Below are 57,671 nucleotides of genomic sequence, written 5' to 3'. Positions count from 1 at the left end.
TTGCAAAGCAGAAAACAGGCAAATTCATTGCCCTAATGGTCTGCCTTGTTGTTGCCATGGTCAGCTGCCATTTCAGCGCCGCCCATCATGATTAATGGCGCGCAATGCCTTCAACGGTTCGTAAAGGAAATCGCGCCATTATAGCCCAATGGGAGCAGATACGACCGGTGCGAATTGGCGTTTCACATCGCTTGAGCTTTTATGTATAAGGTTTGAGCCGATGTTGCCGCAAAGAGTAACGGGTTGAGCAAACTGATTATTGGTTATTAGGGGAGTTCTACGGCAATGGCCGGAAGAGACTTGGTATCTATTGCAAGTGTGATGGCAATTCTGGGGGGAACAGCCGGATATCTGTTATCCGATCATTATTCCAACGCTGCAGATACTGCCCTTTCTGCAAGTGCCGCCGAGAGCCACCTGATCGAGAATCCCGTCAGTGGCGTTACAGAAACGGCAAGCATTCCCGACATCGAACCGCGCCGCGAGACAGTCGTCCTTGAAAAAGGATCGAACCTGATGGCGACCCTGACAGAAACCGGCCTTGAACGCACGGTGGCCTATAATGCCATCGAAGCGCTGCGCGATGTTTATAACCCGCGCAAGCTACGCGCCGGTCAGGAGTTTGATCTTGTCTATTCAGCCCCGATGGAAGACAGCATCGAGCTTCTTGACGAACTGAGTTTCCAGCCCGACGCCGAAACCATTGTTTCGGTCTCGCGTACCGATAACGGTTTTGAAGCATCGTCAGACAAGATCGAACTGACCACCAAAAAGAATGTCGCTTCTGGCACCATCGAACAGAGCCTGTTTCTGGCGGCCGAGCGCAATGGCGTTCCGATCCCTGTTCTGATGAATCTGATCGAACTGTATTCCTATGAAGTCGACTTCCAGCGCGACATCCAGCCAGGTGACAGTTTCGAAGTCATGTATCAGGAGCTCGAGAACGACAAGGGCGAACGCGTACGCTATGGTGATGTGCTTTATGCCAGCATGACCCTGAGCGGCAATGAAGTACGTCTTTATTCCTATACCGACAGCAACGGTGAAACCGACTTCTATAATCAGAAGGGTGAATCCTATCGCCGCGCACTGATGCGGACCCCGATCAATGGTGCGCGCCTGTCATCAGGATTCGGCCAGCGCAAGCATCCGATTCTCGGCTATACCAAGATGCATAAGGGCATTGACTTCGCCGCCCCGCGCGGCACCCCGATCTTTGCCGCCGGCAATGGCACGATTGCCAAAATTGGTCGCAATGGCGGTTATGGCAATTACATCCGCATCCGTCACAATGATTCCTATGAAACAGCCTATGCCCATATGAAGGGGTTTGCCAAAGGCCTCAAACAGGGATCCCGCGTCAAACAGGGTGACGTGATCGGCTATGTCGGAAGCACAGGGGCATCAACCGGCCCGCATCTTCATTACGAGATCCTGAAAAACAATGCGCAGGTCAACCCGATCCGCGTCAAGATGCCAAGTGGCAAAAAGCTTAAAGGTGACGAGCTGAAGACCTTCCTTGCGGATGCCGACATCCTGCGCAAGCAATATGCCGAGCTATCCCTTGATAACCGCAAGATTGCCAGCGCCGAATAGCCCAAAGCCGGACCAGATAAAAAAGCCTGCCCCACGTCATGTCGGGCAGGCTTTTTTTTGAAACCGTTTCAGGTGATCATCATGAGACGGGCGATACCACCCAGCATAGCCTCAATTGATCGAAACCATTCTTGCGATCAACGCTGAACAAACCTGCGACCCTGATCAGGCCGCATCACGATCAAATTGCAGCTTGGCCAGGCGGCCATAAAGCGGGGATGTTTCAAGTAATTCCTGATGGGTGCCGATCGCAACCAGCTTGCCATCATCAATCACCGCAATCCGGTCGGCATGCAGCACTGTTGCCAGGCGATGGGCAATCACAAGTGTCGTCCGCTCTGCCATGATGGTTTCAAGCGCCTTTTGCACCACCTGTTCGCTTTCCGCATCCAGCGCACTGGTGGCTTCATCAAGCAGCAGGATCGACGGATTGCGCAAGATCGCACGTGCGATTGCAATACGCTGACGCTGACCACCAGACAACCGGACACCTTTTTCACCAAGATAGGTGTTAAAGCCATCGGGCAGACGGTCAAGGAACTCACTGGCATGCGCGGCTTCGGCTGCGGCACGGACATCAGCATCACTGGCACCCGGCCGCCCATAGCGAATATTGTCCCAGGCATTGGCAGCAAAGATCACCGGATCCTGTGCAACCAGACCAATGCGTTCACGCACATCGACCGGATCAGCTTCGCGGATATCAACACCATCCACCCGAATTGCACCTTTGTCCGGATCATAGAAACGCAGCAGCAACTGGAAGACTGTGGTTTTCCCCGCCCCTGATGGCCCGACCAGCGCAACCGTTTCACCCGGCCTGACCGAAAGGGTCAGACCTTCGAGTGCGGATCGATCCGGACGGGCCGGATAATGGAACGTGACATCTTCAAAACTGACATGCCCCTGATGCGGGACCGGCAAAGTCACCGGATTTTCGGGTGCTGCAATCTTTGGTTCGGTTTCCAGCAAGGCGACAAGACGTTCGGCCGCCCCGGCGGCGCGTTGCAAATCACCGATCACTTCACTGATAGCACCGACCGATCCGGCGACAACCACCGCATAAAATACAAAGGCAGAAAGCTCGCCCGCTGAAATCACGCCATCAAGGACGTCATGCCCCCCAATCCAGAGGATCGTGCCAACTGCCCCGAACACCATGACAATGACAATAGCAGTCAGAAGGGCACGGGCCGAGATACGGGCGACAGCCGTTTTGAATGCCCCCTCGACATGGCCGTTAAAGCGCGTGCTTTCGATTTCTTCGTGGGTATAGGCCTGAACCGTACGCAACGCATTCAGCGTTTCCTCGGAAAAGGCACTGACATCCGCAATCCGATCCTGGGATTCGCGCGACAGGCGGCGCACCCGGCGGCCATAGCCGACAATCGGGATCACAACCAGTGGCACGACCAGAAGGACAAGGGCGGTCAGTTTCGGACTGGTGATGGCAAGCATCGTCAGACCACCGACAAACATCAACGCATTGCGCAAGGCGATCGAAACACTCGATCCGATGACAGATTGTAAAAGTGTGGTGTCCGTCGTCAGACGCGAAAGAACCTCACCGGTCCGGGTCACTTCAAAAAATGCGGAATCAAGACGGATAATATGGCGATACACGGCAGAGCGGATATCGGCGACAACCCGCTCCCCGATCCAGGAGACCAGGAAAAAGCGCATATAGCTTGCCCCCGCCAGAAGCAGGGTCACGGCAAACAGAACGAACAGTGCCCGGTCAAGCAGACCGCCATCGCCGTCAGCGAAGCCTTCATCGACCAGCATGCGCAAACCATTGCCAAGGGCAAGAACGGTTCCCGATGCCGTCACCAGCGCAAGCAAGGCCCCGACCAGCTGCAACCGGTATTTCAGAACAAAGGGAACGATCGCCCTCAGTGACGACAGGTTCCGGCTGGTTTCACGATCAATCAGTTTTGCAGAAGCAGAAGGTGTACGCGCCAAGGCACTTTATCCCGTATGCATTGGGAACGACAAAGCCGCTCAGAGATCAGCCAAGATCAAGTTTGTTTCCGGTTTTCACCGCAATATCCATCGCAAGCTGATCATGAAGCGTGGTCGAACCACGCGTTGATGTCCAGGTCTCGTTATCTTCGTCAAAGTCATAGTGACTTGCACCACTGACCGGTGAAGAGAGCCAGACCTGACGGTTCGGACCATGCTTGTTGATAATGAATTGCTCACCCGAATCGAGTTCGATTGTCAGGATGCCAGATTGCAAATCGACTTCAAGCGCATCGCCCAGCGCGTCATCAATGACATCAGAGAGGGTCTCGATTGTTTCATCTGCAATCTGATGGAAGCGGGTTTCCTCAAGGGCCACAGTCTTGTTCTCCGTCTGTCGCCGGAAGCGCGTTTGGCCCCGGCAAGGCGATAATCAATTGTTGGCGCACCATACTATATAAAGTGTGCTGTGCAAGTATGCATAAGATGCTCCTTGCGAGAAAAGCTTGAAACCTGTGTCTGCGGCTGCTACATGACCGCGAGATCGTTACTGCACTCCCCTCATTTGGCGTTAATTGGATAAAACCGGTTACAGGGGTTGCGCGAGCCGATTTTTTACACTATACACCGCGCTTCAAATTCCGGAGTGATTAGGCGATGAAAAAAGATATCCATCCCGATTACCATGAGATCACCGTTCAGATGACTGACGGCACCACCTTCACCACGCAGTCGACCTGGGGCAATCCGGGCGACGTGATGAAGCTTGACATCGATCCGAAAAGCCATCCGGCTTGGACTGGTGTTCACCGTCTTCTGGACAGCGGCGGGCAGCTTGCTAAGTTCAAAAAGCGCTTCGCTGGTTTCAATATCGGCAACTAAGCAAAGAACACATTTCTGTGTTCTGTGGGATCAGCGCCCGTTGCATCTGATTGATGCTGCGGGCGTTTTTCTTTGTCTGAACCATTGATTGATGGAGCAGACCACACAAAAAACTGCCAATGACGACAAATCTGGTCTGCTATGCAGCATATCTGATGGTTATCCCGGCTTTTTTTTGCCATAATTCCATTTGTCAGGACAGGGTGGCATTTAATTCGCCGCCCTCTTTGGCTTGTCAAAACGACCAGGTTTATAGATGAACCAAGTGGCGGCGCGTAATCAGGTAAGCTATGAGGTCTATGTAAAAGACCGCTCAGGCCGTTGGCAGATCCACGGCCACTTTACTGGTGCGCAAAAAAAACAGGCTGAAGAAGAAGCGAAGAATATTGAACGCGCGAACCATGTTTCGGGCGTCAAAGTGATTCGCGAAGTCTATAATCACGCGACCAACAGTTCGGACGAATATGTCGTCTACGAAACGCGTGGTCAGGGCCGCCTGGAAAACAGTAACGTCCAAAGCAAGCCAAAGGCATCCCGCCCGCAAGCACAGGCCAAGGCACCTGCCTCGCGTCCGGCACCATCGCCGGCCCCCGCCGAGGCAGCTTCTGACAGTACGGAAAGCAGTACTGCAACAGCTGAACCCGTCAAACGACGCCCTGCTCGTGCCGTTGCAGAGGAAGGCCAAAGCATTTTTGGTCTTGCTCTCAAGATGATGATTGCGTTTTGCATCGCGATTGCGATCGGGTTGGCAACGATGCTTGTAGCGGCCAAGGGACTTGAATATCTGCCAAGTATGGGCATGCATATCAGTCAGGGCTTTTATGACAAAGCCAACTTCATGTCCTTTACGATTGGCTTCCTTGCCAGCGTCGTGCCGATGCTGATGGCTGTGACCAAGAAATTCAAAGGACGCAGCCGAACCAAAGCATCAACAAGCCGGTCGCCCAGACAGGCGCGCGGCAAGGTATCCCGCGCAAGCCAGTCGGGCAGCGCCACAGCAGCACAAACTTCTGTGACGCGAAAAACAGCCGCCGAGATGGCAGCAGAACTGGCCCAAGAGGATGACGATGCTGATACGGACGCATCGGTTGAAAGCACGGATGACGCATCGGAGGACGAGGCAAAAGACGCCCCGATTGATGATACGCCTGATCGACCACTGGTCGAGACCAGAGAAATGCGAGCCACCCGCGATCAGATGAAAAACTTCATCTCCGGGTCGATGCAGGCGATCAAACGCACTGTGCCGGTTCTTGATGCCTATCATAAATTTGGCGTCAATCTGTATGTCGCGGGTGCCTGTGATGCCTGCAGCGAAAAGAACGCCCTGGAGCAAAGAGACGGGCGCGCGGTTTTGCGTGACTGCATCTCGGCCCTTGGCGCGAACAAAAGCATGGCCGATACATTCTGCAAAAATGTAGACAGTTACATCCTTGAGCCGAAATACAAGGATATGTACGGCGCTGGTCGCGAATCGATGGATGCCTACCTTAGAGACGAGAAAAGCATCATGACGTCAGTTTCGCGCGCCATCGCGAACTGGAGCGAAAAGCCCGCCGCAGGTCCGCAAGGGGCAGCAGGCAAGAAGCTTCATGCGCTGATGTTTACCGACATTGTCAATTCGACAGCCAAAACCCAGGAACTGGGCGATCATGGCGCCCAGCAAATGGTCCATATTCATAACCAGATCGTTCGCACGGCCCTGATCAATAACTATGGCAAGGAAGTCAAGCATATGGGCGACGGCATTATGGCCGTGTTCCCGTCTTCTGCCAGCTCTGTCGAAGCAGCGATTGAAATTCAGAAGAATATGGCAATCCACAATGCCTCACAGGATATGAAATTCCAGATTCGCATCGGCATTAATGCCGGCGAGGCGATTGCCGAAGAAAATGACCTGTTTGGCACCGTTGTTCAGCTTGCCGCACGCGTATGTGCACAGGCAGGCGGTGACGAAACGCTGGTATCAGCCAACGTCAAAGACACCTATAGTGGTAGCCGCGCTGCTTTTGTCTCGATGGGAACACGTCAGATGAAAGGCTTTGCTGAACCGGTCGAAGTATTCCAGGTTCAATCCCGCGCCTGACATCCCCCGAGATTGATCACTTCAATCATCGTCAGAACCCGACTGCCCGGGGCCTTTGCCCAAGCGGGGGTATGTTCTCTGCTTGATTTCGGGATTCTCAGGCAATCAGTTGGCACAACGCGCGGCGACCTGAAGTTCCATTCGGGCCGTTCGCATATAAAGCGCCTGTGCACGATGCATCAGATCGACCAGTCCTGGTGACAGAAACTCGTAAGTCTCGTTGCGCTCTTCAAGACAGACCCGAAGGTCAACCATCAGGTTGTCGACATCAACCGCCTCTTCCCACTGGATTTCCCCCTCTTCGACGGCACGTACAGCAAGCAACCAAGCCATGGCCCGGATCAGACGGGTGGTCATGCGCATTTCTTCGACACACCGTGCAATCGCTTCACCGCTATTTTGCTTTTTGCCGCGCTGGCTTCTGTGAGCAGAAAGGTAATTGCGCGCCTCTACGAGCAGCGTAAAGGCTTCGTCATATGTTCGCGAGAAGTGAATGACCGCGAAGTTGCTCTGATATGACGCCTTCTGCGACGCCGGGGGATGCTCATATGTCATCCATATAATATTGGAAAGGCCCGGGGCGGCTTCAAGACACAGAAGCCCCAAATAGAAAGACCGCCCACTTTCGGGGCGGTCTCACCTCAACCTGCTAAACTTGCCGGACTTTTTTGGTTTTGTTTTTCTTGTGGCCGAACTTTAGCCAGCGGTTCATAAGCGGTCAAGGCTATTCATGGCACAAATGTGACAATACGTATTAACCCGTACCCTTTTACGTATTTTGCGCACACAATCTGCGGCAATCCCGCGCAATCCGCGCCATACAAGTATTTGAAGATACAAGACAAAGAAAAAGAACCGCCCAAAAAGGGCGGCTCAGTTTAACAGGGAGGCATCGAAACATCACGTTCGACAAGGGGGTCAACAGATGACCCTCTATTCCACATATAAGACGATAAGTTTAAATTTCAATTAACCTCAGGTTTAAAATCTTTATCCTCACGTCTAGTGTTTGGAGAGACTTCAAACCGCCTCTCCAACTCTTGTCGATACTTTGCCCTAACTCTTGAACAATGCCTCTGCGCCGGCATGCGCGCCCTTGCGATGCTCAAGTGCGGCATCGACCCGTTTGACTTCCTGTTCAAGAGCAACGCGATACTCCTTCAGGCTATCCACCGACATGCCTTCAAGGCTCCGCGGCAGACCAAAAGCCCCCTTCATGAAATTGCCGAGTTCTTCTTCGTCCACGCTTGTCCTCCATATCCTGCAATCAAACCTTTGCCGAACGGTTCCGTGCACCAATTGGGCAATTGAATTCGGCACCGACCCTAGATAGGTATTAAACTAACTTTTCGCCACGGAGGTCACCATGCCCAATCATCAATTGCCATCGAAAATGCAAGCCGTCGAAATTCGCAAGGATGCCGATGCGCCCTATCTGGCACTGGGCGAGATTGATGTTCCGGTATTTGGCGATGATGATGTTTTGGTTCGGGTTCGTGCCGCGGGTGTGAACCGCCCTGATCTGATGCAGGTCGCGGGCATGTACCCGCCGCCGCCCGGTGCATCGGATATTCCCGGATTGGAACTGGCGGGTGAGATTGTGGCACTTGGCGCCAATGTAACCGGCTGGAATGTTGGTGATCATGTGTGCGCACTGGTAACCGGTGGCGGCTATGCCCAGTATACCACCGTGCCAGCCGCGCAATGCCTTCCTGTTCCCAGGGGTCTTTCAATGATTGAGGCTGCGGGCCTTCCCGAGACCTTCTTTACTGTCTGGCACAATGTTTTTGACAAAGCCGGACTTGCAAGCGGGGAAACATTCCTTGTGCATGGCGGGACTTCGGGCATCGGGACAACCGCCATCCAGCTTGCCAAGGCGTTTGGCGCCAAGGTCATCGCCACCGCGGGCAGCGACGAGAAATGCGAGGCTTGCCTTAATCTTGGCGCGGATATTGCCATCAATTACAAGACCCGGGATTTCGTCGAAGACGTGATGGCAGCGACCGATGGCAAGGGGGCGAATGTCATTCTTGATATGGTGGCGGGGGACTATGTCAGCCGCAATTTCAAGGCCGCAGCCGTCGAGGGGCGGATATTGATCATTGCCTTCTTGCGCGGCCCCAAGGCCGAAACCAATTTCACCCCGCTGTTGCTTAAACGTCTGACACTGATGGGATCGACTTTGCGTGCGCAACCTGTCGCCAGCAAGGCCGCAATCGCCGATGCCCTGCGCAACCGGGTCTGGCCGATGATCGAAGACGGTAAAATTGGCCCGGTGATCTATAAAACTGTCCCGTTTGCCGATGCACAGAACGCGCATGCCATATTGAAGGGTGGCGCACACATCGGAAAAGTGATACTGGAAGTCGATTGATCGTTGATGGATGCTGGTCTGAACAGTTTATCTGACCGTTCCATCGCAACATGACTATGATTGCGGATCGAAAAGAAATATTCTTTTCACAAGTCCGCAACAGATTGTTGCATTTACCCGCACATTGATCGAAAAGAACGCAATGGCGGCTCCGACGATGCGCGGCAACCCTGGATCACCCCTTGGTTGCCTTTGCAGCATTGCCGGACCACCATAAGAGATTATATTCTGGGGCAAAGATTCCCGCGCTTTTTGGGCTCATACCCAACGCCGGTCTCCAGAGAGAAAGAAGGAAACAGGAGGAATTATGGCACAGCCCCTCATGCCCAAAGCAACCGCTGTATGGCTTATCGACAATACCGGCTTGTCGTTCCGGCAGATTGCCGCCTTTACCGAGCTTCACGAGCTTGAAATTCAGGCAATCGCTGATGGTGACGTCAGTCAGGGTATCGTCGGACTTGATCCGGTTGCCAATGGTCAGCTGACCAAGGATGAAATTGCGCGCTGTGAAAAAGATCCGCGTGAATTCCTGAAAATGGCAAAAACCGATCTGCCACGCCCGCGTGCGCAGTCCAAAGGTGCCCGCTACACCCCGGTTTCCAAGCGCCAGGATCGCCCGAATGCGATCGCGTGGCTGCTGAAGCATCACCCGGAGCTGTCTGACGCGCAGGTTTGCAAACTGATCGGCACCACCAAGGATACCATTGGCAAGATCCGCGACCGGACCCATTGGAATTCCGCCAACCTGACCCCGCGCAACCCGGTTACCATGGGCCTTTGCACCGAACTTGACCTTGAAAAGCAGGTCGTGATCGCACGTTCGAAGAACCCGGAAAAAATCGCCCGCGATGTCGAGCCGGATCCGCTGCCCGAAGAATTGCAGATCAATCCGGAACCGGATTATCCGGGCAAAAAAGCTGCCGAGAAGAAGGACGAGCCGAAAACTTCCGACTACATGGAAGCGGCCGAAAATCTCTTCCGCTCCTGATCAAAACAAAAGGTCGCCCGACGGGCGGCCTTTTTTCTTTGGGTTATCCGGCTCTTATTGCATAAAGTTTGTTTCACATGATTGCCGCTAAACCGTAACGCAACCGACATATGCGCGACATACCATTCGCCTGCTTTCGAACGAACAACACCGAAGAAACGTTTCCATGCAAAAACGTCCAACTGAACGCCAGGCTGGCATTGTCGAACTTGTACGCGCCGACGGTTTTCGCACCATCGATCAACTTGCCGAACGCTTTGACGTCACACCTCAGACCATCCGCCGCGATGTGAACGCCCTTTGTGATGAAGGGTTGTTGCGTCGCCGCCACGGGGGTGTAGAACCCGCGCTTGAACATGAAAACATTGCCTACCGGGCCCGCAAGGTTCTGAACGTCAATGAAAAACGCAAGATCGCTGCCCTTGTTGCACGCGAAATTCCCAATGGAGCTTCGTTGTTCTTTTCAATCGGCACCACGCCTGAACTGGTGGCGAGTGCGCTTTTGCAGCATCGCGATTTGCGGATTTTCACCAACAATCTGAATGTTGCCTATGTGGCCGCAACCAATGACAGCTTTGATGTAACCCTGATTGGTGGTCGTTTGCGCAACCGTGACCGGGACGTTCTGGGACCAGAGGTCGAGGCGTTCTTTAACAGCTACAAGGTTGATTATGGCATCTTCGGTGTCGGTGGTATTGACCCGGATGGCAGTCTTCTTGATTTCGATGAACAGGAAGTTCGTGCGCGATCAGCAATCCTGAAAAATGCGCGCAAGTCATATCTGGTTGCCGATCACACCAAGTTTGGCCGAAATGCCGTGGTTCGGGGTGGATCGATCACCGATGTCAGTGCATTTTTCACAGATTGCACGCCGCCTGATCACATCCTGCAAATGATCACCCGTGCGGGTGTAACGATGTTCATGCCCGAACCCAACGCCGAATTTCCGACATTTTACGTGCCCGAAGAAGACTGATCTGCCGATAGTGCTGCACGTCTTTGTGCTTCGCGGGTTTCCGCAGCGGCCATCAGACTTTTGCGGACTTCGCGCAGGGCTGGGGTTAATGTCTTGTCCCGGCGCATGACAATTGCAAGTTCACGCGACAGGGCTGGCATCAAAGGGCGGGTCTTGATCGGGAATTGTGTCCGGCCCGGACGTGCGCCCATCTCAGGCAGGATCGTTGCACCAATCCCCGCACCGACCAGTTCCTTGATCGCCTCGACAGAGCCAAGCTCCATCACCGAGTGCCCGGCGATACCGGCATCGCGTAACCAGTCATCGACAAGTGTGCGGGTAAGACCACCGCGTTCATAAAGAACCAATGGCTGCGTTTCGAGATCACCGGGATGAATGACGTCTGGCACATCTGCGTCATCGGCAAAGATCGCCACAAAAGGATCGGTCATCACCGGCGTGATCGACAGGCTCCGACCACTGCACGGCATGGTAACCAGACCAAGATCAAGCTGGTTATCTTCAATCGCGCGAATGATATCGCTTGTGTTGCCGGTCCTCACCATAATTTCAAGTTTCGGAAAGGCCCGTTGCAGCTGTTCAAGAATGGCAGGCAGGAAATAGATGCAGGCCGTCGCCCCGGTTCCGATCCGGACCTGTCCGGCAAGCCCGTCGGCAAAAACCGAAACGGCATCAAGTGCAGAGCGGATTGATGCATCAATACCGCCAATATGAGCAAGCAACGCCTGCCCTGCTGCGGTCGGCTCCGCCCGCTTGCCAACCCGTTCAATCAACTTCACCCCCAGCCTGTCTTCAAGCTGGCGCACCTGCTGGCTCACAGCCGGTTGGCTAAGATTGAGCTTCGCCGCTGCGGCGGAAAAACTGCCAAGGGTCACAACATCGGCAAAGGTATGAAGCTGATCAAGGTTAAGTGCCCGCATATCAAACTTTTCCTTATGACATGCATAATATTTCAAAACTTCCGTTATGATATGGTTCGACTTACTGTCTGGTCAAACAAATCAACACCGGACAACATTATGTGCCTGACGACCCGCGAAACCATCCCTGCGAACAGCCTGACAATCCGCAATGCAACCGATACCGATATGGATCAGGTGACCGCGATTTATCGCCATCATGTCCTGACCGGCACGGCCTCCTTTGAAGAGATCCCGCCGGGCATTGATGAAATCACCAACCGGTTTCAGGCAATCCGCGACAAGGGCATGCCCTATCTGGTTGCCATCCGGGGTGATGTCATTGTTGGCTATTGCTATGCCAGTTCCTATCGACCACGCACCGCCTATCGCCATACTGTTGAAAACTCGATCTATGTTGCACCCGATTGCACCGGTCAGGGTATCGGAAGTCTTTTGATGGAACATCTGATTGCCCGATGTCAAGCAGGCCCCTGGCGCCAGATGATCGCGGCAATCGGCGACAGCGCCAATCACGCCTCGATTGCCCTTCATCGCAAACATGGTTTTGAGCCTACCGGCGTTTTTCATAAAGTCGGCTTCAAGTTTGACCGGTGGCTTGACTCGGTTCTGATGCAGCGCCCCCTTGGGGAGGACCAGCCATCCCTGCCCGGCCCGACAGGCCAATGATCCGGCCGCGCACGATTATTGCCCTTGGTCTTGCCCAGCTGATCAGCTGGGGAACGGCCTATTACCTGATCGGGAATTTCGGTACAGCCCTTGCCGCGCGCAATGGCTGGGACAGTGCGGTGATTTATGGTGGCTTTTCATGCGCCCTTCTGGTCATGGGGATATGTTCATCAACCTGTGGCCGACTGATTGACCTATATGGGGGTCGCCCGGTTCTTTTGGCCGGTTCCCTTCTTAATGCCCTTGGGTGTCTGATCCTTGCCTTTGGCGATCAGATCGTCCTTCATTTTATCGGCTGGATCATCTTGGGCATTGGGATGCGCGCGACCCTGTATGATGCAGCCTTTGCCACACTGGCCCGGATCGGTGGCCCGAACGCGGGACGGGCGATGGGGCAAATCACCCTGTTTGGCGGATTGGCTTCGACTGTATTCTGGCCATTGGGGCATCTGATCGAAGGCCAGTTTGGCATCACCACAGCCCTTGCAAGCTATGCGGGCTTTGCCCTTTTGACCGTGCCCCTGCATTTGATGATGCCATCCGTTGACCGTGAAACACATCCTGAAGTGCCTTTCCAGAATGAAAAGCATAGCGGCACAGGTACTTCATCTGTGCTGCAAAGTGTTCCTGCCCCACTGCCCCGACAAGGTTTATGCGGCATCCTGTATGCCGTCATTGTTACGGTTCTGAATGTTGTGAATGCGGCAATGTCGGCACATATGATTGCGGTTCTGATCGGGATCGGGCTTGGCACCATGCTGGCTATTGAAACCGCCAGCCTGCGCGGCATCGGTCAATCCGTTGCCCGTGCAGCAGAAGTCCTGTTTGGCAAACGCCTTGCGCCAACCAAACTGACCGTCATCGCAACCGCCGTGCTCCCGGTTTCCTTCCTGCTTGTTCTGATTGGTGATCCTTACGTCATTGCGGCCATGAGTTTTACATTGCTCTATGGGGCTGCCAACGGCGTTTTGACGATTACGCGCGGTACATTGCCGCTGATGATTTTTGGCAAGCGCGGCTATGGGCAGCAGGTCGGGCGCTTGCTGGTGCCCGGATTTTTCCTGTCTGCGATTGCCCCCAGTCTTTATGACCAGCTGATTTCGCGTTTTGGTCCGCAATCTGCAATCTGGGCATCCAGCGGTTTGTTGCTGATTGCCTTTGTTTGCGCGGTGATCCTTTTTCGAATGCTGCCCCCAGGATTGGCAAAAATGCCCGCAACAGAACCTTTATGAAATCCGCAACAAGGGCCTCAAAAAAGAACGCCTGCCAATCGGGGATGGCAGGCGCAAGGTGTGCTCTGTGATGAAAGAGCTGGGAGTATCCGTGCTTACGGGATCTCGGGTGTTATTTTGCGTATCCGATTTCTTTCAAGGCCTCGGCAATTTCCGGAAGGATCGCCGGGTCATCAATGGTGGCCGGTGTGTTGTAGCTTTCGCCATCGGCAATTGATCGCATGGTCTTGCGCAGGATCTTGCCAGACCGGGTTTTGGGAAGACGATCCACCACAGTTGCCTGCTTGAAAGCCGCGACCGGACCAATCTGATCGCGGACCATCGCAACCACTTCGGCAAGGATCGCGTCATGCGGGCGGGTCACACCGGCCTTCAGAACCACAAAGCCAAGTGGCAATTGTCCCTTAAGGTCGTCATGAACGCCAATCACAGCACATTCGGCAACATCCTTATGCCCGGAAAGGACTTCTTCCATTGCCCCGGTCGAGAGACGGTGTCCGGCGACATTGATGATGTCATCCGTACGCGACATGACATAGATATAGCCGTCTTCATCAATGAAGCCCGCATCACCCGTAGCGTAATAGCCCGGGAATTCTTCAAGATAGGATGACTTGAAACGGTCGTCATTCTGCCAAAGGGTCGGCAAAGTTCCCGGTGGCAGCGGAAGTTTGGCGGCCAAGGCTCCGATCTGTCCGCGTGGAAGCGGCTTGCCTGCTTCGTCCAGAACCTGGACATCCCAGCCACAGGCAGCAACCGTCGGCGATCCGTATTTGATCGGCAGAAGTTCAATCCCGCGCGGGTTCGCACAGATCGACCAGCCGGTTTCGGTTTGCCACCAGTGATCAATGACGGGCACACCAAGGCTGCTTTCCGCCCATTGCAGGGTATCGGGATCGGACCGTTCGCCTGCCAGATAAAGTGCCTCAAGACAGCCCAGATCATAATTGGCCATATGGGCGGCCTTGGGATCATCGCGCTTGATCGCCCGAAATGCCGTCGGCGCGGTAAACAGAACCTTGACCTTATGCTGGGAAATCACCCTCCAGAAGGCACCAGCGTCCGGGGTACCAACGGGCTTTCCTTCATACATAACAGTCGTACAGCCCGCAAGTAACGGCGCGTAAACGATATAGGAATGCCCGACCACCCAGCCAACGTCGGACGCAGCCCAGTAAACATCGCCGGCCTCAACGCCATAGATGTTTTTCATCGACCATTGCAGGGCAACCATGTGCCCGCCATTGTCACGCACAACGCCCTTGGGCTGACCAGTGGTGCCTGATGTGTAAAGAACATAAAGCGGATCAGTCGCGGCGACCGGAACGCAATCAGATGGTGCGGCCTTGGCACATTCGACCGTCCAGTCATAATCGCGCCCATCAATCAGTGGCGCATCACATTGCGGGCGCTGGAACAGGATGACACCTGATGGCTTGTGCGTTGCCATATCAATGGCCCGATCAAGCAGCGGCTTATATTCAATCACCCGTGATCCCTCGATGCCACAGCTTGCACTCAGGATCAGCTTGGGTTTGGCGTCATTGATACGGGTGGCAAGTTCGTTCGAGGCAAAGCCACCAAACACCACAGAATGAATGGCACCGATACGCGCACAGGCCAACATCGCCATCGCAGCCTGCGGGATCATCGGCATATAGATGATCACACGATCACCCTTGGTCACCCCTCGCGCATGCAAAGCCCCGGCAAGGCGGGAAACCTCGTCGCGCAATTGGTGATAGGTGAATTTTTCAACCGTATTGGTGACCGGGCTGTCATAGATCAGGGCTGTTTGATCGCCACGACCATTTTCGATATGGCGGTCCAGCGCATTGTAGCAGGTATTGACTTCGCCACCGGTGAACCAGCGATAAAACGGCGCGTCGCTGTCATCAAGAACGCGGTCCCATTTGCGGTACCATGAAATGTTTTCGGCTGCTTCTGCCCAGAAACCTTCCTTGTCGGCGATCGAGCGATCATAGGCTTCCTGATAACGACCAGTCATTGGCGAAATTTCCTCCCGCGGTGATGAGTCTTGTGCTCATGCAGAACGCGTATTTGTGACGTGCGAATAAATCGGCATCATAATACCTATTTAATTCACACTTACCCCTTAGACATTGGTAGAGCGTCGGTAAGGCGCAGTTTTCTGCGGATTACAATTACTCAAAACTGACAGGCGCGTGATCGGAATTTCGCGATCATGCGTATCTGTTCGGGCATATGAATGTATCTGGGGGTGCCACCAAAGGATTTGAAGCGCAGACATAAAGTTGCCGCCTCACGCGTGGGCGACAATCGGAGGCGGCAAAAGCAAGAGTTAGGAAATCTGTGAGGTCGTCAAACCGTCTTCATGGTTAGTCGCATGTTTTTCATCACGCGTTTGGCCATGACCGGACGGCTAATGGGTTATTCGGCGTATCTCGTCCTTGATTTCAAGCTTGCGACGTTTAATGTCTGCGACAAGGGAATCATCGGGCGCCGGACGGCGCGTCTCGAGGTGGAGTTCCTGCTCAAGTGCAGCATGTTTGGCAGTAAGAGCTTCGATATGGCTTTGAACGCTCATTCGCCTACTCCTTATATCTGACATTGCCCACAAGAAGATGGTATTAATTTCGTAACATGATTTCCAGTGTTTCGATCATCACCGTGAACTCGAACACAGTCCAGCAAGGATCGGCATGACACAAAAAGATCGACTTATCATCGGCATAACCGGTGCATCCGGGGTGATTTACGGCATACGATTTTTACAGTTGCTGAAAAACACGCCGATCGAGACTCATCTGGTTCTTTCGAAGGCAGCCGAGCGCACCATCGCCTATGAGACCGACTTTAAAATTCGCGAAATCAAGGAGATGGCAGACGTCCTCCATGATAATTCCGACATCGGCGCGTCGATTGCGTCGGGATCGTTTCGCACACGCGGTATGGTCATTGCGCCTTGCTCGATGAAGTCTCTGGCCGAGGTCGCAAGCGGAGTCGCGGACAATCTGATTGCGCGCGCTGCCGATGTGATGCTCAAGGAACGTCGCCGCCTTGTTCTGATGGTGCGTGAAACCCCGCTTCATGCCGGGCATATCCGCAATATGGCGCAGGCCACGGAAAACGGTGCAATCATTGCCCCGCCGGTCCCGGCATTCTACGCCCGTCCACAGTCACTTGATGAAATGGTCACGCAAAGCTGTGGCCGGGTTCTCGACCTGTTTGATATCGATTTGCCCGAAACGGCACGTTGGGGCGATGAAGATGCTGCCAATCACATCCCCGTAACCGGCAAACCCAGAAACCGGGATTAAGAATTCCACGTCAGACCATTCTGTCCTATGGCGCGGATAAAAGCCCCATAATTGCGATCAGACGACTAACCGCCTGGTCGCAATCATCCTGTTCAAGGTCAAACCGGTTGGGGGACAAATAGGCTCGCGCGGCAGAAAACGGGTCCTCTGACGGGATTGGTTGTACTGCGTCGCACAGAATATGCTGTTCGATCTGCTCTGCCTGCAATTCATCAGATTTGACCTTTTGGCGCAATTCCTGCACATCGGGACGCGGATCATCGCGCATGAAGCGACGTGTCTGGCGAAGCGGGATGATCACATTGTCCCGCCAGTCGCGTACGGCTTCTTCAAGCGAACAAACACTGTGCGGTGCCAGTCCCTTCTGTCCAAGAAAGAACATGAACAGCAGCATGTTCACATCAAGTCCGCAGCGTTCCTGCAATTCCAGACACAGTTTTGCTACGCCGTCGCGACCATACATCGCGACTGTAAAGCGCCATACTTCGTCCTGATCAATCACCAAACTGCTCGTATCCTGCGGGTTTCTTTTTGTATCACACGGTCTTTACCGTACGCGCCACCTTTGGCGGATGACCAAGATAGGCACCAAGCCCCTTGGCCGTCGACACCATGGTCCCGGCCGTATCCACAAGCCGGGGACCAACAATAACATCTTCCATCGCGACATCGACCACTTTGCGTTTTGACCAGGCGACGACACGGTCGAATTTCTGTTCGGCAACCAGATCAACCGCATGCACACCAAAAGCCGATGCAATTACCCGGTCACGCGGTGATGGTATCCCGCCACGCTGCACGTGCCCCAAGACCGTCACACGGGTTTCCCAGCCGGTCCTTGCGCCAAGCTCGTCAGCCAGCCAATGACCAATACCGCCATAACGGACTTTCTGACCATCATCTCCCTGCGTCACTGCGGCCCCGTCATCGCGCTTGACCGCCTCGGCCACAATGACAAGAGCATGATTGCGTCCGCGCTTGCGAATATTCAGGCAATGTTCGGTCAGGGCATCAAGATCATAGTCCATTTCCGGGATCAGAATAGCATCAGCGCCACCTGCAACACCGGCAAACAGGGCGATATGCCCGGCATCGCGCCCCATGACCTCAAGGATCATGATGCGATCATGCGACGCCGCAGTCGGCTGCAACCGGTCAAGGGCCTCGACCGCGACATTCACCGCCGTGGTAAAGCCGACCGAATATTCGGTCTGGGCCAGATCGTTATCGATGGTTTTGGGAATACCCACCAGATTGATGCCCCCCATCCGGGCCAGACGGTGAAGGATGGCCATGCTGCCATCGCCTCCAACCCCGATCAGCGCATCAAGACCAAGCTTGTGATAGCCATCAATCACTTCCCGGGAACGGTCGGCAAAGCTGCCATCGGGCATGGGATAGTGGAACGGATCACCCTTGTTGATCGTACCAAGGATCGTCCCGCCAAGCCGCAGCATACCGTCATTATTGACCTGATCATTAAGGTCAATGGCCTGCGGAGGATCCTGCATCAGGCCATGCGTGCCCTGACGGATACCCACGACATCCCAGCCATATCCAAGTACCGCACGTCGGACGACAGCCAGAATGACCGCATTCAATCCGGCGCAATCGCCCCCACTGGTCAAAATCCCGATCCGCATGCGTTTCCTTCCCATTGTCGTCATCATTGTTTAAAGGGTGATACAAATCATATGGGTTGCCCATCTGATATCTGTTAATATCACTTCCCCTTCGCGTTGATTATTAAGCTGGATCAAAAATGGACGAAATCAATCAGATCGAGATTGAAAAGAGACTTCTTTCGTTGCGCGAGGAACACCGTGATCTTGATATCGCCATCGAACAGATGGTGCAGGCCCCCCATCATGATCAGTTGCGTCTCGGGCGCATGAAAAAGCGTAAACTCGCCCTTAAAGACGAAATTCGTTATGTCGAGTCGCAGCTTGTTCCCGACATTATCGCCTGATCACACCGGTCAGACTCCTGTTTGACGGATCACCCAACCAGAAAACTTGTTCTCTTGCCATAAGCCTCGTGCCTGGTTCGGACATACCAAATCCCCCGTTCTTATTGTTCGGGGGATAATCGTTTGGACATGACAACAAGAAAATCTGAACGCAGGCGCAATGTCGGGCATCTCATTACGAGAACCGGTATCAAATCCCGTACGGGATACGATCAAGCTTGGCCAGAAGCATTTCCTTTTGCGCCCGCAAAGCCGCATCGGCACCACGAAGGATTGAATCGACCGTATCACCGCTGGCGGACTGATAAAAGCCGAACACCGGAACAATCGGGATGAACTTGTCTTTGTGGGGATAGGGATTCTGATGCAGCCAGCGCGTGATCGCATCAACACGCTGCAAAACATCGTCCTGATCAACATTATACATCAGGGCAACAAAGTCATTGCAGCCAAGATAGCCCAGATGATGCGGTGCCATGACAAAATCGGCAATGATCCTGCGGACATAGTTAAACAGACCGTCTTTGCATTCCTGACCGTAGCGCTGCAAAATATCTTCGATATTAAACAGTTCACAAATCAGAACGATCCTGTTGGTGCGATCCGTCCCGATCAGGGAAACTTCGTTTTCAAGAATCTGCATGAAGGTCGGACGACCAAGCGCGCCGGTAAACGGGTCGCGCCCTTCAAGCCGCGCCAGTCGGGCATGGCGTCTCTTGAGATCATTGAGGTTTTCGGTCAGGCCATTGATGCGCACCATCAAACGACCGATTGCCTGTTCAACCGCCGGTGTCACCTGATTATCCGGGATGCCCAGAACATTGGCGATGTCAGATGTGTGAAACGGAACTTCTTCCTCGACCGTATCGGGAAGATTATCCGTATCTATATCGATCTGATGGTCGCGATTGGGCGCACGCCGTTTTCCGGCGTCCCTGCCATAGGCATGAATTCCGTATGGATTTGATGGAAATCTTCCATCCCCTCCCCCCATAGAGGGTGTAATTGAACCGGGCCTTGTGACCTTCATGTCTGACCTTCCCGTGCTACCTGCACAGTTATATGAGTTATTTGTAAATAATAAATCAAAGGTACTGTCAATTTCCACATAAATTCAATCGACAGTAAGGGTAGGAAATCTACACCATCGTATAGCATGGAATTTTTGACCGTAAATAAGAAAAATTTAAAGAAAGATGCAAGTCCGGCAAGGCGCAAGCAGGCTTGCATGATGGCCCGCGCTGCATATAATGCGGCCCTTCACGAAACAGCCCGTATACGGAGCCGCTATCATGAGCGATCAAACGCCGGTCATCGGCATTATCATGGGAAGCCAGTCTGACTGGGAAACCATGAAAAACGCCGCAGATGTCCTCGATGCGCTGAATGTGCCTTATGAGACCAAAATCGTCTCGGCTCACCGCACCCCTGATCGCCTCTATGATTATGCCAAAACGGCAAAATCGCGTGGTCTTAAGGTCATTATCGCCGGTGCTGGCGGTGCGGCCCATCTTCCGGGCATGGCGGCGGCGATGACCCCGCTTCCGGTTCTTGGTGTTCCGGTTCAGAGCCGCACGCTTAAGGGTCTTGATAGCCTTCTTTCCATCGTCCAGATGCCGGGCGGCGTTCCGGTCGGAACCCTTGCCATCGGCTCGGCCGGGGCAAAGAACGCCGGCCTGATGGCAGCTGAAATCATGGCTCTGATGGATGACGGGCTTGCCACGCGCCTTGATGACTGGCGCGCAGCCCAGACCGCATCGGTCGCAGACGAGCCGGTTGATCCGGCACTGTGATTGCAATACAGGCGCGCCCAACCGGGCGCGTTTTTATTTTGCGCAAACCAGATTTGATGATTGTCTGATTGCAGGCAATCTTTTCCCTATGGGGAAGATTTTTGATCGAGGAATACATGACGCAGGATTTCGACACGCGCGTAATCGCACCGGGGAGCACAATCGGTATCATGGGCAACGGCCAGCTGGGCCGCATGGCTGCCTTCTGTGCCGCCGAGCTCGGCTATAAGGTCCATGTTTTCGGCCCGGGTGCTGACAGCCCGACCGAGCAGGTCTGTGCCAAGGCGACAATTGCCGATTACACCGATCTTGATGCACTGCGTGCCTTTGCCGAAGATGTCGATGTTGTCACTTTCGAGTTTGAAAATGTCCCCCATGACAGCGTCAAATTACTGTCCGAACTGGTTCCGGTCCGCCCGGGCTGGAAATGCCTGCATCTCTCCCAGAACCGTCTGCGCGAAAAGACCTTTTGCAATGAACACGGCATCCGCACCGCACCGTTTGAGGCCGTCCGCTCGCTTGCCGATCTTGAAGCCGCCGTTGCCAAACTTGGCCGCCCGTCGGTTCTGAAAACGACCGAGCTTGGCTATGACGGCAAAGGTCAGGTCAAGATCAGTGCCGATACCGATCTGGCACAGGCGTGGGACGAGATGAAAGGTGCCGAGGCCATCCTTGAGGGCTTCATTTCCTTTGAACGCGAGATTTCCGTCATTGTCGCCCGCGGTGTTCAGGGCGATACCGCCTGCTTCTGCCCGGTTGAGAATGTGCATACCAACCACATCCTTGATGTGACCGTCGCCCCGGCTGAAATTGCCGACAGCCTGTCGAAGAAGGCTGAAGACATCGCGATCAAGCTGGTTACGGCGATGGAGTTTGTCGGTCTTCTGGCGGTCGAGATGTTTGTCACCACCGATGGCGACATTCTGGTCAATGAAGTCGCACCGCGCCCGCACAATTCCGGTCACTGGACCATTGATGCCTGCATCACCAGCCAGTTCGAACAGTTCATCCGTGCTGTGTGTGGCCTGCCTCTTGGCGATCCGGCCCATCATTCCAGAGCGCGCATGAAAAACCTTCTGGGCGACGACATCAATGACTGGCAGGCAATTTTGACCGAGCCGAACGCCAAACTGCACCTTTATGGCAAGGCCGAAGCAAAGCCGGGCCGTAAAATGGGTCATGTCACCTGGGTTCTGCCGAAATAACCCGGACGAACACGACCGATCAGTCACCTTTCGGGCCCCGGAGACCCTGTGTATCCGGGGCTTTTTCATATGTGTTTCATCACGTTACCCCATCAAATGCCGATCTGGCATTTTGTGCCGGGCAGATTGGCATCGGGTTTGCTCCTGATCGGGACAGGAAACTCTTTACGGATGGAACGTGATGAAGAAACTTCTGATCATTCTTTCAATGATCCTTGGCCTTGGTGCCATGGAAAGCCGCATCAACGCAGCATTTGCCGCCCCGGGCGCCGCTGGATTCCCGCAGGTCATCGAAGGTGACAAGCTACGTTTTGGCAATCTGGTTGTCGAACTGTTTGGCATTCGCGCCCCGAAACCGGGCATGATTTGCCGTGCCGGTGCGGTTGAATTTCAGTGCGGGGCAGCCGCCTCACAGGCGCTGGGCCGCATCATCGACAATTACGCCATCAAATGTCAGCAGGTATCGGATGTGCAACTGTTCCCTATGCTGACGGAATGCACCATCGGGCGCAATGACCTGAACCGTTTGATCCTGCGCGCGGGCTGGGCCATGGTTGATATGGTCACCTGCGACAGTCATCCGAGCTGTGCGACCTATTTGCGTGATCAGGAATTTGCCAAGGAAAACCGCAAAGGCATCTGGATGGGCACCCCACCATCGGAACTGGTTGCCCTTGCGGCCAAGCCGACGGCCGAAGATATTCAGTCCAGCGACAACAAGGCAAAGCGCAAAGCCACTGGCGATGCCCCGCGTCATCTGTTCGGGTCGCCCTTCACGGTTGATCTTGCCGGTGACATGAAACGCGCCAACGCGCCGGATAAAACTCTTTTGAGCTTCCTTGAAAACACCTTCTAGATCACGCGATCTCTGAGTTTCCCAAACCCGTCAAAACAAAACGCCACCGCATTTCTGCCGGTGGCGTTTAGTTATTTTCGATCCGTAAATACGTTATCCACCAAACTGGCGACGAACCCGTCCGGGTGTCGGCACGCAGTTGGCAAATTTCGCACCAAGCTTGAAGGGTGCTGCGGCACATTTGCCGATCTTGCCAAGCTTGGCGGTGATTTTCGGGATTTGCAGAACATTGCCGATACGGCGATCAAGAAATGCCCAGCTATCGGCATGACCATCCGAGGTGTCATCAAGCCAGAATGCCAGGGTTGATCCATAAACACCGGCAAGCAACATGCGCTTGGTGTACCAGTTATGATCGGTTGATGTGTCGCCCGCAGCCACCCACATTGCATCGACCGTCCCGTGCGTAAGCTTAAGCCCAAGAGCCGCATTCTGCGGCAAAGCCATAAAGGCAAGGGCTGCGCGAACGGCATCTTTCTGATTTTCGACCAGATCAAGACGGGTTTTGACTGCCGTCGCAATGCGTTCGCGAATTTTCATGTTCTCAAGGCCCTTTTCATCAAGGGCAGCAACCATCTTGCGATCGGTCAGCTCGACATAGGTCACAATCGCCTGACGAATGCCATTGGGCAGCAAACGATCAACCTCGCCCGGCGCAAGATCAAGATCCATGGCCCCGGCCAGCAGGGACTGTTTGGTCCAGCCATCAAACGGTACATGTTCAAGGGCTGCTTCAACCAGTGCTTCGCGCTGGACTTGCAGACGGCTCATGCTTTCGGACACGGTCATTTAGGACTCCTTGTCACTTGATCGGGCGTCTTCGGCGTCATCAGCGTTTTCTGATGCGGCAGACTGCCTGAATGTAGTCTCGGGCGGGTATTCGCGCAATTCCTCGTTAAATCCGAGAAGGGTCATGTCTTCCATACGTTCAGGATACATCACGCCGATCAGGTGATCATATTCATGCTGTACCACGCGCGCGTGGAACCCACCCGCAATGCGCTCGATCTCCTCGCCCTGTTCATTTAACCCGCGATAACGAATTTTGTTCCAGCGCGGCACGACGCCCTGAAGACCGGGGATAGAAAGACAGCCCTCCCAGCCATCAACGATTTCTTCGCCAACCGGCTCGATTTCCGGATTGATCAGAACCGACAGCGGAATGGCTCCGTCATCGGGATCGTCGCTTTGGCGCATCGCCGGCACGTAATAGACCATGATCGCCTTGGACTCGAACACCTGTGGTGCCGCAAGGCCAACGCCCCCGGCATCTTTCATGGTATCCTTCATATCAGCAATCAGTCGCTGAATTTCGGGATCAAGCGGGTTTTCGACCCGATCAGCAACCTTGCGCAAAACCGGGTGGCCCATCCGGGCAATCTTGAGGATCGACATAGCCTTATATCCAACCAAAATTGCCCGGCTGTAAAGCCCCTAAGCATGCAATTCCGTCTAGTGACCGGTCAGAACCAGCGTCTGGATCGGAAGCAGCAATGCCTGAACACGCAAAAGCAGGGCATGCACAACACCGACGGTCTGAACCATATGCAGGAACAGCCATTCCCCCATGCCAATATCAGGGCTTTCAAGTTTCTCGTGAGTACTGGTATAGGCGTTGCCCGCGCATTTGCTGCCAAGCGGCACATTTGCAATCGTTTCTGGATAAAGCGGCATCATCTTGACAAGGAATGTGCCCGGTTTGGCGCGTTCGGTAATATCAAGCAACTGGTCGCTTGGTCGGAACTGCCCCGCTGCAATCACCGGCTGAACATCCGTAATGACCATCGGAATGATTTCGAATGGCAGGGACGCACAGGATACCTCGGTAATCACACCGCGTTTCACCACCTGTGTCGATATCTGGTTAAAGCCAGCAAGAAACACCGTTTCCGCATCTTTTTCCGGGATCAGAATTCCGGCCGGACGCAAGATCGGGCTGACAAAGTCACCGACCTGGAGGGCGAATTGCTGGATATTGCCCTTAACCCCGGCACGAACCACGGTTTTGGACAGATCGGCCTCGGCAGATCGAAGGGATGCCTGCGCATTGGCAAGCTGGGCTGGCAACAGACTATCAAGCTTGGTCTTGATGACATTCAGGCTGGCCTCGGCCGCATTCAACCCGCCCTGTCTTGTGGTCAGGGAGACTTCAAGACGTTCGACCTCGCGCCGGGATACCGCATTGGTCCCGCGCGCCAGCAGGTCTGCCTTGACCTTTAATTCATCGCGCACCTGATTATAGGCACCGCGTGCCTGTTCGACATTGCCCTCTGCCACGGCAATATCGGCCCGTGCGACATCCATCTGGGCGCGGATTTCGGCAATCCGCTGTTCGGCCATCGCAACCGCTTCGCGTTCAACACGGTTATCAAGCCGGAATAACGGATCCCCCGCATTCACATTGTCGTCGTTCTTGACATAGACCTCGACCACACGACCGCCCTTTTCCGGCAGAATCGTGACGGTCCGGAAGAACGATGTGACATTGGTCGTTGACGGGTGAAAATAGAAAATCACCGTAATCAGGCTCAGCGTCAGGATCGCACAGGCCGTAATGCCATAGCGCAGCTCATACCAGACAGAAAACAGCGTGATTTCCTTGCCAATACGTTTGCCCTGCACGTAACGGCGGACCAGATAATCAGGCAGGATGGTAAAGATCGAACACAGAAGAAGCTCAAACATCTTTTTGGTTCTCCTGCTTGGTGCTCTCATCCGTTGCGACCGGCGTGCTTACGGTTACTGGTTCGGAAGAAGCAGGCTGCGGCTGTACCGGTGCAGAAACTGTGGACTCGGCCAGTCCGGTCCTGGCTTGGGCCATACTTTTTAGTGCGTTTGCCATTGTCTGAACCGGGGAAACGAAGTCCGGGAACTGAATAACCGCCAGAACAAGGGCCGCGACCCAGAAGATATTATTGTGGGTAAACAGGGCTAAAAGGGTCAGAACACCAATCAGTTGTAACTGTGTGTGATTGGCATGATGGGCCAGCCTTTCGGGCAAGGCATGAATATTGAGATAGAATGCGCCAATCAAAAAGACCGCAATAACGACAAACCAGACAACACCGACAAACAGAATGTCCGTTTCCCCCGGTGCGGTAATAAAAAATGGCGCATGGGCCAATGCCGCATCGCGCAGATTGCTTTCCATAACTATATCCTAACCGTTTCCCAACCGGTTTTGCCCGGTTTGTTCCAGATATCCGGCCCGAGAAAACAACAAGGCCCTGCGATAAATTGAATTTAGTCAAAGCATTATAGCAACCTTTGATGTCAATTTAATCACATAATTCCCGCAATGGGTTCCATACTGAAACCGACTGGCCGAAACGACAGCATGCCTTGGCGTTTTGCGATGCAGGCATGTATAAACGTCAAAGGCGAATATCCCCTTCCCTCTTTTCTTTTTGGCCTGTTTGCACTATATACAACTCCACGGTCAGCTTGACCGTAAATCCAACCGGGGGGCATTCCGCACTCCGGGTGTTTTTGTTTTTTTGAAAGGAGCGTGGTTTCCGTGCAGGTAATCGTTCGCGACAACAATGTCGATCAGGCTCTGAAAGCGCTTAAGAAAAAGATGCAGCGCGAGGGCATTTTCCGTGAGATGAAACTCCGTCGCCACTTTGAAAAGCCGTCGGAGAAGAAAGCTCGCGAAGGGGCGGAAGCAATCCGTCGTGCCCGCAAGCTGGAGCGTAAGCGCATCGAGCGCGAAGGCTTCTAGTCTTTTTCACTTTCGGGGTATCTCGAACGTGACTGTACGATCGAATTTGGCTTGCCAAGTTCGGACCCGTGCGCCAAGCCCGCCTCGGAGCAATCCGGGCGGGTTTGGTTTTTCCGAATTTCAGTCAGAGCCCACCTTATCTGAAAGCAGCATTGCGTTGACGCTTGTTGCGCCCGCGATGAGTAACGATACTGTTTGGTACGCCAAACATGCCTCTCCACCGACCGGCCCCGCTGAAAGAAGCAACATGAACCGCGCGTTTCCCGACACCAAACAGGTTGCGCCAGATGCCAACCTCGAAGAGGCACAACCGCGCAAGCGCGGATCAGGTGTCCAGCTGGTCTATCGTGAACTGCGTCAGGGCATTCTCGAACTGTCGATCAAGCCGGGCACTATCCTTGATGAATCACAGCTCTCTGCGCGCTTCAAGATGTCGCGCACCCCGATCCGAGAAGCCTTGGTCAGACTGGCCGCCGAAAACCTGATTACGACACTGCCCAACAGAACCAGCATGGTTCCACCGATCGACTTTTCCAATCTGCCCGCCTATTTTGACGCCCTGACATTGATGTACCGAATTTCGACACGTTCTGCGGCCGAGCTTCACAACGAAAGTGATCTGGTAGAAATCAGACGGCTGGAACAGGAATTTGCCCAAGCTGTTGGCAGACGCGATGCATTGGCGATGATTTCGCGCAACCGTGACTTCCATGTCGCCATCGCGCGGGCCGGAAAGAACACCTATTACGAGGAATTTTTCGCCCGTCTACTTGATGAAGGGCGGCGTATTTTGCGTCTATATTACGAGTCCTATGATGATGCGCTGCCGCGCCAATATGTTCAGGAACATGAACAACTGGTCGATGCCATTGCAACCCGGAATGTCGCTCTTGCCGATGATCTGGCCAAACAACATGCAGCCCAGATTGTTCGCCAAATTCAGAGTTATCTGGCGACCCGCTATCAAAGTGACCTGCCCCTCTGACACCGGGCAAACATGACATGATAAAAAAAGCGGGGAGAAAAATCTCCCCGCTTTGTCATTTAAGTCCAGCTGCGTATCTGGATATCACAGCCTAGAAGCCGACGATTTTTGACGGCAACCAGGTCGCCGTGACCGGAAACGCCACCACCAGCAGCAAGGTCAATATTTGCAGCAGGATGAACGGGATCACGCCGCGGCACATCTGCCCATAGGTCATGTTGGGCGGGGCAATGGATTTCAGATAGAAAATCGACGATGCCATTGGCGGTGTCAGATATCCGGTCTGAATCACGATGATCACCAGCGTCGCAAACCAGACCGGGTCAACACCGGCACTGCGAATGAACGGCGTAAAAAGCGGCACACAAATCAACACATTGGCCGTCCAGTCCAGAACAAAGCCGAGAATGAACACGACGATCAGGAAGAATATGATCATTCCGGTCGTGCCAAGCCCCGATCCTTCAAGGAAGCCACGGATAAGCTGCGCCCCGCCATTGGCGGCAAACACCCCCATAAACATCGTGCCAGCAGCAACAATCAGAAGGATCATCGCCGAAATACGCACCGTGATCGCCAATGACTCGCGCATCACCGACATGCTGAACCGGCCGTAGGCAATACACAGGATAAGCGCACCAACCGCACCAACAGCCGCTGCCTCGGTCGGTGATGCTATCCCCGCCAGCAAAGATCCAAGCACGGCAAAGATCAGGGCAATGACCGGAAGAAGCGTTGAACATGTCAGCCTAAGCTTTTCGCCAAGCGGCATATCGTCTTCTTCTTCAAGTTCCGGCACTTTTTCGGGCGGGCGGATCATCCCGTGGATCAACAGATAACCGATAAACAGCGCAATCATGATCAAGCCGGGGAACATCATTCCGGCAAGGACTTCACCCACCGAAAGCTGTGCCAGTGACGCATACATCACCGCAATCACCGATGGCGGGATCATGGTGCCAAGCGAACCACCCGCACAAATCGTCCCGGCAATCAGGCGATTGTCATAGCGGTATTTCTGCATGGCAGGGATGGCCATCATCCCGATCATGACTTCGACCGCACCAACAACCCCCGCTGCTGCGGCAAAAACCGCGCCCATTGCAATGGTCGCCACGGCAAGTCCGCCCGGAAGCCCTTTCAGCCAGATCTGCATGGTTTTGAACAGGCGTTCCGCAATTCCGGACCGCTCAAGGATTGCCCCCATAAGGATGAACATGGGGATGGCCGACAGGATGAAGTTGGTCGCCGCAGTATAGAAACTGCCATAGAGCTGATTGAAAATATGCGGCCCAAAGGCGAATGCGCCGGCTGATACCGCGACAATTGCCAACGAAAAGGCAATCGGAATGCCTGCAAGAACCAGGACAAAAAGCCCCGGAAACATCAAAGCGGAAACAAGCATTTCAGGCGTCCCCTTCTTTTACCTGGGTGACACCTTTGGCTGCGCCGAATGCGCGCAAACCTTCGACAAGCAATTGCAGGCTCAAAGCCAGAAGTCCCAAGGCAAGGAGCGTATAGAACGGCCACATGAGCGGTGCCCACGGACTGACCATTTCAACTTCCCCGGAAACATAGGCATGCCATGCCTTGCCAATTGCGACTTTCGACAACATCGCAAAAATCGGGAACAGCAAGAAGACATAGATGAAGCCATTAAACCCGTCCCGGAACTTGGCGGGAAAGCGCGAGGACAAGAAGTCGATCCGCACATGGGCGTCTTCACGAAGTGCCTGTGCAGCGCCCAGGACAAACAAGGTTCCCGTAGCCATATAGGCGATATCAAAGGCCCAAAGTGTTGGCGCGTTAAACAGATAACGCGCCAACACTTCGTAAATCATCGAGACGACCAGGCCCAATGCAACGATGTTGGCCACTTTTGAAAAAACGATCGACAAGCAGTCAATACCGCGAAACAGATATGAAAACATGGTCGCCTCCACGCAATCAGTCCTGGTTCCGGATCAGATAGCTGCTTTCTGCCGACCAGCGCGCCTTATAGGCATTATAGTCTGCAAGAATGTCTGCCATGGCCGGTTTGCCTGCTTCTTTCTGGGCATCCGCCTTTTTGGAAATCCAGTCGCTACCCGCCGAAGAAAGCTGTTCGATGAAAGCCGGGTCCAGGGTGATGATCTCGTTCTTGCCACCACGGAAGGTTTCCATCGCCTTCATGTCCTTGTCATAGAAGCTGACAACACTTTCGAGCGTGGTGAGTTCGGCTGCGGCCTCAAGCAACGGCTTGAGATCATCATCAAGCGCATCCCAGGTTTCCTGTTTGACGACAACTTCCCAAAGGAAGGTCGGCTGATGCACGCCCGGAACGATGATATAGGGGGCTGCTTCGTGGAAACCTTCCGGCAGGTTGCCCGACGGCGGGCCCCACTCGATGGCATCAACGCCTTTACGCTGCAGAAGGGTGTAAATTTCCCCCGGCGGCACAACGGTCGGAACCGCACCAAAATATTCGCGCATTACTTCGGCCCATGGGCCCGACGTACGATATTTAAGACCTTTAAGGTCTTCGGCACTGCGGATCGGCTTGTTGGCATGTGCCATGATTTCAGACGAACCGATGCCGACGATCAGGTTCTTGAACCCTTCGGAAGCACGAATTTCAGACAGCTTTTCCTTTCCGCCGCCTTCATAAATCCAGGTCACGAATGCTTCCGGGCCCATACCGCCCGGGAAACCGGCAAAGATCGCGTTGATCGGATCTTTGTTTACCAGATAGCTCGGGGTTGAGTGACCGGCCTCGACAATACCGTCGCGCACGCCGTCATAAACCTGCAGGGCCGGAACCAGAACACCGGCACCGAACGGCTGGATTTCAACACGGTCACCGGTCAGAAGCGCTGCGTTATCGGCAAAGCGCTCAAGAAAATTGACATAGAACGGCGAACCTTCCGGCACAGAGGTCGGAACACGCCAGGTCACATCAGCCGCAAGAGCGGGCAGTGCGACAAGGCCAATGCCCATCGCCAGCGCGCCCTTCTTCACGAAATTGAACATGTTTTGCTTCCCTGAATTTTTACTAGCCAGAACATTTTGTCCTGCTCGATGGGTAGCTAAACATAATTGCATACTTAAAGTCGACAAAAAATTTATACAATATACAAAGGCACGCACTTATCTCCGCCTGACACAGGCAATCCACCTCGCACATAGCGGACATACATCTTCCAATAAGCCGTTGACGTTACGGCGCTTTCAGTTAAACCGTCCCTGACCGGGCATTTTGCCCATGCGCCCCACACGGTCGATCACGGTTCCCGTCAAAAGGTATGCCCACAGGGCGGGATGCCGTTTGACCTGTTTGCGCAAGACCAACCAGTCAAACGGGGAGACCTGACTGTGAGTTCGCCTGCCACCAATCCGGCTGTATCCGCCGGTGATTTCAACGGACGTTATCGTCTGACACGTGTTTTGCCCGCAATCGCCCTTGCCGGTGCGATCTATGGCATTGCCGCGCTTGCCGATTACCATATCAACGCGGTTCTTCTGACCATTGCGGTCATGATTGCGCTTTGTCTTCTGCGCGTGCCCGTGCCCATCGCCCTGATTTCCGCAGCCCTTCTGGGCGGCCTGCATGCAGGGATGGATACCGGGACTGCGATTGCCGCCCTTAACGACAATCTCTTGGTCGGCGCACAGGTCGGCATGACCTATGTAATGATCGGAGCCTTTGCCGTGGCGATTGCGCGTTCGGGTCTACTTGATCTGTTTGCACAAAAGATTGCAGCCCGGGTCGGCACCGACAAACAGGCCACCTCCAAGGGCATGAAATGGATGCTGTTTGCCATTTTCATTGCCTGTTCGCTGATGTCACAGAACCTTGTGCCGGTGCATATCGCCTTTATCCCGGTGATGATCCCGCCGCTTCTGGCGGTCTTTAACCGCCTGCGTGTGGATCGCCGTGCCATTGCCTGCATTCTGGCCTGCTCGATCAGCTTTTCCTATTTGCTGCTGCCGACCGGCTTTGGCGCGATTTACCTCAATGAAATCCTGATGGCCAATGTCAACGAAGTCGGCAGTGCCTATGACCTTTCCATGACCGCTGATATGGCGCCCAAGGCCATGTTCCTGCCGGTGATGGGCATTGTTGCCGGGATGCTGGTTGCGGTTTTCATCACCTATCGCAAGCCCCGTGATTACGTCGCCACTGAACTGACCGAGGACGCGGGCAGCAATGCCAAACAGGTCGAAGTCAAACCGCTTCAGCTGATCGCAACCCTTGCTGCCCTTGCCGTCGCCCTGATTTGCCAGTTGCAGTTTGACAGCCTTCTGGTTGGCGCGATGATCGGCTTTGTCATTCTGGCAGCGGCCGGTGTATTCCGCTGGCGCGCACAGGATGATGTCTTTACCGAAGGCATGCGGATGATGGCCCAGATCGCTGTCATCATCACCATTGCATCGGGCTTTGCCGGGGTGCTTGATGCCACAGGCGAAATCGCCCCGCTGGTCGAGGCATCTGCAAACCTGATCGGGGAAAACAAGGCGCTTGGTGCCCTGATCATGTTGCTGGTCGGGCTTTTCATCACCATCGGCTTTGGCGACAGCTTTGCCAGCGTTCCGATCCTTGCCCCGATCTATATCCCGCTGGCCCTTGCCCTTGGCTTCTCGCCCATGGCAACCATCGCCCTTCTGGGTGCATCGGCGGCCCTTGGTGATGCCGGATCGCCTGCATCGACCATTACCCTTGGTGCAACATCGGGCCTTAATGCCGATGGACAGCATGACCATGTGAAGGATTCCGTGATCCCGACCTTTATCCACGCCAATTTCGGCATGGTCCTGTTTGCCTGGGTTGCGGCAATGGTTCTCTAACCGGAACCTGACACCCAACAGCGAAACGACAAGGAGCGGCCCCGCAAAGGCCGCTCCTTTTGTATTTATATGCTCGCTATTTTCCTAGGCTGCTTTGCAGATCGACGTGCCGCCATCAACCGCCATCGCCGTTCCGGTGACAAAGCTTGACGCATCGGATGCCAGGAACAAGGCCGCCTTGGCAATTTCCATCGGATCGGCAATCCGGCCCAGCGCATGGAACCGTTCGACCATGGCACGGGTTTCCGGGTCACTGGTAAAACTTGATGCCATCGGCGTATCGGTTCCACCGGGCACCATCGCATTGACCCGCACGTTGGCCGCACCGTATTCCACTGCCAGACATTGCGCCATCCCAAGCAGCCCCATCTTGCTGGCGGCATAGGCGGTCATGCCGGGCATTCCGATGGTATGACCGACAAAGGTCGATGTGAAAATCACTGATCCGCCGCCGCGTTCGGCAATTTCGGGGAGCTGATACTTCGCCCCGAACATCGACGCCGTCAGATTGGTGCGCAGCGTCTGCTCCCAATCCTCAACCGTGATGTCATCAAGCGAACCAAGTGTTCCCAAACGCCCGGCATTGTTAAAACCGACATCAAGCCCGCCATATTCGCCGACCGCAGCATTGACCAGCGCCTTGGCAAAGGCTTCCTCGCACACATCACCGGCCATGCCAAATGCCTGCCCGCCTGCCCCGGTGATTTCGCCGACCACGGTATCAAGCCGGTCCGCATTGCGCGCCGCAAGGACAAGCTTTGCCCCTTCGGATGCAAACAGCTTGGCCGATGCAGCCCCGATACCGCTGCTGGCACCGGTGATAATCACAACCTTGTTTTCAAGTAACATGATCTTTCCATTCCATCTGGCACCGGAGCCCTGCAACCAACGGCAAACATCCCGGCGCAATTAACGATGGGGAAAGGGTAAGCGGGCCGGATGATCCCTGCTCGCCAGTTTCGGACCTGCAATTCCGAGCCCTGCTTTCAGGCCCCAAGAACCGGTAGCGTGCCTATGATTTTCCGGAAATCCAGTTGGCGAACTGATCCATCATGGTTGGCTCATAGCCAATCGGATCAGGCATCGGTTCAGACCGGATAATGATCCCCGACTGGGTGCGATAGACCCGGTAAACCGTGTCTTCCCTGATATCGGTGAAGGTCGAACTGCCATAGTCGGCATCAATCAGGAAGTTCCATTCCGCAAGGTAACTGACGATATCAAGCGCGTCACCGATCCCCAGATCATAGGCCCGAAAGGGTGCGGTATTTTGCCGCGCCACGTCGCGATAGCGGCCTTCAAACCGCACAAGCTGATAGCGCGCATCCATGCCAATGATATTGGCCCATGGCTTTAACTTGATGAACTCCGCATCAATTCGCCACTGATCGCCAAGGATTTCATAAGTCCCGCTCACACCGGGATCATCCGACACCAGATGGGCGGTAAACACATCCTCGGACACCGGTTCGAAATAAAGGGCAGCAATCGGGTCTTCGTCGGTGAGGCGTACATAGGTCAGAACATTCAGCCCCATCGATGCGACCAGCGCAATCGACAGAACAATAACCAGAAACAGCGAGACCCTGACTATCCGAAACATATGACCTTCCAACTAGCGTGGGGAAAAATCCTCTGACAGCTTGAAGTTATAAGCAACCTCTCGGACGAAAAAAAGGCGGCCCCATCGGAGCCGCCTTCTTCATTTCAAACCGGATGGTTCGATCAGTTATCAAGATGCATGACGATTTCTTCGCACATCTTTTTGGCATCGCCAAACAGCATCATGGTGTTGTCCTTGAAGAACAGTTCGTTCTGGATGCCTGCGTAACCCGCTGACATGCCGCGTTTGACGAACAGGACCGTTTTGGCCTTTTCGACTTCAAGGATCGGCATGCCAAAGATCGGGCTGGCCGGATCGGTTTTGGCGGCCGGGTTGGTGATGTCATTGGCCCCGATGACAAAGGCAACGTCGGCGGAACCGAAATCGCGGTTGATTTCTTCCATTTCCAGAACGTCGTCATAGGGAACGCTGGCCTCGGCCAGAAGCACGTTCATATGACCTGGCATACGACCTGCCACCGGATGGATGGCGTAGCGGACATTGACACCCTCACTTTTGAGGATATCGGCCATTTCACGCAAAGCATGCTGTGCCTGTGCCACGGCCATGCCATAGCCCGGAACGATGATCACGCTTGAGGCGTTCTTCATGATGAAGGCCGCATCATCGGCTGATCCGGATTTGACCGCGCGGTCGCCATCGCCACCGCCGCCTGCTGCTGCTTCGCCTTCGGCTCCAAAGCCACCAAAGATGACATTGAAGATCGAACGGTTCATGCCCTTGCACATGATGTAGGACAGGATCGCACCCGACGCACCCACCAGCGCACCGGTAATGATCAGGGCATTATTCTGAAGCGTAAAGCCGATGCCACATGCTGCCCAACCGGAATAGGAGTTCAGCATGGAAACAACAACCGGCATGTCCGCCCCGCCAATCGGAATGATCAGCGTGATCCCCAAAACAAGCGCCAGCGCAACCAGGATCCAGAAGGCTGTGTGGCTTTCGGTCGCGACAAGGATGATGGCAAAAACAACGATGCCAATCCCGATGCAAAGGTTCAGCATATGCTGCCCCGGGAAGCGCACCGGCGTCCCCGAAACAATGCCCTGCAACTTGCCAAATGCGACAAGCGAACCGGTAAAGGTGATGGCACCAATCGCAACACCGAGACCCATTTCAATCAGGCTGGCCGCACCGATATTGCCCGCTGTGCCAAGACCATAGGCACCGGGCGAATAAAGGGCTGCACCGGCAACAAACACAGCCGCCAGACCAACGAGCGAGTGGAAGGCTGCAACAAGCTGTGGCAGTGCGGTCATCTGGATCTTGAGCGCGATGACCGTACCGATGGCACCGCCGATCAGGATCCCGACAATGATGGTGGTGTAAGACAGCACCGACGGGGATGCCAGCGTGGTAAAGATGGCAATTGCCATACCCACCATGCCAAGGATGTTCCCGGTCCGGGCTGATTCAGGTGACGACAGGCCGCGCAACGAAAGAATGAAGCAGACCGAGGCCACCAGATACAGGAAAGCCGAAAGGTTTTCCGACATTGTGTGTTCCCCCTACTTCTTTTTCTTGAACATATGCAGCATGCGCTGGGCAACGATGAAGCCGCCAAAAATGTTGATCGACGCCAACACCACCGCGATGAAGCCCATCATCTTGGAGAAGTTCATCTCCACCGGGCCTGCTGCAAGAAGCGCACCGACAATAATCACCGACGAAATGGCGTTGGTAACCGCCATCAGGGGTGAATGAAGGGCCGGGGTGACTTTCCACACGACGTAATAGCCAACAAAGCAGGCCAGTACGAACACGGTCAGGCCAAGGACAGTCGGGCTGACACCCGATCCCTGGACCGCGACCGCGGCGGTGTTTGCCGCGTCGGACGCACCGCTTGCCAGACTGTCGGCAAGCTTTGCGGCCTTTTCCGCCAGACCAAGGGCGGCATCGCGCAGTTCATTTGCATTCTGGGCTACGGATTGATCAGCCATTTGCGACCTCCTCCCCGCCGAATTTCGGATGTACGACCTTTCCGTCATGGGTCAGGCGGGTTTCGGCAATGATCTGGTCTTCGCCGTTAAACACCAGTGCGCCCTTGTCCTTGTCGACAGAAAGGGTGATGAAGTTCAAAAGGTTCTTGGCATACATCGCGGTTGCATCGGTCGCGACCGAGCTTGTGATGTTTGCAGGGCCGATCAGCTTGACACCATTTTCGGTCATAACCGTTTCGCCAAGCTTCACACCGGCAACGTTGCCGCCGCGTTCAGCCGCAAGGTCAATGATCACCGAACCCGGCTTCATGCCTGCAACCATGTCGGCTGTGACAATTTCCGGGGCCGGACGACCGGGAATAAGGGCGGTCGTGATCACGATATCGGTTTTGGCCAGAACTTCCTTAAGCTTGGCTGCCTGTTTCTTTTTGTAGTCGTCCGACATTTCCTTGGCATATCCGCCAGAGGTTTCTGCATCAGATGCACTGTCGTCTTCGACTTCGATAAAGGTCCCGCCAAGGGATTGAACCTGTTCCTTGACCGCCGGGCGCACATCAAATGCCGAAACAACGGCACCAAGACGCTTGGCGGTTGCAATGGCCTGAAGCCCTGCAACACCGGCCCCAACCACGACAACACGTGCCGGTGCCAAAGTACCCGCAGCGGTCATCATCATCGGGTAAATGCGGCCAAATTCATGGGCAGCATCCAGAACGGCGCGATATCCGGCAAGGTTGGATTGCGAGGACAGCACATCCATCGACTGCGCACGCGAAATACGCGGCATCAGTTCCATGGAATATCCATCCACACCGGCCTGCGCCATCGCCTCGATCAGCTCCTTGCGATCATATGGCTCCAGCAGGGCGACAACCGCCGCCCCCTTTTTATAGGCCGTCAATTCATTGGTTTTGCCGTCAATGACAGGTGGGCGCACCTTGAAGATGACATCGGCATCCTTCACGGTGGTTTTCATCGTTTTGGCAATAGTTGCACCGGCATCGACAAAGCGATCATCCGGTATGGCGGCGTCAATTCCGGCACCAGCCTCAATTGCAACGTCGAACCCCAAAGACTTCAGCTTCTTGACTGTCTCTGGTGTGACGGCAACGCGCTTCTCTCCGGGCCATATTTCCTTTGGAACGGCCAGTTTCATCGCGTTAGACCTCCTTCCCTAATGTTTTGGTAAGCACGGTAATTCTTGTTTTTATTGCGAAGTAACCGGTTTCGAAATGTCATCACGCATCTCGTTTGATCCCGGCTACCGGCACCCTTGCCCGGAAAGAAAAAAGGCGGTTCTTCCAGCAAATGCAGAAGAAACCGCCCACTTTCCCACCACGCATTCCGAGGCATAAAGCCTTGGTGACATGTCAGGTCCCACCCGCCATTGGTGCTCAGGACAAACAATCAATGACGCCCCGCCATGTCTGCGTTGAAAGCAAGATGCGATTTCCCACCAACAACCTCAATATCAAAAACCAACAAAAAATCAGTTTAACTACATTTCGATTAAAAAATTCAAAAATGATCTATGTGCGGAAATTCGCACATTTTATTTCCGCCACGGAACAGGTCCTTGTCCTGACCGGCAAGTAATAGATCGTTGATTTACGGCAGTTTCCCCTATTTTTACCCCACGCAGTAAGTGAACATTATCTTACAAATAAACGCAGAAGTCTGTATTAATCGCCTGCGCGGCACAGATAAGGAAACGTATGGAACAGGAAAAAGTTCGCGAAAAAACTTCGCGACTTTTTGGAAATGCGATGGTGTTTTTGCCTGAAACGACCGCTACGCACCCTTGAAACAAGTAAAATCAAACCCGATTCCGGTGTCAAAAAAGTCGAATCGCCAGATCAGAATTCCGGTTATCAGGCGTCCGGGCGGTCCAGACCGATCAGTTCAAGCGCCTCATTCTGACGGGTCTCCAGTTCAGAAACATCAAAATCCCCCACCAGATCATGGAACAGGCGATACCAGTTCACATGGGCATCAAGGCGCAGGAACACCGCACCAAGCCCGACGGCGGCACGATCAACCAGAACAAATTCACGCGGCGGCTTGACCCCGCCAACCCGACGAAGTTCCTGATGGACCTTGGCGGCGACTTCTGCGCCATAGGCAACCGAATTGGTTTCACCCATCTTGCGTTCGCGGTCATCAAGGATCGGGCCATAAACAAAGCTGGCCCAGATATTAAGCACATCAATCAGTTCGCGTGATGGCGCCTCAAAGCCCCAGCTTTCATAGGCACTCACCGCCTTTTCCTCGTCCTTGTCGCGAAGCGCTTCATAAAGCGTGATCACGGCATTGACGAAACCGGGTTTAAAAATGCGGATACAGCCAAAATCAAGAAGATTGACCGAAAGGTCATCGCGCAATGTGTAATTGCCCAGATGCGGATCACCATGGATCACGCCGTATCGGTAAAACGGCACATACCAGGCCCGGAACATATTAAGGGCAACCGCGTTGCGCGCATCCTGATCCGGGTCGCTATCAAGGAATTTCTGGAATTTCTGGCCGGTTTGCCATGTCATGGTCAAAAGTCGGCTGGTTGTTAGCTCGTCCACGGGTTCAGGCACATGTATCGCATTTTCCCCGGCCAGCATGTGGCCATACAGGCGCATGTGCTTGGCTTCGCGGGCATAATCAAGCTCTTCACGCAGACGCGCTGTCAGTTCGTCCTGAATGTTGCCGGCATCAATCGCACTGTCATAGCGCTTATAGATCGCAAAGGCGGCACGCAGCTGTTTCAGATCGGCCTCAACAGTTGCAGACATATCGGGATATTGCAGTTTGCAGGCAACATCGCGACCATCAGGCAAGACGGCCTTATGGACCTGCCCCAATGAGGCGGCCGCGACCGCATCGCGGCTGAATTCGGTGAAGTTTGATTGCCATCCGGCCCCCAGTTCACTGCGCATCCGGCGTTTGACAAACAGCCAGCCCATGCTGGGCGCGTCTGCCTGAAGAGATGCCAGCGCCTGACTATATTCACGCGGCAGGGCATCGGGGATGGTCGAGAGGATTTGGGCGACCTTCATCAACGGGCCCTTAAGCCCGCCGAGCGCCGCGGTCAGTTCGGCAGCGTATTTCGCATGATCGATTTCGCCGCCGAAGACCTTTCCGGTGGCAAGGCGCGCGGCCAGCTTGCTGGCCGACGCCCCCACCCTTGCATAACGACGAACCCGCCCGCCAAACCTGTTTTCTTCGGATGGGACGGTAAAATCATCGTCGTTAGCACTCATATCAGGAAAGCTCCTCCAGCTCGTCGATCATACGCTTGATCATGTTCAGACCACGTTGCCAGAAGGCCGGGTCAGATGCATCAAGTCCGAACGGTGCCAGAAGCTCCTTGTGATGCTTGGTGCCGCCAGCTTTGAGCATATCAAGATACTTCTGCTGGAAGCCGTCTTCGGCGTTCTCGTAAACATCGTAAAGCGAGTTCACGAGGCAATCGCCAAAGGCATAGGCATACACATAGAATGGCGAATGAATGAAATGCGGAATGTATGACCAGTAATATTTGTACTCGTCCTCATACCGGATGGCATCGCCCAGACTTTCATGCTGTACGGCAATCCAGATGTCGCAGATCTCATCGACGGTCAATTCACCTTCGCGACGCTTGTCATGAACGCGTTTTTCAAACTCGAAGAACGCGATCTGACGCACGACGGTATTGAGCATATCCTCAACCTTGCCTGCGAGCATAATGCGTTTCATCTTCGGGTCGGCTTCCGAACGCAGCATCGACTGGAAGGTCAGCATTTCACCAAAGACTGATGCGGTTTCGGCAAGGGTAAGCGGCGTATCAGACAGGAAATAGCCATGCTCGCCCGCCAGAACCTGATGCACGCCATGGCCCAGCTCATGGGCAAGGGTCATCACGTCACGCGTTTTGCCGTGATAGTTCAACAGCAAATAGGGATGTGCGGACGGAACGGTCGGATGGGCAAAGGCCCCTGATGACTTGCCAGCACGCGGCGGCACATCGATCCAGGGATTATCAAAGAATTTCTGACCAACCTCTGCCAGTTCCGGCGAAAATTCGCCATAGGCCTTAAGAACGGTCGAACGCGCCGTTTCCCATTCGATCTGACGATCATCATCGTCAGGAAGCGGCGCATTGCGGTCCCAGTAATCAAGCTGATCGACACCGAACCATTTCGCCTTCAGGCGATAATAACGATGCGACAGATCGGCATGGCTGTTTTTAACGGCAGTATTCAGGGCGCTCACAACTTCGTCCTCAACCTGGTTGGACAGGTTGCGCGAGGAAACCGGTGTTGCAAACTTGCGCAGGCGATCATCAATCTCCTTGTCCTTGGCAAGGGTATTGGTGATGTGTGCCAGAAGCTTGATATTCTTGCCCAGAACGTCACCGATTGCCTTGGCGGCCTTTTTGCGGTCTTCCACCCTGGTCGAGGACAGCATGTTCGACGCGTCCGACATGGTCAGGTCATTGCCATCAATCGGGAAGCGCAGATCAGCCATGGTCTGGTCAAACAGACGCACCCATGCGCTTGCCCCGGCAACGCGACGTTCGTGAAGAACCTGCTCGACCTCGTCTGAAAGCTGGTGCGGACGGAACGCACGGTTTTCATTCAGCCACGGACGGTAACGGCGCAGGTCGGCACTCTGATCATATTTGGCATCAAGAACGGCATCCTCGATCCGGTTCAGTTCAAGCCCGAAGAACAGCGACAGGCTTGAAATAGCCGTCATTTCTTCCTGAACGGACTGATAGAACTGGCCGATGGCCGCATCGGCACTGTCACCTGCATAAAGAAGCTGCGCAAAGGAGCCGATCTTGCCGCAAATTTCGCTGATGGCTTCGTATTCGGCAATTGCCGCTGCCAATTCATCACCGGAAAGATCGTTCAGTTTGCCCTGATAGCTTTGCTGAAACGCTTGCGACCGGCTTTTGGCATCATCAAGATCGCGCCGGATTGCGGGGTCTTTTGGATCGTTATAGAGATCCGTCAGATCCCAGGTCGGCAAATTCTTGTTGATCGCGTTCATTTGTCCTCCAGACAGTCTCTAATCTCTTGCTTTCGCCCCGGTTTGCACAAACATGATCCCTCATGTCGCGCAATCAGCTCCCGATACCGATATATAGCTGCTTGATGCCATATCACCAGTCCTGAATGCAGATAGGCTTGCATGCAATGAGTTTGATCATATCGCCACCGCCATACTGAACAACCGCAAACCACGATAAAGTTGTCGGGTCATTGTGTTCAGAACGCGTCATTGACGGAACGATTGCGTGAAAATTTCGTTAGAAATTCAATATTCTTTGGCAAAAGCAACGCCGCAGGGACCAGAATTGTCATTTTCCGGCTGCGAAATGATGCAATCCCTGATAACAAAATTGTCTTGGAACGTTCATTTAAATTCAGCACGATTGCATCTGATCGGATGTGAACGATTTGAATAGAACACACCAGATCAGGGCAACACCAAGATTGTCCGACCACGGGAAAAGATAACCAGGCAAGGAAATGTCATGACGAGCTTGCAGGATTATGCCGACTGGCAAAACTTGCCCTCGATGTTTTTCGCTCAGGCCAAAAAATACGGTGACGCACCGTTCCTTTGGACCAAAAGCAGCGAGACCGGTGAATTTGCGACCACCACCTGGCTTGAGGCCGCCGATCAGGTCCGCGCCCTTGCCCGCGCGCTTTATGATATTGGCGTGCGTGCCGGTGACCGGGTGTTGCTTGTGTCCGAAAACCGCACCGAATGGGGCATTGCCGACCTTGCCATCATGTGCGTCGGTGCGATGACGGTCCCGGCCTATACCACCAATACCGAGCGCGACCATCTGCACGCGATAGAAGACAGTGGTGCGGCCATTGCAATCATCTCGACCAAGAAACTGGCCCAGCCCTTCCTGCATGCTGCCCTTGATAGTGGGCGCTGCCGTCATGCCATCATGATGGAAGAATGGGGGCAAAGCTTTGTCGGTGACATCTCCATTTCGCGCTGGGATGACCTGATTGCCAAGGGCCGTGGCCTTTCGGACGATATTGATGGCTGGGTTTCGGGCATCAAGCGCGATGATCTTGCCTGCCTGATTTATACATCGGGCACCGGTGGATCACCCAAGGGCGTGATGCTCAGCCACGGGGCGATCATTTCAAACTGCATGGGTGCCTTTGACATTATCGAAACCCTTGGCATCGACAACGAAATCTTCCTGTCCTTCCTGCCGCTGTCGCATTCCTATGAGCATACAGCCGGGCTTTATTTCCCGATCAGTATCGGCGCGCAGATCTATTACGCCGAAAGCCTTGACAAGCTTGCAGCCAACCTTGCCGAAGTCCGCCCGACCATCATGACCGCTGTGCCGCGTCTTTACGAGATGCTTTATCAGCGTATGAGCCGCATGGTCGAAAAGGAAGGCGGCTTCAAACAGAAACTGTTTGAACTTACATTGCGCCTTGGCCGCAAGAACTATGAAAAGCAGCGCCTGACCCTTATCGAGAAGTTCCAGAATCTCGCATGTGAGTTGCTGTTGCGCCGCAAATTGCGTCAACGTTTCGGTGGTCGCATCAAGGCGATGGTTTCAGGCGGAGGGCCGCTGAACTACGAGCTGGGCGTTCTGTTTGTATCGTGCGGTATTCGTATTCTTCAGGGCTATGGCCAGACGGAATTTGCACCGGTGGTTTCGTGTAACCGTGCAGAAAACAACAAGCTGCGTACTGTTGGCCCGCCCATGGTTGGTGCCGAAGTCAAGATTGCCGAAGATGGCGAAATCCTGATGCGCGGCGAAAGCATGATGAAGGGCTACTGGAACCTGCCCGAAGTCACCGCAGCCACCATCATTGACGGGTGGCTTCATACAGGCGACATCGGCACCTTCGACGAAGAAGGCAGCCTGATGATCACCGACCGCAAGAAGGACATCATCGTCAATTCCGGCGGCGACAACATCTCGCCGCAGCGGATCGAAGGCCTGATGACTCTGGAAACAGAGATATCGCAGGCCATGGTATATGGCGATGCCTTGCCTTATCTGGTTGCTGTGATCTGGCCCGAAGAAGACTTCATGCGCGAATTTGCCCGCGACAATTCGATTACCAACACCATCGAAGAATTGTCTAAAAATGATGACTTCCGCAAAGTCTTCCGCGAGGCAATTGATCGGGTCAATACGCGCCTGTCGACGATTGAAAAGGTCCGAAGCTTCATGTTTGCCGAGGCCCCCTTTACCATCGATAACGAGATGCTTACGCCATCCATGAAAATCCGTCGGCATAAAATCCGCGAGGCGTATGGCAAGCAACTTGACGGGCTCTATCAGCGCAAGCGCCAGGGGCAGTAACCGACCAAATGCCCAAGACTAAAGAACACCAACATAACCAGACTCTGACCCTGATCCGTGGGTTACCCGGATCAGGGAAATCAACATTGGCAAGGAATCTGGCATCGGCAACAGGTGCTGTTCATCTTGAAGCCGATATGTTCATGGTAGATCGGCAGGGTTTCTATGAGTTCGATATCCGTCGACTCACAAAAACCCACGCCAAATGCGAAGCCAAATGCCAGGAAGCCCTTAAGGAAGGCAAGAATGTCGTCGTATCGAACACCTTCACCCGTTTCTGGGAAATGAAGGCCTATATCGATATGGCCGAACATCTTGGCGTTCCGCTTCAAATCGTTGAATGCCATGGCCGGTTTGGCAGCATCCATCAGGTTCCTGACGAAACGTTTGCCGATATGCGTGATCGCTGGGAAGACCTTCCCACCGAATATCGCTAGTTTGCCGCCGAGAAGACCCTTTTGAGGATATCAGTTGTCCAGCGGGCCGGATCAGAGCGGATATCTGCCTCTTGCAGGGCGATGTAATGGAACAATCCGTCCATCGCCTTTTCCGTCGCATGATCGGTTAGCGACGCTTTCAGATCCGGTACAAACGGCAATGTATCATATTGCCCGACCATCTGGTCATACAGCGACAGTGCCCCGGTATCAGAAAGTGCATCGGTAATCACTGGGCGCAGACGGCCTTCAATATCCGATCCCCCCACACGGCGCAGATAACTGGTCGCCGCATCATCTGGCCCCTCAAGGATACCCTTTGCATCGGCAACCGTCATCTGGCTGATCGCCTTGACCAGAATGTCACCAGCATCGGTCATGGTTTGCTCGGCCGCGCGGTTCATACGCAATTCAATCTCTTCGGCATAACTGCCAAGACCGGCAGCGCTCAGAAGTTTCTGCGCACTTTTGACACTTTCAGGAAGCGGAATATGGGCGACCGGATCGGCATTAAACCCGTCTGTGGCACCAAGCTGCTCGGTCACCAGTTCCACCCCCATATCAAGCGCCTGCTTAAGACCCTGCTCGACCGTGTCTGACGAAAGAGCCGATATCGCAGAACTGCTGCTGCCTGAGGAACTCGTAGCTCCGGATGAATTTAGCGCCTCGCCAAGGGTCTGCTTTGCCTTATCAAAAAAGGACTGGGCATTGGCCAAAGAGGCCATACCGACGACCATACAAACGACTGCAGAGACTGCAGGTATCCTGAATTTTTTAGCCAACATTCGTTCGTCCCAACCTGTGTTACCCTCAAGAAACCAGATGGTGACAACAAATAGTGACTTGAACAAGACAACCAATGTCCCTGAAAATCATTTCCCGTCAGAAAAATCGCATCTCTGATGTTTTAGCCGTCAGACAAGGCGGTTCCATGTTCTGCAATTATCCGGTCAATTTCGCGCCTTGCGAATAGCGCTATTTGGGACTGCGCTTCACGTTGCGCATCCGATTGCGGGTCAAATGCACCAATGACGATAATGTTTTCATCATTCAGCTGGTTGGCTGGACCGGTGTAATTAAAGGAACCGGCAATCACGACCTGATCATCAAGCACCATCAGCTTGTGATGCAGCTTGCCGAGTGTACTGCTTTTTTTTACGCCATATAAGTCACCACCTGCGGCGACCAGATCCTTTGTTGGTGCCCAGGCATTCACCCCCTGACTGTAATCAAGCGCACCGCGGATCGGCATCCCCATCTCAATGAGACGCAGCATCGTGTCATCAATACCCGATGATTTCGAAAACGTGAAAATGGCAAAATCGATCCGTGATCGTGCCTTCATCATCTGTTTCATGATTTCCATTTCCGGATTGTGGTCCGGTGCGAAGGCGATCTTTATCGGAATGCCTGAAACAGTTTCATAGGTTGGCTTGGCGTCATGCCCTTCATTCCGCTTGCCAAAATGCCCTTGCTGAATTTCCCGAAATTCCCGGGCATAGGTTGAAGCGATTTTCTTGTCATGCAGGATCACAACATGATTAAGGTTCTTGTGCGTTCCTGTCGGTGTAAAATTCGTACTGCCGGTCAAAACAGATTGGCCATCACGAATGATAAATTTTTGATGGAAAATGCTGGAATTGAAGTCAACCTTTACGTCGATATTTGACCGTAATATTGCATCGTGAATGACACGGTTCGGCTCATTCTTTCCGCCAGGTTCAAATGGCTCGGGCTTGATCGTCGAGCTGCGCAGATAGCTTTGCTCAACAACCAGTTTTACCCGAACCCGATTTTGTCGCGCTCTAATGATCGCCTCGGCAATAGGCCGACTTTCAAGTTCCTGGACGGCGATTTCCAGACGTTTTGTCGCTCCATTGATGAATTCGACAATGACATCTTCCAGATTGTCCGGCGCACCCAGCGTATGAGGGCCATTGTAGAATTCCACATTTCCGACTTTCATCGCCATATCTGTCCCTCTCACTGCACAACCAAAACAAATATACGATAAGATAAATTCAACCCAGAGAATATTACATATCCATGATCCAGTCAGCAATCCAGCGACCAGCGTGAATTTCATCAAAATGTCCGAATTCCGGCAGCCCGGGACAATGCAAAAGAAAACCCCGGTTTTCTCAACCGGGGTTCTCGTTTTGGCTATTGTGATGCTTTCGATTTTTAATCGACAATCTCGACCTTTTTGCCATTCAGCAAAAGATCATTTCCCTCTGTCGAGACCGGAACGGTATCCCCGTCCTTGATCCCGCCTTCAAGGATCTGCATTGCCAGCGGGTTCTGCAGGTAGCGTTGAATAACGCGTTTGAGCGGACGCGCCCCATAGACCGGATCATAACCCTTTTCGGCCAGCCAGTCCTTGGCGGCATCATCAAGCTTGAGCTCGATCTTGCGATCAAACAGAAGCTTCTCAAGACGGCCCAGCTGAATATCCACAATCTTGCCCATCTGCTCACGGGCCAGACGATGGAACAGAATGGTTTCGTCCAGACGGTTCAGGAATTCCGGACGGAATGATGCCCGGACGATTTCCATGACCTGATTGCGGACTTCGCCGCTGTCATGCCCCGGCTGCTGATTGGCAAGAATCTCGCCGCCCAAGTTGGAGGTCAGAATGATCAGGGTATTGCGGAAATCGACAACCCGGCCCTGTCCGTCGGTCAGACGACCTTCATCAAGAACCTGAAGCAGGACGTTGAACACATCCGGGTGTGCCTTTTCGACTTCGTCAAACAGCACAACCTGATATGGACGACGACGAACTGCCTCGGTCAGCGAACCACCTTCTTCATAGCCGACATATCCCGGAGGCGCACCGATCAGACGGGCGACTGCATGTTTCTCCATGAATTCGGACATATCAATCCGCACCATGGCCTGTTCATCATCAAACAGGAACTGTGCAAGCGCCTTTGTAAGCTCGGTCTTGCCAACGCCAGTCGGACCAAGAAACAGGAACGAACCAATCGGTCGGTTTGGATCCTGAAGCCCCGCACGGGCACGACGAACCGCGTTCGAGATCGAACGAACAGCTTCATCCTGTCCGACAACCCGCTTGCGCAGGGTGTCTTCCATTTCCAGAAGCTTTTCGCGTTCACCTTCAAGCATCTTGTCGACCGGGATACCCGTCCAGCGCGACACGATGGATGCGATGTGCTTTTCCGTAACCGCCTCTTCCTTCATGCCGTCAGCCTGATCTTCCTCGGCCTTTTCAAGCAGGCGCTCAAGAGCCGGGATTTCTTCATACTGAAGCTGACCGGCGCGTTCGAGCTTGCCATCACGCATGGCGCGTTCAAGTTCGCTGCGTGCCTGATCAAGCTGTTCCTTGATCTGGGTTGATGCTGCCAGTTCGGTTTTTTGCGCTTCCCATTTCGCGGTCAGAAGGGTCGATTTGCCTTCAAGCTCGGTCAGTTCCTTTTCCAGACGGCCAAGACGATCTTTCGACGCACTGTCGTCTTCTTTCTTCAGTGCTTCGCGTTCAATCTTGAGCTGGATGATCCGGCGGTCAAGTTCATCGATTTCTTCGGGTTTGGAATCAAGTTCCATCCGCAGACGCGATGATGCCTCATCCATCAGGTCAATCGCCTTGTCAGGAAGGAAGCGATCCGTGATGTAGCGGTTCGAAAGCGTTGCTGCAGCCACCAGTGCAGCATCGGCAATCCGAACCCCGTGATGAAGTTCGTATTTGTCCTTGATGCCACGCAGGATCGATACCGTGTCGCTTACCGACGGTTCCGAGACAAAGACCGGCTGGAAACGCCGGGCCAGTGCCGCATCCTTTTCGATATGCTGACGATATTCGTCCAAAGTGGTCGCACCGACGCAATGCAGCTCGCCTCGTGCCAAAGCCGGTTTAAGAAGGTTTGATGCATCCATCGACCCTTCGGCCTTACCGGCCCCCACAAGCGTATGCAGCTCGTCAATGAACAGAATGACCTGACCTGCTTCGGATTCAATTTCGCTCAGAACGGCTTTAAGACGTTCTTCAAACTCGCCACGGAACTTGGCACCGGCAATCAGCGCGCCAAGGTCAAGCGACAAAAGTTTCTTGTCCTTGAGCGTTTCGGGTACGTCACCCTTGACGATGCGCAATGCCAGACCTTCGGCAATGGCGGTTTTACCAACGCCGGGTTCACCGATCATCACCGGGTTGTTCTTGGTCCGGCGCGACAGGACCTGAATCGCACGACGGATTTCCTCGTCACGGCCAATCACCGGATCAAGTTTGCCTTCGCGCGCGGCCTCGGTCAGGTCACGGGCATATTTCTTAAGCGCGTCATATTGGCTTTCCGCACCGGCACTATCAGCTGTCCGGCCCTTGCGAATGTCATTGATCGCCCCATTAAGGCTTTGCGCCGTGACACCGGCATCAGCCAGAACCTTGCCCGCGGTTGATTTCGGATCAAGGGCAATGGTCAGCAGCAGCCGTTCAGCCGTGACATAACTGTCACCGGCTTTTTTGGCGACTTCCTGAGCCTGATCAATCAGTCGGGCAAATTCCGACGAGAGATAAATCTGACCATTGCCACCGGAAACCTTTGGCAATTTCGCCAGTTCCTGTGCGCAACGCTCCTGGGCAAGCTTGGGCTTGCCGCCGGCTGCCTTGATCAGATTGGCTGCCAGACCTTCTTCGTCATCAAGCAGCACTTTCAGAAGATGGATCGGGACAAATTGCTGATGATTTTCGCGCAGCGCAAGCGATTGCGCGGACTGCAAAAACCCTTTGGACCGGTCCGTAAACTTTTCAAATTCCATTCCTGTCACTCCTTGAGCCAACAGTATTTAAACGATGTGGACCTTCTTGGAAGCATCCACGGCCTTGGCGTCATTGCCGAATTCTAAAATTATAGATTATTTCAACAGCGACAACATTGATATGTATCACCCTTGCACGTTTGCAACCATATACCCCTACAAAAGTTGCAAGAATTAATTGTGCGCCGCAGCACTGAAATCTGACATTATTCCAGCAATCATCGAACCACCCTGAAAGATACATGATTGTCCGGGGTTGCTCTTGGCAAAACAACGAATTAACGTCACCGTTTATGGCATGCATCACGCCCCCGACTTACCCGCATGTCAAAGCGCCAGACAGGAACAAAGAACATGACGGTCGAGCTCAAAGCCATCAAACGTTACCCGGTAAAGGGACTGCGCGGCATTGATATGCCAAGCGCAACAATTACGGCTCATAAAATGATTACCGATGACCGTCGGTTCGTCATTGGCACCCAGTCATCTCTGGGGCAGGACGGCGTGCAGGAATGGGCCCGCAAAAGCAACTTCCTGCAGCTGGTCAATACGCCCAAGCTTACCGAGCTTGGCACCGAATATGATGAAAGCACCTGCACCCTGACCATTCTTCGCAATGGCCGTGCGATCTGCAAGGGCAAGCTTGATGATGCCATGGGACGCACCGTGATTGAGGATTTCCTCAAGGCGTTCCTGAAAAATGACGTCGCGGGCACCCCGAAAATCTATTCAGCGCCCGACACCCAGTTCGGTGACATGAAGGAACCCTATATTTCGATCCTCAATCTTGCATCGATCCGTGATTTCGGCACCCGTATCGTGCAGGCAGATGTCGATCCGATGCGGTTTCGTGGCAATCTTCTGATTGACGGGCTTGACCCATGGAAAGAATTGGAGTGGGAAGAAGGCCAGATCATCAAGATCAATGGCGCGTCCTTCCGCTTCATTCATCCGATCACGCGATGCAAGGCTACAAGCGTCAATCCCGACACAGCAGTTTCCGACATCAATGTCCCGTTGATGCTGCGTAAGGGTGTGAACCATCTGTATATGGGCGTTTATGTCGAAGCCATGGAAGACGTTACCCTGACACCTGGCAACGCAATCACCATCGACTGAGCTGCTTGACCATATTGACATCATGCTTGCCGGGTCACGCCCCTCGCCGGGGCATATCCGGCAAGATGATCTTTAGGTCTGCTCGAAATCAGTTATCCGCATCGAAGGTCGGTGCATGTACCGCCAGCCCGGCAAACATGTCATCATGATACCAGTCTATCCGATAGGCACGAATGGGCGGGCATCCCTTACGGAATAAAATCTGTTCTTCCTTGGGGAAACGCGCGACCTCGGCAGATTTCAGAATGGGTTGATTATCCTGTGGACGCAGATGAACTGGACGCGTCGTGTCGGCCCCGCCACCGGTATCATCAAAGCGCGACATCGCCGTCAGACCGGAAACCCAATCAAGGTTAAAGGCCCCTTCCTGACTCAGCACCGAAATGGCGTCAACCCGCCCAACAACATTCTCCCAGTTCAGACACACATCCATCAGGCCGCTGACGCCGCTAAAGCCCGGCCAGACAACCATTCCATCACCATATCCGCCCCCCAGAAGGCGTTCGAACAACGGCATACGGCCAACCCGCTCAACCCCGTCAAGCAGGACAAGGAACTCCGGGTCACCGGATTTCCATCCCCGCTGATTGATCATATTCATCAACCCGGCCAGCATTACACGGCTAAAGGATGGCTGCACGTCCGGGTTTTCCCCGCCCAGTTGCCCGATCACATAGATTGAAACAGCACCGGAAGTGATGTCTTCTGTTGTAAAGCTGCTGGCACTGAGCAGTCGGGAGATTTGCGGATGATCAAACTCGGCAGTTGCATTCCGGCACGCCTCGATGATTTTCATCCGCTGGTCTTCGGTCATATCAAGAATATTAAGCGCGACCTCGGATATCCGGCCATCTGCGGAATCAATCCCCATCAGTTCTTCAAGAATTTTATAGAACCGGTGCGATGGCATGATCAGGTTCCGGCGCACCTCGCCCAGATTGCGGTCTTCTTTCAGGCTTTTCTGGATCGTATAGACGATAAAGCCCTGCAACAGGGTGCGGGCAATCCTGACTTCCTGCTCATCAAGTTCCTGTACGAACATCGGCGCCAGAAGCGTATCTGCGATCAATCCGGTATCGGTGATCATGCCCTCGCCCTGCTGGCGGATGAAATCGAACGGATTGAACTGGTGTGTTTTCGTCCCGCTTTGCCCATGAGGATCAAGCACAATCAGTTTTTGCCCCATCTTGCTGCGACGATCATGTGTCGCGCGATAGATGCTGCCGAAACGCTCATATACAAACAGATTGCCTGTATGCAAAAGCGCATTGGGTTCTGCCGATGCGCGGTAATATTCATCGGGTGTGGTTGAAAATGTCAAAACGCGCTTTAAACCGGCTGCACCAATCAGCCGTTTCTCGTCACCCCAGCGACCCAGAACAAAAGGCGGGTTGTTTTCAAGAAGTTTGCGCGCGGTAAGGTCTTCGCGCTTGGCCCATTGCCCCTCGGCCTTGATCTTGGCAGCCTGGGCCGGAGAAAGCGATTTCTTGGACTTTGGCGACGGGTGACTTGCCCGGTTAACCGCCATGATAACCAGCGGCAGAAACATCGGGATAATGAAACAAACACCCCCAAGCAGGGCTAACTCATAGTCGCCGTTAAACAGTCCCAGAGCGATGATCATCCCGCCCAGCGCCCATAACAGCACCATGACGACCCGAAATAACCCAGCCCCCATCAAAAACTCCCCGATTAAACGCGTTTTCCGATGGTCATGATCAAACACGACAAGCTGACAACAACCTTACGGAATTATTTGTGATTTTCATAAACTGATATCAACATTAATCAGCGGTTGCACGTTATATTCCGCTTTATTGTTTTACAGGTTTGACCGGTAAAACCGCCCGTCGATCTGGCAAAATGCACCTGAAACGACAACACCCCTGCAAGTCATTGACCTGCAGGGGTGTTTGTCATGTTGAGACGGGCGATATGACGCGATCAGGCCGATACAGGCTCCGATCCCTCGTCCGAAGAAACGGCTTCTTCATCATCACGACCGGCAGCACGGCTGCGTCCGCGGCGTGCGGTCGGATGACGACCACGCGTACGCGAAGTTGCACTTGATGCGCGACGCGGTTTCTTTTCACCATCGTCACCCTGCTCTGCCGTGTCGGCATCAGCAGGTGCATCATCACCAGCGGTATCTGCCGCCGGGGCCGGGGTGCTGTCGGCAGCAACCGCATCACCGCTTTCGGATTTGCGCGGGCGACCACGACCGGTCGCGCGACCATCGGTACGGCGTGTACGCGGGTTGCGTCTCGGCTTGTCTTCACCATCATCTGCGGATGCAGTGTCAGTGTTTTCGCTTGCCGTGGTTTCGCGGTCAGACTGGTCTACACCGTTATCATCAGACATGTTGTCTGCGTTCTCGGTGTTTTCAGTCTGCGCATCGTCACTCTGACCGGACTGGTCATCTGTACGATCATCGCGGTTTCCGCGGTTATTGCGCGGGCGGTTATCGCCGCCACGCTCTTCGCGACGCTGGTTTTCCCATTCCTGAGCCGCCTGAAGAATGCGGTGGTAATGTTCAGCGTGCTGATAGAAGTTTTCCGCAAGTACAGGATCGTCGGTGCAATCCTTGGCGAGCGAAATGTATTTTTCATAGACCTGCTGCGCGTTCCCGCGAACACGACCATCCGGTCCATTACTGTCAAAATTCTGGAATTTTGGATTAACTGGACGTTTGTTAGACTGTTGCCGTCCGCGCGGACGTTTATTGTTATTTCTCATATCAACATGACTTTGGTGTTGAAGGACAATCCGGTGGCATCATCGGCCCCGGAACCACTCCGTCTGAAAAACATATTTCCCGCTAAACAGCACCGGTCAAACGGCAACTACACAAACCTGCCGAGAACCATCAAAGGAACGGAGATTGTTGACTGTTTACTGGGGAACACGGCGCTTTCATAAGCGCGTCGGGCACCCGGCCCGTTAAAACCAACCTATATGGCTTGATCTGTTATTCCAACTGTTTTTTTCATTGCCAATCGCTTTTTTTACATCACAGCGACGCAAAACTCAGATTACGCACCGCCCGACGGAACAACGGGTTTTCTTTGCTGCTACGCAGCGAACAATTCCGCCAAGGTCTTCACGATATTCGACGCCAACAAATCCGGCTTCGACCAGCAGCTGGCCGACGTCTTTTTCCTGCCCGCGTCCGATTTCGAAGATCACAAATCCACCGGGCCTGACCAGATCAAATGCCACCTGTGACAACACCCGATAGGCCGCCAATCCGTCACCTTCGTCCGTCAGTGCGCGACGTGGATCGAACTTCCGAACTTCGGGTGACAGCGTTTCCATTTCCGCCTGTGTGATATAGGGCGGATTGGACATCACAAGATCAAATCCCTCGGCGCGCTCGCCGTCATCAAGGGCACTATCCCAATCCGAGACCCGAAATACGACCTGGCTGTCCAGATCAAGGGCTTTGGCATTTTCCTGCGCACAGGCAACCGCCCCTTCGCTGATATCAAGCCCGATCCCGGTTGCCCCGGGAAGATCACCAACAGCGGACAACAACAAACATCCTGTCCCGGTCCCGAAATCAACGATCCGTGGCGCGTCGTTATCTTCAAGGAAATCAATTGCCCATTCGACAAGCGTTTCGCTATCGGGTCGCGGTTCAAGTGTATCAGGCGCGAGTTTAAAGGTATGCCGCCAGAAATCACGTTCACCCAAAATCCGCCCGACCGGTTCATAACCGATGCGACGCGCAATCATATCGCGAAAAATCGCGGCTTTTGAGTCCGATACTTCGTCTTCGGGCCATGCCGAAATGCGACCGCCATCAACACCGGCGGCACGTGCAAGCAAAATGCGCGCATCCATCCGGGCATTCTCGATCCCCGCAGCATCAAGAGCTGCAACGCCCTCAGCCATCAGACCACCAAGTGTTGATGCAGTTTGCACTGACATGCTTACCCTTCGATCTCGGCCAGTTTCTGAGCCTGTTCTTCGGCAATCAGGGCATCAATCATTTCATCCACCGACGGACCACCCGCAATGAAGTCATCAAGACGATAAAGTGTGAGGTTAATACGATGATCCGAAACACGACCCTGCGGGAAGTTATAGGTGCGGATACGTTCCGAACGATCCCCCGAACCGACCTGTGATTTACGGTCAGCCGCACGCGCGCTGTCCTTGCTTTCACGTTCCTGATCATACAGGCGCGAAAGCAGCATCTTCATCGCTTTTTCCTTGTTCTTGTGCTGCGATTTTGCTTCCTGGCTGGCCGCGACAACACCGGTCGGAATGTGGGTGATGCGCACCGCACTATCGGTGGTGTTAACGTGCTGACCACCAGCCCCCTGGGATCGATAGGTATCAATACGCAGATCTTTTGGATCGATGCGGATATCGACTTCCTCGGCCTCGGGCAGAACAGCAACGGTGGCGGCAGATGTGTGGATACGCCCGCCGCCCTCGGTCACCGGAACACGCTGAACGCGATGCACGCCACTTTCGAACTTCAAACGCGCAAAGACGTCGGTGCCCGATACGTTGACGATGACTTCCTTAAACCCGCCAAGATCATTTTCGCTGGCATCCATCTGCTCGAACTTCCAGCCGCGGTTTTCGGCATAGCGCTGATACATGCGGTAAAGATCGGCAGCAAACAGGGCTGCTTCCTCGCCGCCCGTCCCCGCCCGAATTTCAAGAATGGCGTTTTTGGTGTCTGCACTGTCTTTCGGGATCAGCATCAGCTTCATCTGACGTTCGGCATCAGGAAGCTTTTCGAGAATTTCATATTTCTCGACTTCGGCCATTTCGCGCATCTCGCGATCACCGGACGTATCGGCCAGAATTTCCTCGGCCTCTTCAAGATTGCTTAAAAGACGCTTATAGGCGTCAATCGCCTCGACCACCGGCGCCAGTTCCGCATGTTCACGCGACATTTTGGCAAAGCCGTCGCCATCCAGTTCGCCACTGGAAAGAAGCGCATTGAGTTCGTCGAACCGGCGTACAACGCCTTCAAGTTTACCAAGGTCCAAACTCACTCTTTATTCTCCTGTTCGGGATCGCCCGGGTCGGTATGACCGGCAAGCGGTTTATCATCAAGTTCAAACAGACGCGCCAACAGTTTCTGGGCTTTCACCCATTCCACGGTGCCTGCACCGTCTGTTGTCGTCGCCAAATCTTTCAGGGCCTGGGTCGGTGTATGCAAAAGACGATTGATCAGCAATCGGGTCGCCTTTTCTGCATCACCATGACTTTCGCGCAGCGCATCTTCGCGCACAGCTTCGAACCGCCTGCGCAAATCGGCAATCGCTGGCACTGCCGCACGCTGGGCCCGGTCGCGGACAAAACCGTCAAGTTCGGCTTCAATCAGCGTCCAGGCTTCATCAGCCTTTTCCTCGCGTCCGCCACGGCCCTCGGCCGCGATCTTTTCCAGATCCTCGATCCGGTAAAAGAACACTTCATCAATTTCATCAACCTGCGGATCGATATCGCCGGGAACGGCGGTATCAATCATCAGCACCGGACGGAACCGACGGCGTTTGACCGCCGCATGCGCGCGTTCCTTGTCGATCATGTAGCGCCGCGACCCGCCAGCGGTCAGAACCAGATCAGCCTCGGCCAGAAGCCGGTCAAGATCATCCATTTCCGACCAGTGGCAATCAAGCCTGCGCGCCACCAAACGTGCCCTTGCGGTCAGGCGGTCTGTCACCAGAATGCGACCAATACCGCGCTCGGCAAGCGATGCGGCGATCAGTTCGCCCATATCCCCGGCCCCGGCGAGCAACAGCGTGCAATCCCTAAGATCACCATGCAGATCCCTGGCAACAGATTGCGCTGCTGCGGCGATGGATACCGCTCCCTGCCCGATACCGGTCTGGCTTCTGACCTTTTTGGCAATCGCATAGGCGGTCTGATAGACCAGTTCCAGCTCACGCCCGACAAGTTCATGCTTGCGCGCAATGCGGTGCGCATCCTTGACCTGCCCGAAGACTTCGGGCTCACCAATCACCAGACTGTCAAGCGACGCCGCCACAGCAAACATGTGGCGAAGCGCATCACGACCGGACCGGATATAAAGTTCGCTTGCCAGCTGGTCCCGGTCGATATCGCCCCAAAGCGACATCAGATCAATCAGACGTTCACGCCCCCGCTCGGCCTCGGACGCCAGAAGATGAACCTCGGTGCGGTTGCAGGTTGAAACGACAACGGCCTGCCCCAGTCGGGCTTGCTCGATTGCGGCAAGAAACTGTGGCAGGCGGGCTTCGTCAATGAACAGACGGTCTCTGGTATCCTCGCTTGAGCGCCGATGATTGGTGCCGATCACCATCAGGCGATCAAGCGGCCAATCTCCGGCATCCTCATGCGTTGGTCCGTCTGTCACACCGCTCTCACTTTTTGCCGATCACATCCGCAAGCTGATCAAGCGCAACTTCCTGCTGCTCGCCGCTATCAAGATCACGCAACTGGGCGACACCCTTGGCCAGTTCATCATCACCAAGGATGACAGCACGGCTGGCATTTGCCTTGTCGGCGCGCTTCATGCGTTTCTTCATATTGCCGGAATAGCCAAGCTCGACCGCAATACCTGCTTCACGCAGGGTCTGGGCCAGCGTGCGACATTTTGCCTCGGCGGCATCCCCCATCGGGATCAGGGCAACCGGGCGCGCGCCCGCCGGTGCTTCACCGACCATAAGGGCAAGACGTTCAACACCCGCGGCCCAGCCAACACCGGCAGTCTGCGGACCGCCCATGGTCGAAATCAGACCGTCATAACGGCCACCGGCCATCACCGTGCCCTGTGCGCCAAGGGTGTTGGTGGTGAATTCAAAGCAGGTGTGGCAATAGTAATCCAGACCACGCACCAGACGCGGGTTCAGCTCATAGCCGATCCCGATATCACCCAGACCACCGGTCAGGCCCTTGAAGAATTCCTTGCTGTGCTCATTCAGATACTCCGAGAACAACGGCGCATTTGCCACCAGTTCACGGTCGCCTTCATCCTTGGAATCAAGAATACGCAGCGGGTTCTTTTCAAGACGCGCCCGGCTGTCTTCGGACAGCTTGTCAAAATGGCCTTTGAAATATTCGACCAGCACATCGCGATAGACCGCACGGCTTTCGGGATCACCAAGGGTATTGAGTTCAAGCGTGATATCGTCCCAAAGACCAAGGCGTTTAAGGATATGCGCACCATAGCCAATCATCTCGATATCGCCGGCAACCTGTTCAACGCCAAGAAGCTCGGCACCGATCTGGTGGAACTGGCGCTGACGGCCTTTCTGCGGACGTTCATAGCGGAACATCGGGCCATAATAGCTGACCTTGACCGGCGACATCTGCTGCATGCCGTTTGAGATATAGGCACGCGCAATGCCTGCTGTTCCTTCGGGACGCAGGGTGATCTGTTCGCCACCGCGATCTTCAAAGGTATACATTTCCTTGGTCACAACGTCGGACGTATCGCCAAGGGTACGGGCAAAGACCTCGGTAAATTCAAAGATCGGCGTGGTCATGCGATGGTAGCCATACAACTCGCCGATTTCGCGTGCAGTATTCGCGATGTAATCTTGCAGACGGTTCTGTTCTGGCAGAAGGTCATGCGTACCACGGACGGGTTGAAGCGATGCCACTTTGGGTCTCCGATCTAACTTGAATTCCAGATATTTGCGCTAAAAATCCAGCATGCGCAAATTCATGTGAACATGAAAATAGCTTTCCGCCGATGTAGCGGAAAGCCAAAATTGATCAATACAGCGTTGCTATTCCGCTGCAGTCTGTTTTGCAGCTTCTTCGGCTTCGATCTTGGCAGCACGTTCCTCGACCAGTTCGACGATGTGGTCGACCATCTTTTCGGTGCTGATATTATGATCGGGACGGCCTGAGATATACATCTTGTGATTTCCACCACCACCGCCGGTCAGACCGATATCGGTCTCGCGGGCTTCGCCCGGACCATTGACGATACAGCCAATGATAGATAGCGAAATCGGGGTCGAGATATGGGCAAGACGCTTTTCAAGCTCGGCCACGGTATCAACCACGTTAAAGCCCTGTCGTGCACATGACGGACAGGAAATGATCTGAACGCCACGGGTCCGCAGACCAAGCGATTTCAGGAT

General features: G+C 54.1%; 53 protein-coding genes (1 of these 53 running past the window's edge). 19 read left to right on the top strand and 34 right to left on the bottom strand.

The window, feature by feature from the left end; translation table 11 throughout:
• The first annotated feature begins 285 nt into the window (after positions 1-285).
• The gene (locus ACTU44_RS07530) at positions 286-1,596 is read left to right on the top strand and encodes a M23 family metallopeptidase (RefSeq protein WP_258548764.1); all 1,311 of its coding nucleotides are present in this window, start codon (positions 286-288) and stop codon (positions 1,594-1,596) included.
• Between the two features lie 165 nt (positions 1,597-1,761).
• Here ACTU44_RS07530 and ACTU44_RS07525 read toward each other — a convergent pair whose 3' ends face one another.
• The gene (locus ACTU44_RS07525; protein ID WP_336080429.1) at positions 1,762-3,558 is read right to left on the bottom strand and encodes an ABC transporter transmembrane domain-containing protein; all 1,797 of its coding nucleotides are present in this window, start codon (positions 3,556-3,558) and stop codon (positions 1,762-1,764) included.
• A gap of 46 nt (positions 3,559-3,604) precedes the next feature.
• A complete protein-coding gene (gene cyaY, locus ACTU44_RS07520; protein WP_462097096.1) occupies positions 3,605-3,937 on the bottom strand; it encodes an iron donor protein CyaY in 333 nt (110 codons plus the stop codon).
• Positions 3,938-4,215: 278 nt separating this feature from the next.
• Here cyaY and rpmE point away from each other — a divergent pair, with 278 nt between their 5' ends.
• Together rpmE and ACTU44_RS07510 are read left to right on the top strand one after the other, a co-directional pair.
• Complete coding sequence (rpmE, locus tag ACTU44_RS07515; protein ID WP_114099196.1) at positions 4,216-4,440, top strand: 50S ribosomal protein L31; 225 nt, start codon at positions 4,216-4,218, stop codon at positions 4,438-4,440.
• A 256-nt stretch (positions 4,441-4,696) separates the two neighbouring features.
• Complete coding sequence (locus ACTU44_RS07510; RefSeq protein ID WP_462097095.1) at positions 4,697-6,526, top strand: adenylate/guanylate cyclase domain-containing protein; 1,830 nt, start codon at positions 4,697-4,699, stop codon at positions 6,524-6,526.
• A gap of 105 nt (positions 6,527-6,631) precedes the next feature.
• On the opposite strand, the gene ACTU44_RS07505 is transcribed toward ACTU44_RS07510, so the two are convergent.
• A complete protein-coding gene (locus ACTU44_RS07505) occupies positions 6,632-7,081 on the bottom strand; it encodes a DUF1465 family protein (protein WP_114099194.1) in 450 nt (149 codons plus the stop codon).
• 501 nt (positions 7,082-7,582) lie between these two features.
• Positions 7,583-7,771 carry a DUF1192 domain-containing protein gene (locus ACTU44_RS07500; protein WP_258548763.1) on the bottom strand — a complete coding sequence of 63 codons (189 nt, stop codon included), beginning with the start codon at positions 7,769-7,771 and terminating at the stop codon, positions 7,583-7,585.
• Positions 7,772-7,892: 121 nt separating this feature from the next.
• Here ACTU44_RS07500 and ACTU44_RS07495 point away from each other — a divergent pair, with 121 nt between their 5' ends.
• From ACTU44_RS07495 to ACTU44_RS07485, 3 genes are all read left to right on the top strand, one after another.
• Positions 7,893-8,900 carry an NAD(P)H-quinone oxidoreductase gene (locus tag ACTU44_RS07495; RefSeq protein WP_462097094.1) on the top strand — a complete coding sequence of 336 codons (1,008 nt, stop codon included), beginning with the start codon at positions 7,893-7,895 and terminating at the stop codon, positions 8,898-8,900.
• Positions 8,901-9,207: 307 nt separating this feature from the next.
• The gene (locus ACTU44_RS07490) at positions 9,208-9,888 is read left to right on the top strand and encodes a DUF1013 domain-containing protein (RefSeq protein ID WP_114099193.1); all 681 of its coding nucleotides are present in this window, start codon (positions 9,208-9,210) and stop codon (positions 9,886-9,888) included.
• A 166-nt stretch (positions 9,889-10,054) separates the two neighbouring features.
• A complete protein-coding gene (locus ACTU44_RS07485; RefSeq protein WP_114099192.1) occupies positions 10,055-10,864 on the top strand; it encodes a DeoR/GlpR family DNA-binding transcription regulator in 810 nt (269 codons plus the stop codon).
• Here the strand turns inward: ACTU44_RS07485 and ACTU44_RS07480 are convergent.
• On the bottom strand, positions 10,843-11,784 hold the full coding sequence (locus ACTU44_RS07480; protein ID WP_462097093.1) for a LysR family transcriptional regulator: 942 nt from the start codon (positions 11,782-11,784) through the stop codon (positions 10,843-10,845). The genes ACTU44_RS07485 and ACTU44_RS07480 overlap by 22 nt on opposite strands.
• A gap of 99 nt (positions 11,785-11,883) precedes the next feature.
• On the opposite strand from ACTU44_RS07480, the gene ACTU44_RS07475 reads away from it, so the two are divergent.
• Positions 11,884-12,453, top strand: a complete 570-nt coding sequence (locus ACTU44_RS07475; protein ID WP_462097092.1) for a GNAT family N-acetyltransferase — start codon at positions 11,884-11,886, stop codon at positions 12,451-12,453.
• Entirely contained in the window at positions 12,450-13,685 is a 1,236-nt protein-coding gene (locus tag ACTU44_RS07470) for an MFS transporter (protein WP_114099190.1), read from the top strand. The genes ACTU44_RS07475 and ACTU44_RS07470 overlap by 4 nt, the downstream gene beginning before the upstream one ends.
• Positions 13,686-13,797: 112 nt before the next feature.
• Here ACTU44_RS07470 and ACTU44_RS07465 read toward each other — a convergent pair whose 3' ends face one another.
• Together ACTU44_RS07465 and ACTU44_RS07460 are read right to left on the bottom strand one after the other, a co-directional pair.
• Complete coding sequence (locus ACTU44_RS07465) at positions 13,798-15,693, bottom strand: propionyl-CoA synthetase (RefSeq protein ID WP_462097091.1); 1,896 nt, start codon at positions 15,691-15,693, stop codon at positions 13,798-13,800.
• Positions 15,694-16,089: 396 nt separating this feature from the next.
• Positions 16,090-16,254, bottom strand: a complete 165-nt coding sequence (locus ACTU44_RS07460; protein ID WP_114099188.1) for a YdcH family protein — start codon at positions 16,252-16,254, stop codon at positions 16,090-16,092.
• A 115-nt stretch (positions 16,255-16,369) separates the two neighbouring features.
• Between ACTU44_RS07460 and ACTU44_RS07455 the strand changes: the two genes are divergently transcribed.
• Positions 16,370-16,987: a UbiX family flavin prenyltransferase gene (locus ACTU44_RS07455; protein WP_114099187.1), complete on the top strand. Its 618-nt coding sequence runs from the start codon at positions 16,370-16,372 to the stop codon at positions 16,985-16,987.
• A 25-nt stretch (positions 16,988-17,012) separates the two neighbouring features.
• On the opposite strand, the gene ACTU44_RS07450 is transcribed toward ACTU44_RS07455, so the two are convergent.
• Both ACTU44_RS07450 and ACTU44_RS07445 read right to left on the bottom strand, forming a co-directional pair.
• Positions 17,013-17,489 (bottom strand): TIGR02444 family protein, encoded by a 477-nt coding sequence (locus ACTU44_RS07450; protein ID WP_462097090.1) that lies wholly within the window; start codon positions 17,487-17,489, stop codon positions 17,013-17,015.
• 34 nt (positions 17,490-17,523) lie between these two features.
• Positions 17,524-18,630 carry an ATP-dependent 6-phosphofructokinase gene (locus ACTU44_RS07445; RefSeq protein WP_462097433.1) on the bottom strand — a complete coding sequence of 369 codons (1,107 nt, stop codon included), beginning with the start codon at positions 18,628-18,630 and terminating at the stop codon, positions 17,524-17,526.
• A 119-nt stretch (positions 18,631-18,749) separates the two neighbouring features.
• Between ACTU44_RS07445 and ACTU44_RS07440 the strand changes: the two genes are divergently transcribed.
• Positions 18,750-18,956 carry a YdcH family protein gene (locus ACTU44_RS07440; RefSeq protein ID WP_114099185.1) on the top strand — a complete coding sequence of 69 codons (207 nt, stop codon included), beginning with the start codon at positions 18,750-18,752 and terminating at the stop codon, positions 18,954-18,956.
• Between the two features lie 190 nt (positions 18,957-19,146).
• Here ACTU44_RS07440 and ACTU44_RS07435 read toward each other — a convergent pair whose 3' ends face one another.
• The gene (locus ACTU44_RS07435; RefSeq protein WP_258548760.1) at positions 19,147-19,986 is read right to left on the bottom strand and encodes a GGDEF domain-containing protein; all 840 of its coding nucleotides are present in this window, start codon (positions 19,984-19,986) and stop codon (positions 19,147-19,149) included.
• 262 nt (positions 19,987-20,248) lie between these two features.
• Between ACTU44_RS07435 and purE the strand changes: the two genes are divergently transcribed.
• From purE to ACTU44_RS07420, 3 genes are all read left to right on the top strand, one after another.
• On the top strand, positions 20,249-20,749 hold the full coding sequence (gene purE / locus ACTU44_RS07430) for a 5-(carboxyamino)imidazole ribonucleotide mutase (RefSeq protein ID WP_114099183.1): 501 nt from the start codon (positions 20,249-20,251) through the stop codon (positions 20,747-20,749).
• Positions 20,750-20,865: 116 nt separating this feature from the next.
• Positions 20,866-21,954: a 5-(carboxyamino)imidazole ribonucleotide synthase gene (locus ACTU44_RS07425; protein WP_462097089.1), complete on the top strand. Its 1,089-nt coding sequence runs from the start codon at positions 20,866-20,868 to the stop codon at positions 21,952-21,954.
• A 181-nt stretch (positions 21,955-22,135) separates the two neighbouring features.
• Positions 22,136-22,810 carry a thermonuclease family protein gene (locus tag ACTU44_RS07420; protein ID WP_462097088.1) on the top strand — a complete coding sequence of 225 codons (675 nt, stop codon included), beginning with the start codon at positions 22,136-22,138 and terminating at the stop codon, positions 22,808-22,810.
• A 93-nt stretch (positions 22,811-22,903) separates the two neighbouring features.
• On the opposite strand, the gene ACTU44_RS07415 is transcribed toward ACTU44_RS07420, so the two are convergent.
• The 4 genes from ACTU44_RS07415 to ACTU44_RS07400 are packed head-to-tail and all read right to left on the bottom strand — an operon-like array spanning position 22,904 to position 25,961.
• On the bottom strand, positions 22,904-23,599 hold the full coding sequence (locus ACTU44_RS07415) for a COQ9 family protein (protein WP_462097087.1): 696 nt from the start codon (positions 23,597-23,599) through the stop codon (positions 22,904-22,906).
• Positions 23,600-24,205 (bottom strand): peptide deformylase, encoded by a 606-nt coding sequence (gene def, locus ACTU44_RS07410; protein WP_114099179.1) that lies wholly within the window; start codon positions 24,203-24,205, stop codon positions 23,600-23,602.
• Positions 24,206-24,262: 57 nt separating this feature from the next.
• The gene (locus ACTU44_RS07405; protein WP_114099178.1) at positions 24,263-25,495 is read right to left on the bottom strand and encodes an HlyD family secretion protein; all 1,233 of its coding nucleotides are present in this window, start codon (positions 25,493-25,495) and stop codon (positions 24,263-24,265) included.
• Positions 25,488-25,961, bottom strand: coding sequence for a hypothetical protein (locus ACTU44_RS07400; protein WP_462097086.1), 474 nt, complete (start codon positions 25,959-25,961; stop codon positions 25,488-25,490). The genes ACTU44_RS07405 and ACTU44_RS07400 overlap by 8 nt, the downstream gene beginning before the upstream one ends.
• Before the next feature lie 366 nt (positions 25,962-26,327).
• Between ACTU44_RS07400 and rpsU the strand changes: the two genes are divergently transcribed.
• Together rpsU and ACTU44_RS07390 are read left to right on the top strand one after the other, a co-directional pair.
• Entirely contained in the window at positions 26,328-26,531 is a 204-nt protein-coding gene (rpsU, locus tag ACTU44_RS07395) for a 30S ribosomal protein S21 (RefSeq protein ID WP_008891676.1), read from the top strand.
• A gap of 247 nt (positions 26,532-26,778) precedes the next feature.
• A complete protein-coding gene (locus tag ACTU44_RS07390) occupies positions 26,779-27,516 on the top strand; it encodes a GntR family transcriptional regulator (protein ID WP_462097085.1) in 738 nt (245 codons plus the stop codon).
• Positions 27,517-27,607: 91 nt separating this feature from the next.
• Here ACTU44_RS07390 and ACTU44_RS07385 read toward each other — a convergent pair whose 3' ends face one another.
• From ACTU44_RS07385 to dctP, 3 genes are read right to left on the bottom strand one after another with little or no spacing between them, the layout of a single operon-like run.
• Positions 27,608-28,921, bottom strand: coding sequence for a TRAP transporter large permease (locus ACTU44_RS07385; RefSeq protein ID WP_114099176.1), 1,314 nt, complete (start codon positions 28,919-28,921; stop codon positions 27,608-27,610).
• A 1-nt stretch (position 28,922) separates the two neighbouring features.
• Positions 28,923-29,447 (bottom strand): TRAP transporter small permease subunit, encoded by a 525-nt coding sequence (locus ACTU44_RS07380; protein WP_114099175.1) that lies wholly within the window; start codon positions 29,445-29,447, stop codon positions 28,923-28,925.
• 16 nt (positions 29,448-29,463) lie between these two features.
• Complete coding sequence (gene dctP / locus ACTU44_RS07375; RefSeq protein WP_114099174.1) at positions 29,464-30,525, bottom strand: TRAP transporter substrate-binding protein DctP; 1,062 nt, start codon at positions 30,523-30,525, stop codon at positions 29,464-29,466.
• Between the two features lie 342 nt (positions 30,526-30,867).
• On the opposite strand from dctP, the gene ACTU44_RS07370 reads away from it, so the two are divergent.
• Positions 30,868-32,340, top strand: a complete 1,473-nt coding sequence (locus tag ACTU44_RS07370; protein ID WP_462097084.1) for a Na+/H+ antiporter family protein — start codon at positions 30,868-30,870, stop codon at positions 32,338-32,340.
• 84 nt (positions 32,341-32,424) lie between these two features.
• Here ACTU44_RS07370 and ACTU44_RS07365 read toward each other — a convergent pair whose 3' ends face one another.
• The 7 genes from ACTU44_RS07365 to ACTU44_RS07335 all read right to left on the bottom strand — a co-directional run bounded on the left by ACTU44_RS07365 (position 32,425) and on the right by ACTU44_RS07335 (position 40,935).
• The gene (locus ACTU44_RS07365; RefSeq protein WP_462097083.1) at positions 32,425-33,189 is read right to left on the bottom strand and encodes an SDR family oxidoreductase; all 765 of its coding nucleotides are present in this window, start codon (positions 33,187-33,189) and stop codon (positions 32,425-32,427) included.
• 163 nt (positions 33,190-33,352) lie between these two features.
• Positions 33,353-33,943, bottom strand: coding sequence for a hypothetical protein (locus ACTU44_RS07360; RefSeq protein WP_462097082.1), 591 nt, complete (start codon positions 33,941-33,943; stop codon positions 33,353-33,355).
• 122 nt (positions 33,944-34,065) lie between these two features.
• Positions 34,066-35,463, bottom strand: a complete 1,398-nt coding sequence (locus ACTU44_RS07355) for an NAD(P)(+) transhydrogenase (Re/Si-specific) subunit beta (RefSeq protein WP_114099171.1) — start codon at positions 35,461-35,463, stop codon at positions 34,066-34,068.
• 12 nt (positions 35,464-35,475) lie between these two features.
• Positions 35,476-35,907, bottom strand: a complete 432-nt coding sequence (locus tag ACTU44_RS07350) for an NAD(P) transhydrogenase subunit alpha part 2 (RefSeq protein WP_336080412.1) — start codon at positions 35,905-35,907, stop codon at positions 35,476-35,478.
• Positions 35,900-37,063: a Re/Si-specific NAD(P)(+) transhydrogenase subunit alpha gene (locus ACTU44_RS07345; RefSeq protein WP_336080411.1), complete on the bottom strand. Its 1,164-nt coding sequence runs from the start codon at positions 37,061-37,063 to the stop codon at positions 35,900-35,902. Before ACTU44_RS07345 ends, ACTU44_RS07350 begins: the two co-directional genes overlap by 8 nt.
• 715 nt (positions 37,064-37,778) lie before the next feature.
• Positions 37,779-39,158 (bottom strand): ABC1 kinase family protein, encoded by a 1,380-nt coding sequence (locus ACTU44_RS07340; RefSeq protein WP_462097081.1) that lies wholly within the window; start codon positions 39,156-39,158, stop codon positions 37,779-37,781.
• Between the two features lies 1 nt (position 39,159).
• The gene (locus tag ACTU44_RS07335) at positions 39,160-40,935 is read right to left on the bottom strand and encodes a M3 family oligoendopeptidase (RefSeq protein ID WP_462097080.1); all 1,776 of its coding nucleotides are present in this window, start codon (positions 40,933-40,935) and stop codon (positions 39,160-39,162) included.
• Between the two features lie 487 nt (positions 40,936-41,422).
• Between ACTU44_RS07335 and ACTU44_RS07330 the strand changes: the two genes are divergently transcribed.
• Positions 41,423-43,243 carry an AMP-dependent synthetase/ligase gene (locus tag ACTU44_RS07330; RefSeq protein WP_462097079.1) on the top strand — a complete coding sequence of 607 codons (1,821 nt, stop codon included), beginning with the start codon at positions 41,423-41,425 and terminating at the stop codon, positions 43,241-43,243.
• 8 nt (positions 43,244-43,251) lie between these two features.
• Entirely contained in the window at positions 43,252-43,680 is a 429-nt protein-coding gene (locus ACTU44_RS07325) for an ATP-binding protein (RefSeq protein ID WP_462097078.1), read from the top strand.
• Here the strand turns inward: ACTU44_RS07325 and ACTU44_RS07320 are convergent.
• From ACTU44_RS07320 to clpB, 3 genes are all read right to left on the bottom strand, one after another.
• Positions 43,677-44,417, bottom strand: coding sequence for a DUF4197 domain-containing protein (locus tag ACTU44_RS07320; protein WP_462097077.1), 741 nt, complete (start codon positions 44,415-44,417; stop codon positions 43,677-43,679). The genes ACTU44_RS07325 and ACTU44_RS07320 overlap by 4 nt on opposite strands.
• Before the next feature lie 170 nt (positions 44,418-44,587).
• Positions 44,588-45,652: a phospholipase D-like domain-containing protein gene (locus ACTU44_RS07315; RefSeq protein WP_114099163.1), complete on the bottom strand. Its 1,065-nt coding sequence runs from the start codon at positions 45,650-45,652 to the stop codon at positions 44,588-44,590.
• 212 nt (positions 45,653-45,864) lie between these two features.
• Complete coding sequence (gene clpB / locus ACTU44_RS07310) at positions 45,865-48,456, bottom strand: ATP-dependent chaperone ClpB (RefSeq protein ID WP_336080405.1); 2,592 nt, start codon at positions 48,454-48,456, stop codon at positions 45,865-45,867.
• Positions 48,457-48,810: 354 nt separating this feature from the next.
• Here clpB and ACTU44_RS07305 point away from each other — a divergent pair, with 354 nt between their 5' ends.
• The gene (locus ACTU44_RS07305; RefSeq protein ID WP_336080404.1) at positions 48,811-49,575 is read left to right on the top strand and encodes an MOSC domain-containing protein; all 765 of its coding nucleotides are present in this window, start codon (positions 48,811-48,813) and stop codon (positions 49,573-49,575) included.
• An 88-nt stretch (positions 49,576-49,663) separates the two neighbouring features.
• Here ACTU44_RS07305 and ACTU44_RS07300 read toward each other — a convergent pair whose 3' ends face one another.
• From ACTU44_RS07300 to ispG, 7 genes are all read right to left on the bottom strand, one after another.
• The gene (locus ACTU44_RS07300; protein WP_114099161.1) at positions 49,664-51,253 is read right to left on the bottom strand and encodes a type IV secretory system conjugative DNA transfer family protein; all 1,590 of its coding nucleotides are present in this window, start codon (positions 51,251-51,253) and stop codon (positions 49,664-49,666) included.
• A 266-nt stretch (positions 51,254-51,519) separates the two neighbouring features.
• Positions 51,520-52,311, bottom strand: a complete 792-nt coding sequence (locus ACTU44_RS07295) for a DUF4167 domain-containing protein (protein WP_462097076.1) — start codon at positions 52,309-52,311, stop codon at positions 51,520-51,522.
• Positions 52,312-52,602: 291 nt separating this feature from the next.
• Positions 52,603-53,505, bottom strand: a complete 903-nt coding sequence (gene prmC / locus ACTU44_RS07290) for a peptide chain release factor N(5)-glutamine methyltransferase (RefSeq protein WP_462097075.1) — start codon at positions 53,503-53,505, stop codon at positions 52,603-52,605.
• A 2-nt stretch (positions 53,506-53,507) separates the two neighbouring features.
• Positions 53,508-54,590 carry a peptide chain release factor 1 gene (gene prfA, locus ACTU44_RS07285; RefSeq protein ID WP_114099158.1) on the bottom strand — a complete coding sequence of 361 codons (1,083 nt, stop codon included), beginning with the start codon at positions 54,588-54,590 and terminating at the stop codon, positions 53,508-53,510.
• Positions 54,587-55,933, bottom strand: coding sequence for a glutamyl-tRNA reductase (hemA, locus tag ACTU44_RS07280; RefSeq protein ID WP_462097074.1), 1,347 nt, complete (start codon positions 55,931-55,933; stop codon positions 54,587-54,589). The genes prfA and hemA overlap by 4 nt, the downstream gene beginning before the upstream one ends.
• Before the next feature lie 7 nt (positions 55,934-55,940).
• Positions 55,941-57,182: a histidine--tRNA ligase gene (hisS, locus tag ACTU44_RS07275; RefSeq protein WP_336080400.1), complete on the bottom strand. Its 1,242-nt coding sequence runs from the start codon at positions 57,180-57,182 to the stop codon at positions 55,941-55,943.
• Positions 57,183-57,311: 129 nt separating this feature from the next.
• A protein-coding gene (ispG, locus tag ACTU44_RS07270) for a flavodoxin-dependent (E)-4-hydroxy-3-methylbut-2-enyl-diphosphate synthase (RefSeq protein ID WP_114099155.1) crosses the window boundary here: on the bottom strand, positions 57,312-57,671 show its end. 765 nt of this gene lie beyond the right edge of the window; only the last 360 of its 1,125 coding nucleotides appear in the window; the start codon falls outside the window, past its right edge; it ends in the stop codon at positions 57,312-57,314.

The sequence above is a fragment of the Thalassospira sp. SM2505 genome (assembly GCF_054901115.1).
The sequence above is the reverse complement of the archived record's forward strand: the minus strand, read 5'-3'. Positions and strand labels throughout refer to the sequence as shown.

Bases quoted from the DNA above. Each gene is read 5' to 3' on its own strand.
- ACTU44_RS07530 (WP_258548764.1), top strand. From the start codon at position 286: ATGGCCGGAAGAGACTTGGTATCTATTGCAAGTGTGATGGCAATTCTG.
- rpmE (WP_114099196.1), top strand. From the start codon at position 4,216: ATGAAAAAAGATATCCATCCCGATTACCATGAGATCACCGTTCAGATG.
- ACTU44_RS07510 (WP_462097095.1), top strand. From the start codon at position 4,697: ATGAACCAAGTGGCGGCGCGTAATCAGGTAAGCTATGAGGTCTATGTA.
- ACTU44_RS07505 (WP_114099194.1), bottom strand. From the start codon at position 7,081: ATGACATATGAGCATCCCCCGGCGTCGCAGAAGGCGTCATATCAGAGC.
- ACTU44_RS07495 (WP_462097094.1), top strand. From the start codon at position 7,893: ATGCCCAATCATCAATTGCCATCGAAAATGCAAGCCGTCGAAATTCGC.
- ACTU44_RS07490 (WP_114099193.1), top strand. From the start codon at position 9,208: ATGGCACAGCCCCTCATGCCCAAAGCAACCGCTGTATGGCTTATCGAC.
- ACTU44_RS07485 (WP_114099192.1), top strand. From the start codon at position 10,055: ATGCAAAAACGTCCAACTGAACGCCAGGCTGGCATTGTCGAACTTGTA.
- ACTU44_RS07480 (WP_462097093.1), bottom strand. From the start codon at position 11,784: ATGCGGGCACTTAACCTTGATCAGCTTCATACCTTTGCCGATGTTGTG.
- ACTU44_RS07475 (WP_462097092.1), top strand. From the start codon at position 11,884: ATGTGCCTGACGACCCGCGAAACCATCCCTGCGAACAGCCTGACAATC.
- ACTU44_RS07470 (WP_114099190.1), top strand. From the start codon at position 12,450: ATGATCCGGCCGCGCACGATTATTGCCCTTGGTCTTGCCCAGCTGATC.
- ACTU44_RS07465 (WP_462097091.1), bottom strand. From the start codon at position 15,693: ATGACTGGTCGTTATCAGGAAGCCTATGATCGCTCGATCGCCGACAAG.
- ACTU44_RS07460 (WP_114099188.1), bottom strand. From the start codon at position 16,254: ATGAGCGTTCAAAGCCATATCGAAGCTCTTACTGCCAAACATGCTGCA.
- ACTU44_RS07455 (WP_114099187.1), top strand. From the start codon at position 16,370: ATGACACAAAAAGATCGACTTATCATCGGCATAACCGGTGCATCCGGG.
- ACTU44_RS07445 (WP_462097433.1), bottom strand. From the start codon at position 18,630: ATGCGGATCGGGATTTTGACCAGTGGGGGCGATTGCGCCGGATTGAAT.
- ACTU44_RS07440 (WP_114099185.1), top strand. From the start codon at position 18,750: ATGGACGAAATCAATCAGATCGAGATTGAAAAGAGACTTCTTTCGTTG.
- ACTU44_RS07435 (WP_258548760.1), bottom strand. From the start codon at position 19,986: ATGAAGGTCACAAGGCCCGGTTCAATTACACCCTCTATGGGGGGAGGG.
- purE (WP_114099183.1), top strand. From the start codon at position 20,249: ATGAGCGATCAAACGCCGGTCATCGGCATTATCATGGGAAGCCAGTCT.
- ACTU44_RS07425 (WP_462097089.1), top strand. From the start codon at position 20,866: ATGACGCAGGATTTCGACACGCGCGTAATCGCACCGGGGAGCACAATC.
- ACTU44_RS07420 (WP_462097088.1), top strand. From the start codon at position 22,136: ATGAAGAAACTTCTGATCATTCTTTCAATGATCCTTGGCCTTGGTGCC.
- ACTU44_RS07415 (WP_462097087.1), bottom strand. From the start codon at position 23,599: ATGACCGTGTCCGAAAGCATGAGCCGTCTGCAAGTCCAGCGCGAAGCA.
- def (WP_114099179.1), bottom strand. From the start codon at position 24,205: ATGTCGATCCTCAAGATTGCCCGGATGGGCCACCCGGTTTTGCGCAAG.
- ACTU44_RS07405 (WP_114099178.1), bottom strand. From the start codon at position 25,495: ATGTTTGAGCTTCTTCTGTGTTCGATCTTTACCATCCTGCCTGATTAT.
- ACTU44_RS07400 (WP_462097086.1), bottom strand. From the start codon at position 25,961: ATGGAAAGCAATCTGCGCGATGCGGCATTGGCCCATGCGCCATTTTTT.
- ACTU44_RS07390 (WP_462097085.1), top strand. From the start codon at position 26,779: ATGAACCGCGCGTTTCCCGACACCAAACAGGTTGCGCCAGATGCCAAC.
- ACTU44_RS07385 (WP_114099176.1), bottom strand. From the start codon at position 28,921: ATGCTTGTTTCCGCTTTGATGTTTCCGGGGCTTTTTGTCCTGGTTCTT.
- ACTU44_RS07380 (WP_114099175.1), bottom strand. From the start codon at position 29,447: ATGTTTTCATATCTGTTTCGCGGTATTGACTGCTTGTCGATCGTTTTT.
- dctP (WP_114099174.1), bottom strand. From the start codon at position 30,525: ATGTTCAATTTCGTGAAGAAGGGCGCGCTGGCGATGGGCATTGGCCTT.
- ACTU44_RS07365 (WP_462097083.1), bottom strand. From the start codon at position 33,189: ATGTTACTTGAAAACAAGGTTGTGATTATCACCGGTGCCAGCAGCGGT.
- ACTU44_RS07360 (WP_462097082.1), bottom strand. From the start codon at position 33,943: ATGTTTCGGATAGTCAGGGTCTCGCTGTTTCTGGTTATTGTTCTGTCG.
- ACTU44_RS07355 (WP_114099171.1), bottom strand. From the start codon at position 35,463: ATGTCGGAAAACCTTTCGGCTTTCCTGTATCTGGTGGCCTCGGTCTGC.
- ACTU44_RS07350 (WP_336080412.1), bottom strand. From the start codon at position 35,907: ATGGCTGATCAATCCGTAGCCCAGAATGCAAATGAACTGCGCGATGCC.
- ACTU44_RS07345 (WP_336080411.1), bottom strand. From the start codon at position 37,063: ATGAAACTGGCCGTTCCAAAGGAAATATGGCCCGGAGAGAAGCGCGTT.
- ACTU44_RS07340 (WP_462097081.1), bottom strand. From the start codon at position 39,158: ATGAGTGCTAACGACGATGATTTTACCGTCCCATCCGAAGAAAACAGG.
- ACTU44_RS07335 (WP_462097080.1), bottom strand. From the start codon at position 40,935: ATGAACGCGATCAACAAGAATTTGCCGACCTGGGATCTGACGGATCTC.
- ACTU44_RS07330 (WP_462097079.1), top strand. From the start codon at position 41,423: ATGACGAGCTTGCAGGATTATGCCGACTGGCAAAACTTGCCCTCGATG.
- ACTU44_RS07325 (WP_462097078.1), top strand. From the start codon at position 43,252: ATGCCCAAGACTAAAGAACACCAACATAACCAGACTCTGACCCTGATC.
- ACTU44_RS07320 (WP_462097077.1), bottom strand. From the start codon at position 44,417: ATGGTCGTCGGTATGGCCTCTTTGGCCAATGCCCAGTCCTTTTTTGAT.
- ACTU44_RS07315 (WP_114099163.1), bottom strand. From the start codon at position 45,652: ATGGCGATGAAAGTCGGAAATGTGGAATTCTACAATGGCCCTCATACG.
- clpB (WP_336080405.1), bottom strand. From the start codon at position 48,456: ATGGAATTTGAAAAGTTTACGGACCGGTCCAAAGGGTTTTTGCAGTCC.
- ACTU44_RS07305 (WP_336080404.1), top strand. From the start codon at position 48,811: ATGACGGTCGAGCTCAAAGCCATCAAACGTTACCCGGTAAAGGGACTG.
- ACTU44_RS07300 (WP_114099161.1), bottom strand. From the start codon at position 51,253: ATGGGGGCTGGGTTATTTCGGGTCGTCATGGTGCTGTTATGGGCGCTG.
- ACTU44_RS07295 (WP_462097076.1), bottom strand. From the start codon at position 52,311: ATGAGAAATAACAATAAACGTCCGCGCGGACGGCAACAGTCTAACAAA.
- prmC (WP_462097075.1), bottom strand. From the start codon at position 53,505: ATGTCAGTGCAAACTGCATCAACACTTGGTGGTCTGATGGCTGAGGGC.